This window comes from Scytonema sp. HK-05 (assembly GCF_963872035.1).
Taxonomy (GTDB): Bacteria; Cyanobacteriota; Cyanobacteriia; order Cyanobacteriales; family Nostocaceae; genus Kalymmatonema.
Window position 1 is genome coordinate 1 of the sequence record NZ_CAWMYC010000151.1, and the last position, 48,543, is coordinate 48,543.

At 44.7% G+C, this 48,543-nt stretch carries 30 protein-coding genes and 1 pseudogene; 13 read left to right on the plus strand and 18 right to left on the minus strand.

The annotated features are described in order from the left end of the window. Nucleotides 1-285: 285 nt before the first annotated feature. On the minus strand, nt 286-519 hold the full coding sequence (locus AACT52_RS34910; protein ID WP_073635021.1) for a hypothetical protein: 234 nt from the start codon (nt 517-519) through the stop codon (nt 286-288). Between the two features lie 409 nt (nt 520-928). Further along, nucleotides 929-2,740: a translation elongation factor 4 gene (lepA, locus tag AACT52_RS34920; protein ID WP_073635022.1), complete on the minus strand. Its 1,812-nt coding sequence runs from the start codon at nt 2,738-2,740 to the stop codon at nt 929-931. A gap of 517 nt (nt 2,741-3,257) precedes the next feature. On the opposite strand from lepA, the gene AACT52_RS34925 reads away from it, so the two are divergent. From AACT52_RS34925 to AACT52_RS34945, 5 genes are all read left to right on the plus strand, one after another. Further along, nucleotides 3,258-3,494 carry a hypothetical protein gene (locus AACT52_RS34925; RefSeq protein WP_041036982.1) on the plus strand — a complete coding sequence of 79 codons (237 nt, stop codon included), beginning with the start codon at nt 3,258-3,260 and terminating at the stop codon, nt 3,492-3,494. A gap of 198 nt (nt 3,495-3,692) precedes the next feature. Continuing rightward, a complete protein-coding gene (locus AACT52_RS34930) occupies nt 3,693-5,444 on the plus strand; it encodes a sensor histidine kinase (RefSeq protein WP_073635044.1) in 1,752 nt (583 codons plus the stop codon). Between the two features lie 395 nt (nt 5,445-5,839). Further along, the gene (locus AACT52_RS34935; RefSeq protein ID WP_073635023.1) at nt 5,840-6,490 is read left to right on the plus strand and encodes a DUF3386 domain-containing protein; all 651 of its coding nucleotides are present in this window, start codon (nt 5,840-5,842) and stop codon (nt 6,488-6,490) included. A gap of 139 nt (nt 6,491-6,629) precedes the next feature. Continuing rightward, nucleotides 6,630-6,860, plus strand: coding sequence for a NifU family protein (locus tag AACT52_RS34940; protein ID WP_073635024.1), 231 nt, complete (start codon nt 6,630-6,632; stop codon nt 6,858-6,860). A gap of 173 nt (nt 6,861-7,033) precedes the next feature. Further along, nucleotides 7,034-9,271, plus strand: coding sequence for a glycoside hydrolase (locus AACT52_RS34945; protein WP_073635025.1), 2,238 nt, complete (start codon nt 7,034-7,036; stop codon nt 9,269-9,271). 335 nt (nt 9,272-9,606) lie between these two features. Here AACT52_RS34945 and AACT52_RS34950 read toward each other — a convergent pair whose 3' ends face one another. Continuing rightward, on the minus strand, nt 9,607-9,810 hold the full coding sequence (locus AACT52_RS34950) for a hypothetical protein (protein WP_096549336.1): 204 nt from the start codon (nt 9,808-9,810) through the stop codon (nt 9,607-9,609). 628 nt (nt 9,811-10,438) lie between these two features. Here AACT52_RS34950 and AACT52_RS34955 point away from each other — a divergent pair. Together AACT52_RS34955 and AACT52_RS34960 are read left to right on the plus strand one after the other, a co-directional pair. Continuing rightward, complete coding sequence (locus tag AACT52_RS34955; protein WP_073635045.1) at nt 10,439-12,520, plus strand: serine/threonine-protein kinase; 2,082 nt, start codon at nt 10,439-10,441, stop codon at nt 12,518-12,520. Between the two features lie 192 nt (nt 12,521-12,712). After that, a complete protein-coding gene (locus AACT52_RS34960) occupies nt 12,713-13,747 on the plus strand; it encodes a WD40 repeat domain-containing protein (protein ID WP_073635026.1) in 1,035 nt (344 codons plus the stop codon). Nucleotides 13,748-13,810: 63 nt separating this feature from the next. Here AACT52_RS34960 and AACT52_RS34965 read toward each other — a convergent pair. Further along, a pseudogene (locus AACT52_RS34965) lies at nt 13,811-14,593 on the minus strand (pre-peptidase C-terminal domain-containing protein); the annotation flags it as partial. 43 nt (nt 14,594-14,636) lie between these two features. Here AACT52_RS34965 and AACT52_RS34970 point away from each other — a divergent pair. From AACT52_RS34970 to AACT52_RS34980, 3 genes are all read left to right on the plus strand, one after another. After that, on the plus strand, nt 14,637-15,359 hold the full coding sequence (locus AACT52_RS34970; RefSeq protein ID WP_073635028.1) for a hypothetical protein: 723 nt from the start codon (nt 14,637-14,639) through the stop codon (nt 15,357-15,359). A 926-nt stretch (nt 15,360-16,285) separates the two neighbouring features. Next, nucleotides 16,286-18,316 (plus strand): serine/threonine-protein kinase, encoded by a 2,031-nt coding sequence (locus AACT52_RS34975; RefSeq protein ID WP_073635029.1) that lies wholly within the window; start codon nt 16,286-16,288, stop codon nt 18,314-18,316. 26 nt (nt 18,317-18,342) lie between these two features. Next, nucleotides 18,343-19,227: a hypothetical protein gene (locus AACT52_RS34980; RefSeq protein WP_073635030.1), complete on the plus strand. Its 885-nt coding sequence runs from the start codon at nt 18,343-18,345 to the stop codon at nt 19,225-19,227. A gap of 244 nt (nt 19,228-19,471) precedes the next feature. On the opposite strand, the gene AACT52_RS34985 is transcribed toward AACT52_RS34980, so the two are convergent. The 4 genes from AACT52_RS34985 to AACT52_RS35000 form a co-directional block, all read right to left on the minus strand. After that, nucleotides 19,472-19,750 (minus strand): hypothetical protein, encoded by a 279-nt coding sequence (locus AACT52_RS34985; RefSeq protein WP_073635031.1) that lies wholly within the window; start codon nt 19,748-19,750, stop codon nt 19,472-19,474. 250 nt (nt 19,751-20,000) lie between these two features. Then, complete coding sequence (locus AACT52_RS34990; protein WP_143172946.1) at nt 20,001-20,261, minus strand: hypothetical protein; 261 nt, start codon at nt 20,259-20,261, stop codon at nt 20,001-20,003. Between the two features lie 589 nt (nt 20,262-20,850). Continuing rightward, complete coding sequence (locus AACT52_RS34995) at nt 20,851-24,108, minus strand: efflux RND transporter permease subunit (protein WP_073635032.1); 3,258 nt, start codon at nt 24,106-24,108, stop codon at nt 20,851-20,853. A gap of 14 nt (nt 24,109-24,122) precedes the next feature. After that, complete coding sequence (locus AACT52_RS35000) at nt 24,123-25,430, minus strand: efflux RND transporter periplasmic adaptor subunit (protein ID WP_233154145.1); 1,308 nt, start codon at nt 25,428-25,430, stop codon at nt 24,123-24,125. 583 nt (nt 25,431-26,013) lie between these two features. On the opposite strand from AACT52_RS35000, the gene AACT52_RS35005 reads away from it, so the two are divergent. After that, entirely contained in the window at nt 26,014-27,969 is a 1,956-nt protein-coding gene (locus AACT52_RS35005; RefSeq protein WP_073635033.1) for a serine/threonine-protein kinase, read from the plus strand. Between the two features lie 93 nt (nt 27,970-28,062). On the opposite strand, the gene AACT52_RS35010 is transcribed toward AACT52_RS35005, so the two are convergent. The 7 genes from AACT52_RS35010 to AACT52_RS35040 all read right to left on the minus strand — a co-directional run bounded on the left by AACT52_RS35010 (nt 28,063) and on the right by AACT52_RS35040 (nt 38,967). Further along, nucleotides 28,063-29,547 (minus strand): hypothetical protein, encoded by a 1,485-nt coding sequence (locus tag AACT52_RS35010; protein WP_073635034.1) that lies wholly within the window; start codon nt 29,545-29,547, stop codon nt 28,063-28,065. After that, nucleotides 29,540-29,908: a hypothetical protein gene (locus AACT52_RS35015; protein WP_073635035.1), complete on the minus strand. Its 369-nt coding sequence runs from the start codon at nt 29,906-29,908 to the stop codon at nt 29,540-29,542. The genes AACT52_RS35010 and AACT52_RS35015 overlap by 8 nt, the downstream gene beginning before the upstream one ends. Nucleotides 29,909-29,950: 42 nt before the next feature. Beyond that, nucleotides 29,951-33,871, minus strand: a complete 3,921-nt coding sequence (locus tag AACT52_RS35020) for a CHAT domain-containing protein (protein WP_073635036.1) — start codon at nt 33,869-33,871, stop codon at nt 29,951-29,953. Nucleotides 33,872-34,147: 276 nt separating this feature from the next. Next, nucleotides 34,148-34,453, minus strand: coding sequence for a hypothetical protein (locus AACT52_RS35025; protein WP_143172947.1), 306 nt, complete (start codon nt 34,451-34,453; stop codon nt 34,148-34,150). A gap of 228 nt (nt 34,454-34,681) precedes the next feature. Beyond that, the gene (locus AACT52_RS35030) at nt 34,682-34,846 is read right to left on the minus strand and encodes a hypothetical protein (RefSeq protein WP_158054902.1); all 165 of its coding nucleotides are present in this window, start codon (nt 34,844-34,846) and stop codon (nt 34,682-34,684) included. A 198-nt stretch (nt 34,847-35,044) separates the two neighbouring features. After that, complete coding sequence (locus tag AACT52_RS35035) at nt 35,045-38,299, minus strand: serine protease (protein WP_233154146.1); 3,255 nt, start codon at nt 38,297-38,299, stop codon at nt 35,045-35,047. 122 nt (nt 38,300-38,421) lie between these two features. Further along, nucleotides 38,422-38,967: a COP23 domain-containing protein gene (locus AACT52_RS35040; RefSeq protein ID WP_073635039.1), complete on the minus strand. Its 546-nt coding sequence runs from the start codon at nt 38,965-38,967 to the stop codon at nt 38,422-38,424. Between the two features lie 584 nt (nt 38,968-39,551). On the opposite strand from AACT52_RS35040, the gene AACT52_RS35045 reads away from it, so the two are divergent. Then, nucleotides 39,552-39,851, plus strand: a complete 300-nt coding sequence (locus AACT52_RS35045) for a WGxxGxxG family protein (RefSeq protein ID WP_073635040.1) — start codon at nt 39,552-39,554, stop codon at nt 39,849-39,851. Between the two features lie 803 nt (nt 39,852-40,654). Here AACT52_RS35045 and AACT52_RS35050 read toward each other — a convergent pair. After that, on the minus strand, nt 40,655-44,668 hold the full coding sequence (locus AACT52_RS35050) for a two-partner secretion domain-containing protein (RefSeq protein ID WP_083630722.1): 4,014 nt from the start codon (nt 44,666-44,668) through the stop codon (nt 40,655-40,657). Continuing rightward, the gene (locus AACT52_RS35055) at nt 44,665-44,808 is read right to left on the minus strand and encodes a hypothetical protein (protein ID WP_158054905.1); all 144 of its coding nucleotides are present in this window, start codon (nt 44,806-44,808) and stop codon (nt 44,665-44,667) included. Before AACT52_RS35055 ends, AACT52_RS35050 begins: the two co-directional genes overlap by 4 nt. Before the next feature lie 617 nt (nt 44,809-45,425). Here AACT52_RS35055 and AACT52_RS35060 point away from each other — a divergent pair. Beyond that, complete coding sequence (locus tag AACT52_RS35060) at nt 45,426-46,517, plus strand: RNA-guided endonuclease InsQ/TnpB family protein (protein ID WP_073635042.1); 1,092 nt, start codon at nt 45,426-45,428, stop codon at nt 46,515-46,517. A 177-nt stretch (nt 46,518-46,694) separates the two neighbouring features. On the opposite strand, the gene AACT52_RS35065 is transcribed toward AACT52_RS35060, so the two are convergent. Next, entirely contained in the window at nt 46,695-48,503 is a 1,809-nt protein-coding gene (locus AACT52_RS35065; protein WP_073635043.1) for a beta strand repeat-containing protein, read from the minus strand. Between the last annotated feature and the right edge of the window lie 40 nt (nt 48,504-48,543).

Genomic DNA, 48,543 nt, shown 5'->3' on the forward strand with positions numbered 1-48,543 from the left:
GGTTGGTTTAAACATTGTGGTTATTGTACTGCATCCAACTGAAAACCGCTATAAACAACGCTGCGCGTATAAATCTAGTTATACGTTCATATTTGGCCCAACTAGACGTATAATCCTTAAAAAAGCTGGGATTATCATTTAAAAAACTTGACGTATAATCAAAAATCGCTTTAATGAGAAAACTTAGAGCCTTGGTCGCGTAATTAGCTCAATCTCTTATTCTGCTTTAGCTTACGAGATTTTGCTTCAAGGATTATACGTCGAGCGTTGTTTTTTGTCCGTTTCCTATCTCAACGCCAAATACTGTTCTTCTTTTATCACTACGACAAAGCCCACAATGTGAGATTCAACTTCGGCAACCCAAATTTCTCCTTTGACAGCCAGATCATCACGAAAGCGAGATTTCCATGCAGAATATGGCTGTGGATGTTGAATGTTGGGAAATGTTTCGTACCAAGTTTTATACCAAAGCTGAACAATCTCTTCTAAATCATGTGGGTCGTAGAGTCGAATTTTCACGACGTTAAGTCAACATTTTCAATATCAAATCACAGATAAACACAGATGCACACAGATAAATTATCTATGCTTATCTGCGTACATCTGCGGTTCCCAATACTCTTCCCGTCAACAGGGAAGGGGATGGGGTTATATCAGGTTCGGTTGATTACTTATCATTCCTGAAGAACCTCACCCCCGTAAAGGTACGCTTCACGTCCCCTCCCCCTCCGGGTATGCCTATGGCTTGCGCCACGGCTATCGCCGAACGGCACGCTACGCGTTCGCCTTTGGCGTGCGCTTTGCGCTTACGCCAGTCGCCTACGGCGGCAAACCCGCCTACAGCGCTGGACTCACCGCAAGCGGGGAGGGGATAAAGGGGTGGGGTGCAGTCAATGTGGGAATCATAACTAATTAGCCGAACATGGTATTACTGCGGATCTAAACGCAGCACTGCCATAAACGCTTCTTGCGGTACATCCACTGTACCCACCGATTTCATCCGCTTTTTACCTTTTGCCTGCTTCTGCAAGAGTTTCTTCTTCCGGCTAATGTCACCGCCGTAACACTTGGCAAGCACGTCTTTACGTAAAGCTGGGATATGTTCACTGGCAATAACTTTACTGCCAATTGATGCTTGAATAGGCACTTTGAATTGATGGCGTGGAATCAATTCTTTTAGCTTCTCAGCCATTGACCGCCCGACGTTGTATGCTTTATCCCTATGGACAATCATCGCCAAGGAATCCACTGGATCGCCATTGATCATAATATCCAGCTTCACAAGGGGATTTTCGCGGTAGCCAATAAGTTGATATTCCATGCTGGCATATCCCCGCGAGCGGGATTTCATTTGGTCAAAAAAGTCCGTAACTACTTCTGCCAAAGGCAACTCGTAAGTGAGTGTGGTGCGTCCTTGAGTGAGATATTTCATGTCTTTAAAGACACCACGCCGATTTTGCGCCAACTCCATCAAAGTGCCGACGTAAGTTTCTGGCGTAATCATATCCACTTGGACGTAAGGTTCTTCGATTTTTTCCCGTTCGTTAGGAGAAGGTAAGTGACTGGGGTTGTCGATGTACAGTTCTTCACCTTTGACGGTGATCACTTTATAAACCACTGAGGGGGCGGTGATAATTAAATCCAAGTCGTACTCTCGTTCTAGGCGTTCTTGCACAATTTCCATGTGCAGCAAACCTAAGAAGCCACAGCGGAAGCCAAAACCCATTGCGCTAGAAGTTTCTGGTTCAAAGTGCAGCGCTGCATCGTTGAGTTTCAGCTTATCCAAAGCTTCGCGCAAGTCTCCAAATTGGTCAGCATCAATCGGGAACATCCCACAAAAGACCATTGGGTTAGCTTCTGTGTAACCAGGCAATGGTTCAGCAGCTTTGGCGTTGGATAAGGTTATTGTGTCTCCTACCCGTGCATCAGCTACAGCTTTAATTGCTGCGCCTAAATAACCTACTTCCCCAGCATGCAGTTCTTGCACTTGCTTTTGGGTGGGAGAAAGCACTCCTAACTCATCAATTTCGTATTCTTTGCCAGATGCCATTAGGTAGACGCGATCGCCCTTCTTGACTGTGCCATCCATCACCCGGAAATAAACAATCACTCCCCGGTAGCTGTCGTAGTAGCTATCAAAAATTAATGCTCTTAATCGGTCATTCACCGTGTTTTGTGGCGGTGGTACACGCTCAACAATGGTTTCTAAAATCTCGTCAATGCCTATACCCTCTTTGGCAGAGGCGAGAATTGCACCGCTGCAATCTAAACCGATAATTTCTTCAATTTCGCTGATGACTCTGTTTGGTTCTGCTCCAGGTAAGTCAATTTTATTCAAAACTGGAATAATTTCCAAGTTATGCTCTAGAGCCAAATACACATTTGCCAGGGTTTGCGCTTCTACTCCCTGGGAAGCGTCTACTACCAACAGCGCACCTTCGCAAGCAGCAAGACTCCGGGACACTTCATAGGAAAAATCCACATGCCCTGGAGTGTCAATTAAATTCAGTACATACTCCTGACCATCTTTTGCCTTATAATTCATCCGGGCAGCTTGCAGCTTAATGGTAATGCCGCGCTCCCGTTCCAAATCCATGTTGTCGAGAAACTGTTCCTTCATCTCCCGCTTATCCACAGTGCCTGTCACTTGCAGCAAGCGGTCTGCTAGAGTAGATTTCCCATGATCAATGTGAGCAATAATACAAAAATTCCGAATGCGAGCTGCGGGAACGTCAGTCATATACTTCTTTGCTTTAGCGGCAACAAGGGATAAAAGAGCAATATACTTAACGTATTTTAATGCTTTCTTAGGTGAGACGGTGAAGACTGCAAGGGGAGACGAGGGGACAAGAGAACAACAACCATAACTCAAAAATCAAAATTATTGGCTCAGGACGACGGGACAAGAAGATGTACAGACGCTTTCATCTCTAGCGCGTCTCTACAAATGACTAATGACTAATGACTATTGACTATTGACTACTGACAAATGAAGATTGACTTGTGGACTTTCAAGAAGATATGAGCGCGAGCCGTGTTTCCTCCCTGGCTTAAAAGCAGAAGGTTCCCAAAATGAACGCTCCTGTTTTATGAAGGTCTATCCATAGCTTCTAGTATTCATCAGTTAGAGGCGTACAATAAACAACAAGAAGTGCATTCATACGGGCTTATGGGCGATTGCAAGCCGCAACAGCCCCGCTGTGTGAATAGACCTACTTTACAAAGCCTTGGAAAAAACAAATTCACTAAGTAACCCTATGAATATGAAAGAGAAAGCTACCGATGCGGAACAAAGACTTGCCGATAAGGTAGAGATTGCTATTCGCCTAGACTCCGAGTTACTAGAACAAATTCAGCATCTCACCAATGACCCCAGCAAAGTGATTGAGGTGGCGATCCGCCAGTGGCTGAGGGGTGAAACCCCAAGAGATGATGAACTGACGCGCAACCCTGTGCGTAAACCTTTACCACCTCGAGGGGAATGGAACGATTAAACTCAAAAAAAAATCTAAAAAAAAGCTAAAAAGTAAGATATATATGGAGGATTAAAAAATGTAAAATCTCCGATGCTAGACTTTAGAACAACCAAAAATCGCCGCTCAAGTATGCTAAATCTGAAAAATTTATGCCAAACTTTCAGCAGCGAATAGCAAAGCTTTTTTGGGGTGCCATTTACTTATCCAACTCGAGTCATGAGTATTACTGCTAACTCCCAAAGGTCGAAGATATTGTCAAAAAATCTAGAAGATATTACCAGTAACACTAATGGCTCATGGGCAAGTTTAGGAGCCGAGTTGGTGTACACGCAAGATGGTACAGGGCGTTACCTAACCTTCTGGTGGCAATACAGCGAATGCTTAGGGTTAAACCCACAGCAAATCGTTGAAGACCAAGGCGGCAAAGAATATGCCTTCTTCCCAGTTGATAAGGCAGCATATTTGTCCATGTTGCAGCGGATTTTAACAACTTTGATGCCAGACAGGTATCAGTGCTGGTTTAGCTACGGTCAGCAGTTGTTTGAGTTGGAGTTGGTGATCAGTCCAATCATATCCTCCTTGGCAAGCACCCCAACAACAGTTTTAGTCATGGGACGGCTGCTGCAAACAGCACTCAGCAAACAAGAAGAAAACTTGGGTTCTCAAACAGCCGTAGAGCAAGCAGCGAGACATTCACAGCGCCACCATAACCTGATCAACCAAATTACTAGAAATATCCGGCGGACATTGGATCTGGATATTATTTGGCAACAAACGGTGGATAGTTTGGGGGAAGCGCTGCAAGTGGAACGCTGCATCATTTGTCCCTACCAATCATCAAGCACGAAAGTGCAGGTGATAGCAGAGTACCGCCAACCAAATAATGGTTCTATGCTTGGCTTGGAAATAGATATGGCTTCTGAGCCGGGCTTTACCCAAGCATTGGCAACTTTACAACCTATTCTAGTAGAAAAGCCACAACATCCTCTGTTCAATCAGCAGAGAATGTTAGTGGTTACGACTTGCTACCAAGACCAGCCAAATGGATTAATTGCTGTCACCTTGAGCAAAATGTGCTCCCAGATCACCCCAGAGGAACTTGAACTGGCAAAAGAGGTGGCAGATCAGCTAGGAACAGCGATCGCCCACGCTACCTTATATAAAGAACTAGAAGAAGCACGTCAACAAGCCGAACAAGCCACCCGCCGCATTAGAGAATTTCTCGCCAATGTCACCCATGAGCTGAGAACGCCACTCAACGGCATCATCGGATTTTTAAAGTTGATTCTGGAGGGTATGGCAGACGATCCAGAGGAACAAACGCAGTTTCTGCAAGAAGCTCACAAATCATCACTTTACCTGCTTGATATTATCAACGATATGTTGGACATTGCCAGAATTGAAGCTGGCAAAATGGAACTGGAATTGCGATCGGTCACCTTAGATGAGCTATTTAGTGATGTAGAAAGCTTTATGGGACCTCAGGCAGAGGGGAGAAACCTTAGCTTCCGAATACAAAAGCCTCCTACCTCTGATGAAATTATCGTCTATGGTGATTACCAGCGCCTGAAGCAAGTGATGTTAAATCTGGTTGGCAATGCTATTAAATTTACCCATGAAGGCGGTATAACTATCAGTGCCGATGTCGTTCGCAAAAAAGTGACATTTCAAGACCAACAATTTCCAGGCATGGTAAGAGTGCGTGTTGCCGACACAGGTATTGGTGTTTCTCTAGACAAACAGGACAAACTGTTTCAATTATTTAGTCAGGTAGATAGCTCCCGCACTCGCCAGTACGGCGGAACAGGCTTAGGACTGGCAATATCCCAAAAGCTGGTAGAGGCGATGGGAGGTGAGGTGAATTTTTACAGTTTGGGCGAAGGGCTAGGATCAACAGTCACATTCACTGTACCACTCTATCAACAACCAGTTATGGTTTCATCCTCAGATAGCGACTCACAAGATTAGTTCAAAAGACGCACCATGCATGAGGTGTCTCTACTTTAGACTAAACTGAAAAAGGTGAAGTCAAAGTGGTTATGTCATCAACCCTTGGCTCAAGCTACTGGGCTTGTCCGAAACAAGTCGGGTGACGTAAGTGATGACTAGCCCATGAGACACAACTTGGTACACAATCGCCGAATACTTCTCCAGTTCGGATTATCTGTAAGACCTCTTGTTAGGTCGTGGTTAAAGACCAGTCATCTTAGTTGTGTTGGGCGAGGAGACTGAAACAGGTTTACTAGTTCCTGGGATTATATCCAATCAAAAACTACTCCCTTTTACGGGGACGCGCAGTCCCTCGTGTCGTGTTTCCTCCCGTGCCGTCATGGCTCGGGTTTCCACACTTCCCGCAAGGTTTTATGACAGATCCAACAACAGCCCGTCAATTATTCCAAACCGCTTACGAAAGTCGTTACACTTGGGATGAAAACTTTCCTGGCTACAGTGCAGATGTGCAACTTGTTCAGGAAAATGAAGTCCACACAGGTAAAATTCGCATAAACGGCGACCTCGGCGTAGAAGTTACGGGTGTTGCAGATGAGCAAGTGGAAGAAGGTATTTATACTCAATTGCGAGATATAGTCACTCACCGTAAACGCACAAGCTTTGACGAGTCTCATGGAAAGCACGAGTTTAGTCTTGGTCAAGAAGATCCGGATGGTGCGATAGAAATCCTGGTGAAGGGCGACTCTATGGGTTCAAATTATAAAGTCCGGGGCAAGGAAATTTCCCAGGTAAGTCGGGTCATGGGTCGCATGGGTTTTATCATTGATACCCACGAAAGCTTGGACACAGGTTCTGGCTACATTGCAACTCGCTATGATGCGATTTTCCGCAACTCCAAAACCAATGAAGTGACCAGCATTCTCAAATTTGAAGATTCTTATGAGAAAATTGCCGAGTATTATGTGATGACTAAGCAAGTTGTGCAAGAGTATAAAGATGGCACTCGCACGACAACTGAGTTCAGCTACTCCAATATTAAGCTACTAGAACCAGCAGCTGTTTAGTCACGAGTCATGAGTCATGAGTTATTGATGGCTCACAAAAGACTAACGCTAGAGAACAAAAAGTCATCAAGCTGGAATTAGATCTAGGATTGGTTTAACAACACTGGAAAATAATAATTTTGGGAAGAGGTCTACAACTATGGAACTTACAATTGACAACGTCGAAACAGTTTTGGATGAATTGCGCCCATATCTCATGTCTGATGGCGGCAATGTGGAAGTCGTAGAACTTGATGGTCCGATTGTCAAACTGCGGTTGCAAGGTGCTTGCGGTTCTTGCCCCAGTTCCACAATGACTTTGAGAATGGGGATTGAGCGCCGCCTCAGGGAAATGATTCCCGAAATTGCAGAAGTTGAGCAAGTGATGTAAAAGTGATTAGTCAAGAGTCAAGAGTTTAAAGTCAAAAGTCCAAAGTCAAAAGTCCAAAGTCCATAGACCCTTAACTCTTGACTCTTGAGCCTTGAGCCTTGAACGCCAGTCGCCTAGGCGCGGGAGCGTCATTTGCGCTGGCTGCCCTTAACCCTTGACTCTTGACTCTTGCTATGTCTCATCCTCTCTACGTCGCTTTTATTTGGCATCAACATCAGCCACTGTACAAATCTTCTTCCAGCAACGGCGTTTCGCAGTCCGGTCAAGAGCGTTATCGTCTACCCTGGGTGCGTTTGCATGGTACTAAGGACTACTTGGATCTCGTGCTGATTCTAGAGCGCTATCCTCGATTGCACCAAACGGTAAATTTGGTACCATCGCTGATATTGCAGCTTGAAGATTACATCGCTGGCACTGCCTTTGACCCTTATTTGGAACTGAGCTTAACACCAGATGAGCAACTTTCTGACCAACAACGGGAATTTATCGTCGAACACTTTTTCGACGCAAATCACCACACCCTGATTGATCCCCATCCCCGCTATGCTCAGTTGTACAACCAACGGCAAGAGAAAGGACATGCTTGGTGTTTGTTAAACTGGCAGGTGCAAGATTACAGCGATTTATTAGCTTGGCATAATCTGGCATGGATTGACCCGATGTTTTGGGATGACCCGGAAATTGAAGCTTGGTTAAAACAGGGTCGGAATTTTACTTTAGGCGATCGCCAGCGAATTTACTCTAAACAACGACAAATCATTAGCAAAATTGTCCCGCAACATCGGGCAATGCAAGATGCCGGGCAGTTAGAAGTGACAACATCGCCTTATACTCATCCCATCTTGCCTTTGCTTGCCGATACCAATTCTGGTCGAGTTGCAGTGCCGAATATGACTTTACCAGAATATCGGTTTAGGTGGGCAGAAGATATTCCCCGGCACTTGCGGAAAGCTTGGGATTTATATGTAGAGAGGTTTGGAAGAACGCCACGAGGTTTGTGGCCCTCAGAACAATCCGTTAGTCCAGAAATATTACCGTATATTATAAATCAAGGATTTAAGTGGATTTGCTCAGATGAAGCGGTGCTGGGCTGGACGTTGAAACACTTTTTTCAGCGCGATAATGCCGGGAACGTCCAAAACCCAGAGGTGCTGTACCAACCATACCGCTTGCAAACTCCAGCAGGTGACGTGTCTATTGTCTTTCGGGATCATAGATTATCAGATTTAATTGGCTTTACCTACGGTTCCATGCCGCCAAAGCAGGCAGCCGCAGACTTGGTGGGTCACTTGCAGGCGATCGCCCGAAAGCAAAGAGACAGCCAAAGCGAACAACCTTGGTTAGTCACCATTGCCTTAGATGGTGAAAACTGCTGGGAATATTATCCCCAAGATGGCAAACCCTTTTTAGACGCTTTGTATCAAAGCCTGAGTAACGAACCACACCTGAAACTCGTTACCGTTTCAGAATTTGTCGAACAGTTTCCGCCAACAGCAACTATCCCAGGAGAGCAACTGCACAGTGGTTCTTGGGTGGATGGCAGCTTCACCACTTGGATCGGTGACGCTGCTAAAAATCGCGCTTGGGATTACCTAACGCAAGCCAGGGCAACTTTAGCCAATCATCCAGAAGCAACGGAAGAAAACAATCCCGAAGCATGGGAAGCTTTGTATGCAGCAGAAGGTTCTGACTGGTTTTGGTGGTTTGGTGTCGGGCATTCCTCGAATCACGATGCCATCTTCGACCAGTTGTTTCGAGAGCATTTGTACAGGATATACAAGGCGCTGAATGAACCTATACCTGCTTATCTCCGCCAACCCGTAGAAATCCACGAGGCACAGGCTGATCATCGCCCACAAAGCTTTATTCATCCAGTCATTGATGGTCGAGGTGATGAGCAAGACTGGGACAAAGCCGGACGCATAGAAGTCGGCGGGGCGCGGGGAACAATGCATAACAGCAGTGCAATTCAGCGGCTTTGGTACGGCGTGGATCACCTGAATTTCTATTTACGGGTAGATTTCAAAGCAGGCATTCAACCAGGAAAGGATTTACCACCAGAGTTGAATTTACTGTGGTATTATCCCGACAAAACCATGCACAACAGCCCTGTTCCCTTAGCAGAAGTGCCGGATACATCCCCAGTAAATTACCAGTTTCACCACCATTTAGAGGTTAATTTACTGACGCAATCAATACAGTTTCGCGAAGCAGGGGAGGATTATCAATGGCATCCGCGTGCGAGCCGCGCTCAAGTTGCCTTGACCAAGTGTTTGGAGGTGGCGGTACCTTGGGCAGATTTGCAAGTTCCGCCAGATTATCCCTTACGGCTGATTTTGGTGCTTGCAGATGAAGGGCGTTTCTGCAATTATCTCCCAGAGAATGCTTTGATTCCGATTGAAGTACCTTGAGTCATTTTACACTAAGTGTAGGAGGAGAAAGGGGAAATTTCCTCTTCAAAATCTAAAATTTATAATGTAGGGCGCAAGACCGCTGCGTTCCTACACCCCTAGAACCCTTCTATTCCTTAATTTTTCCATCTTTCATTGCGCTGGTGGAGTCCTGGAAAAGTTACGATTTCGCAAAGATATCGTATTACTACTAGCGAAAAAAAAAGTTTTTGGTTAGATTGAAAAGACTTTAGAGTTCAATAAGGCTTTGTGCTTAATGAATCGCCTATCTCCGAAAATATAACATTGTTATATGGATGTTTTAATATGGATGTTTTAAAGCAAAGTCAGCTTGGTCAACTGTGCAGTTCCAAGCTTCCCGGATCGCGATTGCCCTCGTGCTTCCCACTGCGCTCCGCGCGATCGCCAAAGACGACTTCTTCCCCCAAGTCTACCTTGCCCTCTTTCTCCTCGTTGTCTAAGACCGATTGAATATTTTTTATTTGGAAGTCCCTAGGGCATCGGTTTGCGGGGTTTTTACAAATCTTTATATAGCTCAATTTATTTGGGCTTGTTTACTTAACAATTGTCGTCAGTGCAAAGTACTACGAAGTACCTGCGCTAGCCGTGAATTATAGCGGTAAGAACCCGGAGTCAGGTACACCAAAGAAATAATCAACCACAGATGGACACAGATGGACACAGATAAATAATTACTTGATTCAATTGAGTTGCGCTATAGAGTGTGGAGAATTTGATGGTGAGTTGAAGTGTCACTTACCTGATGTATCAAATTAAGAATTGTGACTCATTAAAATAAAAAGGTTAAAAACCAGAGTTATGACTATTTTAGCTACATTTCATCAAAATATTGCAAAATTTGAATGTTTCATGAATTAATAGATTGAAAAAGGTAACTATGCATCAATTATCTCTGTACATCTGGCTTTTTCATTAATAATAAATGAAATGGAACTTAGTATTTTGTCATCATTTTCTGTCATTAATTAGTTCTTATTAATACCATCATTTTTAGCATTTGCGGACATTCAAGTAAAGCCCTTAATGTTTTGACATTAAAAACTTTTGGAATTGAGATTTTGTATAATAAGGAGAACCATTAATTATTATGAAAAGAATCAGGGATAACTTAAGCGTAATGTGTCACGCAGTCGCGCCTACCAAATGATGATCTGCTGCCTTAATCCTGATTGCCCAAATCCTCTAAATCCTCATGGAAAGAACCTTTGCCAAACGTGCAGCACCCCACTGGTGCCACTGCTGCGAAATCGCTTCCATATCATTCAAGTTCTTTCTGATGAAGGTGGATTTGGTAGAACTTATTTAGCAGAAGATATAGATAAATTAAATGAACGGTGCGTTATCAAACAACTGGCACCAAGAGTCCAAGGAACTTGGGCGCTTAATAAAGCAATGGAATTGTTTCAAAAAGAGGCTCAGCGACTGCAAGAACTAGGAGCGCATCCCCAAATTCCCACGCTTTTGGCTTACTTTGAGCAAGGTAACTACCTGTATTTGGTACAGCAGTTTATCGATGGGCAAAATTTGTTAAGTGAATTGCAACAGAAGAAGAAGTATCACTGTAGTGAAATTAAAGAAATTTTGCTGGATTTACTGCCCGTTTTGAAGTTTATCCATGAGCAAGCAGTGATTCATCGAGATATAAAACCACAAAATATTATCCGCCGTCGAGCTTCTCTATCCTCAACAACAGTGGTTTCAGGAGGAGCCGGCAATTTAGTTCTCATTGATTTTGGCTCTGCAAAGCAGTTAACGGCAAAAGTAAAGATGAAAATGGGGACTTCCATTGGCTCACAAGGCTATTCCCCTATTGAACAGATAAGAGATGGTTCGGCTTATCCAGCAAGTGATTTGTTCAGTCTCGGGGCGACTTGCTTTCATTTGCTCACTGGAGTTTCCCCTTTTAAACTGTGGGCAGAATATGGCTATAGCTGGGTACAAGATTGGCAGCAATATCTCAAAAGCCCAATTACTGCAGAATTGGCACAAGTTCTCGATAAGCTGTTGCAAAAAGATATGCAGCATCGCTACCAATCAGCCAATGAAGTACTTGCAGACTTGAACGTCAAGCAGCAACTGCCATCACAATTAAGAGCAGCAACTGCAACAAAGCACACAACAAAATTACCAACGACTGAGTCGCCATCTGTACCAAAACGATATATCTTGTTGAGAAATTCAGTCTTGGCTTTTAGTGCCATCATCTTATTGAGTTCGGGTAAATTTTGGTATCAGCAATTCCGTAGTCTGGGAATGAGAATATCCTCTAGTTTGAGTCAATCAAACACAAGCGCTGCCAATCGAGATGTGATTTTTCATCAGCGTCCACAACCTCTTTTAGGGCACTTTTCCTTAGCCTCTACTGTCAAAGGATATTCCAACTCAATTTTATCTGTCGCTATTAGCCCGGATGGCAAAACAATTGCCAGTAACAGCAATGACACTATCAAATTGTTAAGTTTGGTAACGGGGCAAGAAATCTCTACCCTAAGCGGGCATACCGATACAGTTAATTTCCTGAGTATTAGTTCAGATGGGCAAATCCTGGTGAGTGGTAGCGAGGATACAACTATCAAAATTTGGAATATGGCAACGGGACAAGAAATCCGCACTTTGGAGGGACATACTAACTCAGTTCATACCCTTGCCTTTAGTCATAATGGCAAGATACTTGCCGATGGCAGCGATGACAACACGATTAAACTTTGGAATTTGGCAACAGGTGATGAAATTCGCACACTCAGGGGGCATTCTAATTGGGTTCGGTCTGTTGCGTTTAGTCCCGATGGCAAAACCCTTGCCAGTGGCAGTTTTGACAAAACCATCAAACTCTGGAATTTGGCAACAGGGCAGCCAATTCGTACACTCGAAGGTCATTCTGGCAAAGTGACCTCTGTTGCGTTTAGTCCCGATGGCAATACCCTTGCCAGTGGGAGTTTTGACAAAACCATCAAACTCTGGAATTTGGCAACAGGACAGCAAATTCTTACACTCGAAGGTCATTCTGGCAAAGTGACCTCTGTTGCGTTTAGTCCCGATGGCAAAATCCTTGCCAGTAGCAGTTTTGACAAAACCATCAAACTCTGGAATTTGGCAACAGGACAGCAAATTCGCACACTCAGGGGTCATGTTGATGGAATTCAATCTGTCGTCTTTAGTTCGGATGGAAAGACTCTTGTCAGTGGAGGTGACGATAAAACTATTAAGATTTGGCAAATGTCTTTTTAAATTTCTTTGTTTTCAAGGCTTTTAGCTTGGCAATGCTACAACAAATACCTATGGAGTGTGATGAATAATCCGGAATATTATCGCCTCAATTGGTAAGTAAATGTATTCGCAAACAAGCAAGATGCTCTCTGTTTCTTTTGAGCAGCAATGTGAGAGCAACACAACTGTAGAATTGGCAGGCGTTATGTAAAGATGACTGACTCAAAAATTAAAGTGTTGACGGGTGTAGCGATCGCACTTTTGGGAGTTGGCGGAGTTTGGTATTGGCAATCTTCCCCTGCTGCCACTAGTGTATTTTCTGACAACAGTCAACTTCAAACGACACCCTTGGGAAATTTATCTGCAGCCTACACCCTTGCAGGACACTCCGACTCCATTTTGGCTGTTGCCATCAGCCCGGATGGACACACTCTTGCCAGTGTCAGTGGAGACAAGACCATCAAACTGTGGAATCTCGATACTGGAAAGGAAATCCGGACTCTAATAGGGCATTCTCAGTGGATTAATTCAGTAGCATTTAGCCCAGATGGCAAGAGCCTTGTCAGTGGAAGTGCTGACAAGACAATCAAACTGTGGAATCTTGATACTGGAAAAGAAATCCGGACTCTGACAGGACATTTAGCTTCAGTGCAGTCTGTTGCCATCAGTGCTGATGGTTCAACCCTTGCTAGTGGCAGTTGGGACCAGACTATTAAACTGTGGAAGTTGGCTACAGGCGAGAACATCCGCACCCTTAGAGGTGGTTGCGACGTCGTTAACACCGTTGCGTTTAGTCCAAATGGAAAGGTTCTTGCTAGCGGTAACTATTTTGACAACAGCATTAATTTGTGGAACATAGCGACAGGAAAGGAAATTCATACCCTCAAAGGGCATTCCGAGGCTGTTTCCTCCCTTGCTTTCAGCCCTGATGGTGTCACTTTAGTCAGCGGCAGTTGGGACAAAACCATCAAATCATGGAATGTTACTAAGCAAAGAGAAATTTCTACCTTTACAGGGCACACTAACAAGGTTTTATCTGTCGCTGTCAGCCCTGATGGCAAAACCATTGCCAGTAGTAGTTGGGACAAAACTATCAAACTTTGGAATTTGGCTACTGGAGAGCAAATAGGTACTTTAAGCGGGCATACCAGCAGGGTTTGGTCTGTGGCGTTTAGTCCAGATGGTAAAACCCTTGCTAGTGGCAGTTTTGACAAGACTATTAAGATTTGGCACGTTGCTGCAAAATGATGAATCATGAATAACGAATCATGAAGTTTTGCATCATTCATTATTCAAGATTCATAATTCTTTTTAAAAGAGCGTCAATCGGTATGTGCCCCGTTCCTGCGCATTCGCTGAAATAACCACTATGTAGTAAGTGTCATCTTCCGGCAGCCTAGCGCGGTCAATGAGAGCACTGTACTTGCCGTCTTTGTCACTATCTGAGGCTACGATTTGCCCTTTAGAATTTAGCAAGACTATATACGGAGAAAACTGCTCAAAAATACTATCCACACGGATACTAACAAGCTGGTTTTTCTTACCCTGAAACTTGGAAACATTATAAGGGCTTCTATTTTGTTTCAGGGTCAAGCCCTCTGATGTCAGTTCGCTGGATTTATCTAAACTGTAGCTGGCTCTATCATTCCTGAGAGCTATGCTATAACGACCTTTTTGTCCTGGGTTTTGGCTTGTGACTGCAATTTTGTAAGTACCCTTCGCGGGCAATCGTACAAATATAAATGCATCCTTCACTCCTCGATTATCTACTCCGCCGCCAGTACCTCGTTTTAAAAGAACTTGATTATTAGGGTCAAGCAGAAGCAAGTAGGGGTCTAGACTCAAATTGTTTGAGCGACGTTGATCCGCACTGCCCGTGAGTCTAATTTGAATCAGTTGGTTTTCTCTGCCCTCAAACTGGTAAAAATGAAAATATCTGCCTTGCGACTGATAGTCACCTGGAGCCAGAACACCGAAGGCAATATCTACAAAATTAATCTCTTTAAAAGTAGGTGTTATGGAAGTAGCAAGTGGCGAACCCACATTAGCAGGCTGGCGATCTCTTTGGCGTGAAGAAGTAGAACGACGACCTGAGGTAGTAGTACGTGTCGCTGTGGGTGTGGAAGGATAACTGGTAGTGGAAGGCTTAGGTACTGAGATGGTAGCCCCCGTTGCTGTGGGTGGAGAAGCCGTGCCAGCGGCGGTAGGTTTCGGTGTTGGGGTGGTATTACGCGTTGCTGTAGGTGTAGAAGTGGTTCCAGCGGCGGCAGGTTTCGGTGTTGGGGTGGTATTACGCGTTGCTGTAGGTGCAGAAGTGGTGCCAGTGGCTGTTGGTTTCGGTGCTGAGGTAGTACTACCGGTTGCTGTGGGTGCAGAAGTGGTGCCAGTGGCTGTTGGTTTCGGCGCTGAGGTGCTAGTACCGGTTGCTGTGGGTGTGGAAGTTCTGCCAGCGGCGGTTGGTTTCGGTGTTGGGGTGGTATTACCAGTTGCTGTGGGTGTGGAACTCCTACCAGTGGCTGTTGGTTTCGGTGTTGAAGTAGTACTACCGGTTGCTGTGGGTGTGGAAGTCCTACCAGTGGCTGTTGGTTTCGGCGCTGAGGTAGTAGTACCGGTTGCTGTGGGTGTGGAAGTTCTGCCAGTGGCTGTTGGTTTCGGCGCTGAGGTAGTAGTACCGGTTGCTGTGGGTGCAGAAGTCGTGCCAGTGGCTGTTGGTTTCGGCGCTGGGGTAGTACTCCCCTGGGCTGTGGGTGCAGAAGTGGTGCCAGTGGCGGAAGGCACAGGTGTTGAGGTGGTACTCCCCTGGGCTGTGGGTGCAGTAGCAGGAGGTAAAGGTGACTCAATAGGTTGTTTGCGTTGTTGAGATACAGGCGGTTGAGCCACAGGGATTTGCTCAATTCCTTTTTCTACCGCTTCTGGTTGTCTCTCATCTGGTGGTTTGGCAATTATGAAGTGTTGAGAGTGTAGCGGATTTGCCAAAACCTTTATAGGTAGAGCATAACTCGTTGTCAACCAACTACTGCTCATGCACAAAATTAAAACAAAGTTTAATCTATCTTTATAGTGTTTATTATTTTTTCCTGCCATTATTCACTCCTCATTTTTTATTTCCCAATTCAATCTAAAGGTAGATTGATACCTTGCTAAAGATAGATTTACACCTTGTTTTATTTGGCTTATGTACTACGTTCTGCTTAATTTGCTTTTTGCTTGTCAAGCAGAACTAAAAAAAGTTGATTTACCTGTATAAATTTTACTGAAATAGGGTGACAAATTGCCGTTATTTTTTCTACAAATAAATCATTACCTTGTACGGTTTACATATTTGTGATGACAAAAAAACACAAAAAGCAGTATTATGACTATGCTGGAGTAAAAATGTTCCTCAACTTGTTAAGGTGATGAAGAAGCTGACTTCAACTTCAGGGGTAACAAGTTTCTTAAAGTCAATAATAATAAGTAGTATATCAATGCGTTAAAATCACAAATTGCCTTTTGCACACGCAAAATGGTTTGTCTTATCGCATTCAGACTAAGCGTAAGAATCCGGAGAACAGGCAAAACAGGATGAAATAGATAACAGGTAGAGTTTAGGCACACAAGCATATCCATATGTATCGCTCAAGCTGAATGCCCTGAAATCCACTTAGATTGTAAGATAGTTAGTTGACAACAAAGCAAAGCGCCTTTATGTAAAATGACAATCTTATTGAGTCAGACAGAAGATGGCAAAATTATACGGCATCGCTTAACGTTAACATATACTCAACCTGCACATGGATTCCCAGTATGCTCTGCTGCCTGAATCCCGATTGCCAAAATCCTTTAAATCCAGATGGTAGCCAGCAATGCCGAAGTTGCAATACACCATTGATTCCTTTGTTGAGGGGTCGTTATCGTGTCATTAATGTACTGTCTGATGAAGGGGGATTTAGCAGAACTTACCTAGCAGAGGATATAGACAAGCTGAATGAACCTTGCGTTGTTAAGCAATTAGCACCAAAACTCCAGGAAACTTCTGCTTTGAAAAAGGCGGTGGAGTTATTTAAAGAAGAGGCAAAACAGCTTCAGCAGTTGGGACAACATCATCAAATTCCTACACTTTTGGCTTACTTTGAGCAGGATAAATACCTGTTTTTAGTCCAGCAATATATCGAAGGACAGAATTTACTAAAAGAATTGCAGACACAGGGAACTTACAATGAAAGCAAAATTCGAGAACTTTTGCTGGATTTACTGCCTGTGCTTGACTTTATCCATGCACGTGGGGTGATTCATCGAGATATCAAGCCACAGAATATTATCCGCCGTGATAGCGATCGCCGATTGGTGCTGATTGATTTTGGAGCTTCAAAACAGCTTACCGCAACTGTGCAGACTAAAATTGGCACGACGATTGGTTCGCACGGTTATACGGCGATCGAACAGATGCAAGATGGAAAAGCTTACCCAGCTAGTGATTTATTCAGTTTGGGTGCAACTTGTTTTCATTTGCTGACTGGGGTTTCTCCATCTAAACTATGGATGCAACATGGATATAGTTGGGTGAATCATTGGCAGCGATATTTGAACCAACCTGGTCAAAGTGGAACAATTTCACGCCTAAAATTGGCTAAAGTTTTAGACAAGCTGTTAAAAGTAGACTTTCAAAAGCGTTATCAATCGGCTGATGAAGTTTATAAGGACGTGTTACGTCAGTCACAACCACTATCCTCAACCTTACTTTCAGTCGCCCCATCATCAGAGCAATTAACTTCATTACTACCAGACGGTAAGCTAAAGAAATATTTGTTGCTTGGTGCTGGAGTTGTGCTGTTGGGATTAGCAGGATGGTATTCATACTTTCGTCCACTCTTCATCACCAAGCCTTCTATACCCAGTCAGCCGATAACTAGAACCTCGGAAGATTCTGATTCACCCAACACCCTGAAAGGACATTCCAGCGATGTTAACTCTGTCGCCTTCTCTGGTGATGGCAAGTTGCTTGCCAGTGGCAGTGATGATAACACAATTAAACTATGGAATGTAGTGAACCAACAAGAAATCCGCACTCTTAAGGGACACTCGGGATGGGTTTGGGCTGTCGCCTTTTCTCCTGACGGTAAAACTCTTGCTAGTGGGAGTGCAGACAAAACCATCAAATTATGGAATCTAGAAACAGGAGAGGAAATCGGCACTTTAAAGGGACATTCTGGTGGGGTATCTTCCATCACCTTTAGCCCAGATGGCAAAACCCTTGCTAGTGGAAGTTTAGACAAGACAATTAAACTATGGAATCTAGAAACAGGTCAGGAAATTGGTACTTTCAAAGGACATTCCAATGCAGTTGCTTCTGTCGCCTTCAGTCCGGATGGTGGAACCCTTGCAAGTGGGAGTTGGGACAAGACGATTAAACTGTGGAACTTAGGAACAGGAAAGGAAATTCGCACCTTTAAAGGACATTCTGATATGGTTCTTTCTGTTGCTTTTAGTCCGGATGGTGTCACTCTTGCTAGTGGTAGCAAGGACAAGACAATCAAACTCTGGAATTTGGTTACAGGAGAAGTTACTCACACCCTGAGGCAGCATTCCGACAAAGTTAATTCTGTTGCATATATGTCAAGTGCTCTTAACGACAAAACTCCGAATGGAGTGGTTCTCCTTAGTGGTAGCAATGACAACACTATTAAACTTTGGAATCCAGCAACCGGACAGGAAATTCGCACTTTACAGAAGGATTCTGGCTATATCTATTCCGTCGCCATTAGCCCAGACGGAAAGACCATTGCCAGCGGTGGCAGTGCTGATAACATTATCAAGATTTGGCGGATGCCTCATTAGTTCTGATTTATTAATTTAAAAAAGCCATGACCAAACATATTTTATTTTTTATTCACGGTATGGGTGAAAGCTATTCGGAAAATGAGTACCGTGTTTTGTGGACGGCGATCGCAAATTCCTACTGTACTCAATGTAAAGTTCCACTAGATGTGTTTAATAATCAATTTGAAGCTGTATATATTAACTGGCAAAGCGTCACTTCTGATGCAGAACTTACAATTTTTGATGCAGCATTTCCCCAATTAGAAGTCACTCAAAAAAAATTACCTTTTAGCGACGTAATGCATCCAATTCGTGGAATTCGTAAATTCATCACATTTTTTATGGGTGATGTTGCTGCTTATGTATCTGAGAATGATAACAATATTCGGCGCAGAGTTTGGCAGCAAATGGAACCTCATGTTAGCAAAGGCTTACCCTATAGTATTATTGCTCATTCTCTTGGTTCAATCATTGTTTTTGACTACTTGTTTAACTTATTTGAAGAAAATAATTTGTTTCTACCAGAATCTGAAGGTCTTGAACATCAAAGCGAACTATCTCCTAATAAAATTTCTCAATTAGGTGTTAACTTCCGTCATCTCTTTACCTTAGGCTCTCCAATTGGTTTATTTTTGTTACGTAAAGGTGATTTGTGGAAAGATGGGAAGAAATTTAATTCCATTAAAAATCCTGTTAACGATGATATAGAAAAAGGTATTAAGCGAACTTGGCTCAACTTTTATGATGAACAAGATGTTATTGCTTACCCTTTAGAAAAGCTGTTTAGTTTGAATCCAACTAGACCTCAAGGTTCAATCAAAGATGTTTTAGTCAATACGGGTTGGTTTGCTGTTGATTCTCATACCCGCTATTGGGAAAATCAGCAGGTTGCTGTAGAAATAAGTCAAGTTCTACTTGGAGGTGCTTAATAAAGCTCTTACAAAAGTCAATTGCTATGAAAATGAAACCACAGATAAACACTAAATAACATTTTTTCCTCTGTCTTCCCTCTTCTTGTAGAGCAAATGAGGGGGGTAAACACGGATAATTTATGTGTACTTATAATACGAATTCTATATAAAGATGGACTTAATATTTATTAAACAAAATTTCTTAAAAAACTGTGAAATAGCAATACTTGAGCGCATCTTCTTTAATATTGTACTAACAGAATCAGTAATTTTTTTTGTTGGTACTTGAGCGAATGGCTTTGTCCAGATCTCGCAACAAGTCTTCTTCTGCATCGCGCTCTTGCTTGAGTTCTCGAATCATTTCCTGACTTGAACCAATCAGTAAGCCAGCAACTGCACCAATAATGGCGTATTTTTGATCCAAATTTTTATACATTTGACTCGTGTAGGGGCAAGGAAGTAAATGAGCAATAACAAAACCTATTCCTGCACCTAAAAATGCGGTCACAATGGCAGAGAAAGCGATTAGTTTGGCGTTCATTTTGCTCCAATCCTTAATACCCCTGCTAGATTATTAGGGTATAGCTTCATTGTCGCAGCATCTCACAAAGTGGTAGCTTAATTTTTACCTCTTGTAATAAGTAGGTCGGCGTGAATATTTATCGTTAAGACAGGCAGCTATGCTGAAGCGAAGAGGGCTGGAAACTGTAACATAATTCCTACGCATTTCTCTTCATAACTAGTCAACTTTGAGTAGGCATTACGGGAAATATGCTAGGATATTGGCATTATTAACGGTTAACAACCGTGCCGTCAGAGGATAACCCTTCCAGCTTAGACTGGCGTTTGATAAACGTGCCACAGGCGAAGTGCAGGCTCCATAGACAGAGGGTCGTTAGTAGCGCCTCAAAAGAAGTTTTTTTATAACTTCGACACATATAGCGGTCAGTTAGACCGTTCTCGCGCCTGTGGACTGGTTGATGCCGACATCTCCAGTCCTGTTGCAGGAAATAAACGAAACTCAACATTAATTGATTAGCTTTGATAAGCATAGATTAGAGTTGAGTAGGATTTATGTAACGGTTTTAGCTAAGTTTACTTTTCGTTACTGAAAAGACGGCGAGAAAGCCCGCCCCTTCTAGGATGTTGTTGGTCAATTCGTGTGGGGTGATACCCCTGATAAACTCGTTTCCAGCCTGAGGCTGGAAATGCCAGCGAAGAGGCTCTGCCTCTAAGTACCGGAGGCCGAGCCTCCTAGTAGTGCATTCCCTGGCTGAGCCAGGGAACGAGAAACTTAGGGGGTGTGGCTCCTCATTTATTCGCCAACAACATCCTTCTAGGATGGGATGATTTCTCGTTCCCCGTCTTGTCATTAGTCATTGGTCATCAGTCATTAGTATGATTAATTACGCTCATATATATCGTGAAAAACGTACGCTCGGACTTAGGACTAATGACTAATGACTCGAAATCCCCCGGTTATGAAACTTTCACTGCGTTTAGTTTCATGAGAAGCCGGAGGATGAGTTAAATACTTCTGTTTATTTGCGCCTTTCTACTTATCAAAGTCTTGCATTCATTTATCAAGAATTCACGAGCCAGAATTCAGACTATTCTGAATTCTGGCTTCTGCATTCTTTTTCAACGCGTTGAATCATTAGGCGCGTTATCATCGGCGTTTTGCGTTACAGTCACAGCCGATTTAGGTTGTGCGATCGCTGTTGCTTGTTGATCCTCATGTCTATTTGAGGAAGGCGGCTTAGATCGATGAGAAGGTTTGCGCTTTAAGAAGCGTTCTTCCAAATTTTTGATGATTACGTACAATACTGGAACGATGAGCAAACTCAAAATCGTTGCCACGAGTAACCCCCCAAACAACGCCGTTCCCAACGACCAACGTGACGCAGCACCCGCACCTGTGGCGATGACGAGGGGGAAAAATCCGAGCAACGACGCACTGGAAGTCATGACAATCGGTCGAAACCGCTCTTGGGCAGCAGTTAAGGCAGCCTGGGGAATTGTCATGCCCCCTTCAAAAGCTTGATTCGCAAACTCAACGATCAGAATCGCGTTTTTCGAGGCGAGTCCAATCAACATTACTAATGCTACGTTTGCGTAGACATCGTTCACCAAACCTCGCAATGCGAGCGCACTCAGCGCACCCAACAACGCTAATGGTACGGTCAACAAAATAATCGTGGGGTCAATATAACTTTCATACTGAGCGGAAAGCGTCAGAAACACCATAACGATTCCGAAGCCAAAAATCAGAATGCCCAAGTTACCTGCAGCTAATTCTTCGCGAGCAGTTCCCGTCCAATCACTGCCAACACCTGGTATTGCTGCTTCGTTCACAGCTTGCTGCATCGCCTGAATCGCTTGTCCACTACTGTAGCCCTGTGCTTCTCTACCTTGGAGATTGATTGCGCGGAAGCCGTTGTAGTGAGAGATCACGGCTGGACCTGTAATGGGTGTGAGTGTTGCAACCTCACTCAATCGAACCATTTGGTTGTTTGCCGATCGCACATAAAGCTGACGAATATCATCTGGCGAACGACGATAGTTGCCCTCTGCTTGAACATAAACGCGGTAGCTCCGCTGTCCCAGAGTAAAATCGTTGACATACTGCGAGCCAATTGCGGCTCCAAGTGTGTTTACAGCTTGCTGAAAATCGACGTTGAGTGCTTCAAGACGATTGCGATCAAAGTTGATTTCAAACTGTGGGGTACTGGCGGTAAACTGCGTAAATACGTTGCCGCTAAGGGCTGGTTTTTGATTCGCTTGCGCTAAAACCGCTTGGGAGTTAGCAAAAAAATCATCGATTGTCAATCGCCCGTTGGTGCGGTCTTCAAGCTGTAGCTCAAATCCACCCAACGTACTGAAGCCTTGAATGGGAGGGGGACTGACTGCGGTGATAATGGCTTCTGGTATTGTTTGAAATGCGCCATTGATTCGCTTTAAGATTGCAGACGAACTTTGCTCGGGTCTAGTGCGCTCTTCCCACGGTTTGAGCTTGGCAAAGAACACGCCTCGATTTGACCCACTACCTGCAAAGCCAAATCCTGAAGTCGCGAAAACGTTATCAATCTCTGGTTCTTTTTGCAGAATTTGTTCAAGATTTTGAATCACTTTGTCGGTATAACCAAGAGCAACCCCATCTGGAGCTTGAATAATGCCTAAGACAATGCCCTGATCTTCAGTCGGAACAAATCCTGTGGGAACATGCGTGAACATAAAGTAGGTTGCGGCTAAACCCACCACAAACAATCCAATGACAGCGTAACGGATGCGAATCAGAAATTTGACGATCGCGATAAACCGTTGAATCACCCATCCCAATACCTGATTAAATCGGTTAAAAAACCAGCCTATTGGACCCCGTTTGGGTTGTGGTGGACGTAGCAAAATCGCAGATATACTGGGACTGAACGAAAGCGCATTAAACGTTGAGATTGCGATCGAAAACGCAATCACTAACGCGAACTGCTGATACATTCTCCCGGTCGAACCCGGAAAAAACGCCACAGGAATAAAGACTGCCATCAACACAAGTGAAGTTGAAACTACCGCCCCAGTCAGTTCCTCCATTGCTTCGACCGACGCTTGATACGGTCTGACTCCCTGTTCAATTTTGCCAGCGATCGCCTCTACGACGATGATTGCGTCATCAACGACTAATCCTGTCGCTAAGATTAATCCAAATAAGGTTAAATTGTTCAGTGAGAATCCAAACACGTAAGCAAAAGCTAAAGCGCCGATCAGCGAAACGGGAATCGCAACAACGGGAATAATGGTTGCTCGCCAATCCTGTAGAAACAGATAAATCACCAACACGACGAGGGCGATCGCTTCAACAAGCGTTTTCACCACTTCTTCGAGCGACGCTTGCACAAACCCAACGGTATCGTAAACAATCTGGGCTTTTAATCCGGGTGGGAACTCCTTCATCAGGTCATTCATCTGCGCCTGGACGTTTCTCGCCACATCCAGCGCATTACTGCCTGGTAACTGATAAATTGCTATGCCGATCGCAGGCTTGCCATTATTCCTCGCATTACTCGCGTAAGTCTCGCTCCCTAGTTCGGCACGACCCACATCTTTGAGTTTGATTAAGTCCCCATTACTCCCCACTTTGATGACGAGGTTCTCAAACTCTGAAGCATTTTTGAACTGACCATTGACTCGCAGAGGAATTTCATAGCTTTGACCCGGAGGTACAGGCTGTTGACCCAAGGTTCCAGCTCCTGCAAGAATGTTTTGCGATCGCAATGCCGTGGCGACATCTGTCACGGTTAATTGCCGACTCGCCAATGCATTCGGGTCGAGCCACAACCGCATTGCATATTGCTTTTCACCAAAAATAGTCAGATCGCCAACTCCGGGTGTTCTCAGGAGTTGATCCCGCAAATTGAGATCAATATAGTTACTGATAAAGAGCGCATCATACTCATTATTTTCTGGATAAACCGCATACACTAACAAAATGCTTGTGGAAGCTGTTTGCGCCGTCACACCAAATTGTTGCACCGTCGTCGGTAAGCGAGGTGTGGCACGGGCAATGCGGTTCTGCACGTTCACTTGGTCAATATTTTTATCAGTCTGCGTACCGAAATATACTGAGATTTGGCTACTGCCCGCTGAACTGTTCGAGGTCATGTACTGCATTCCCTCAACACCGTTAATTTGTCGCTCAAGCGTGGTCGTCACCGCAGTTTCCACGGTTTCCACATCTGCCCCGGTATAGGTTGCAGAGACCTGAACGCGAATCGGCGCAATATCTGGCAAGTAATTGAGCGGTAGCAGCGGAATACACACGCCCCCCAGGAGCAGAATCAGTAGGGTACACACGGTAGTTAAGACCGGGCGTTTGATAAAGGTATTGGCGATCGACAAAATCATGGACTGTCCTGGATTTAAGATTGCGGTTGAATTGGTGTGCCTTCTCGAAGTTTGAGAATGCCAGAGGTCACAATCGTTTCGCCCGGTTGAAGCCCTGAGAGGACTTGATAATTCGTACCTTGAATGTCACCGAGCCGCACTAAACGTTGATGGACAATTTGCTGCGGTTTGCCGTCTACGGTCTTGTTTTCGGTGACAAATACAAAACTTTGTCCGCCAATCCGAGAAATCGCAACGGTGGGAATCAAGATACCCGGTTGTTGATTCCAAATCACGCGAGCTTGAACGTATTGCCCATCGCGCAGTCGCCCTTGTGAATTCGCAAAGCGTGCCTTGCTCAAAACCGACTGCTGATTAGAATTCACTGTTGGAGAAATGTAGCTAATCGCGCCCGTGCCGAGCAATTGCTGCGTGGTGGGATCGAGTAACTGAACGGGCAATCCAATTCGCAGTTGCTTCAATCGGTTTGAGGGCACAGAAAGATTGAGATCCAGCGAATCGTTTTGCGTTATTGTGGTGATGGTTTGTCCGGTGTTGACATAATCTCCAACCTTGACTGGAAATTCACCCACTACGCCAGTGATGGGTGCTACCACGCGTTTGAGATTGAGATTGACTTGCGCAGCAGCCGTGCCTGCTTGGGCTTGGCGCACATTTGCCTGTGCTTGCCGAACAGCTGCACCGGATGCAGCAACTTGTTTGTCTGCAGCTTGCAAATCGGCGATCGCAGTTTGTAAATTATTTCTGGCAACATCTAACTGCTGTCTTGCCTGCGCTCCCTGGGTAACTAATTGTTGGGTGCGGTTGAACTGTACTTGTTGAAGCTGAACATTTGCGGCTGCCCTAGTTCGCTGCGCTTCGGCTTGTTGAAGTTCTGCTTGAGCAGTTTTTAACGCTGCTTGTGCTGCATTGGTTGCTGCGAGTGAACTCGCAACATTTGCCTGAGTTTGATCCAAACTCAACGATGCGATGGGCGTTCCTTTCTGTACTCGCTGACCACTAGATACGAGAATCGCTTCAATTCGCCCCTGAATTTGCGGCTGTAGCGTGACTTTTTGTTGCGCCTCTAACGCACCGACAAAACCCGAACTTTCTTCGATTGTGCTAGTGCCAACTTTTTGAACTTTCACTGGCAATGCTGAGTTTCTAGCATTTCCTGCGGTCTTAGTCTGATTGGGGGCAGCTGAGCGCTGAATTGGGAAATGAGACCACACAGCCATTCCGCCAACAGCCAAGACTATCCCAAGCCCCAACCCAACCAATAAGCCCTGCCGTCCTGAAAGCTTTCCAGGTAAAGAATTACTAATTTTAGGAGTTTCCATTGGCTTACCCTCGAACTGCCCAGGCAAAATCAACTAGACGTAAGGAACGCAACGTACTTATTAGCTAGGGCTGAACAATAAATTATTACAGCTACGGCTGAACAATAAATCCTCCAACCTTAGTAGGAGAATGAGCTTCTCAAGTATGGACAGCAGACTTAACTTTCGTCCTGCTTCTATGAATCAAGAATTCCACAGTTTTAGGGAAGCGTAACCGTGGGAGTGTAACAGTGAACAGTGACCAAGTACCAGCCGCACCCATCAATAAATTGAGGGGCTTTGTATAAGGACGCCGTATTTCTCGTACTACGTATCTCGCGCAGACATTTTTTGTACTTCCATGTTTAAAAACAGAGAGAAGTCCCTACGGCGGTAAACCCGCCGTAGGGAACAACGGAACGGGCTTGTACCAAGATTTTTGTTTATTACTGCGGGTACTTGATACTGCGGGTACTTGGTAACTGATTCGGTCAAAACTTTCTAAGTATTGATAAATATTCTAACTTTGCAATCAGAAAACTCGTTAGCTAATAAAGGGTAGTGGTAATATCATAGATGGCAACACAGTCACGCTTGCCAGACGATGCTCTGCTGCCTCAACCCCGATTGCCCACATCCTCTCAATCCTGACGGAATAACGAACTGCCAGAGTTGTGGCGCGCCACTAATACCGCTTTTGAGAGGTCACTACCGTGTTATCAAGGTGCTTTCAGATGAGGGAGGATTTGGCAGAACCTACTTGGCAGAAGATGTAGACAAGCTCAATGAACGCTGCGTTGTCAAGCAATTGGCACCGAAAGTCCAGGGAACATGGGCTTTGAAAAAGGCGATTGAGTCATTCCAACAAGAAGCTCAGCGATTGCAAGAATTAGGGAAAAATCCGCAAATTCCTACCTTGCTAGCTTACTTTGAGCAAGATAGCTATCTGTATTTAGTGCAAGAGTTTATTGATGGGCAGACTTTGCTCAAAGAGTTGCGGCAACAGGGAATATATGGCGAAACAGAAATTCGGGAAGTTTTGCTGGATTTGCTGCCGATTCTCAAGTTTATCCATGAGCGCGGGGTAATTCATCGGGACATCAAGCCACAAAATATTATGCGGCGAATCTCTCTGCCTCCCTCTGGAAGCGGCGGGAAAACAAGCGGGGCGGGGGAGCTAGTACTGATTGATTTTGGTGCCTCTAAGCAGCTGAGCGCCACAGTGCGGACTAAACCGGGAACGACTATTGGCACACGTGGATATACCCCTCTAGAACAGATGCAGGATGGTGAGGCTTACCCAGCGAGTGATTTGTTTAGTTTGGGAGCGACGTGCTTTCATTTAATGTCAGGTATTTCACCAGCTATATTTTGGACAGAAAATGGCTATAGCTGGGTTGGTTCTTGGCGGCAACATTTAAAACGTCCGATAAGTACAGATTTGGCAGAAATTCTTGATAAGCTTTTGAAAAAAGACATTCAAGAGCGTTATCAGTCAGCGGATGAAGTGATCAAGGACTTGGTGCGTGATCTAGCGATTCAACCATCTTTGCAGCCAGCTATACTGAGAAAGCGACTTTTGGCAGGTGGTGCCATTGTGTTGTTGGGATTTGGAGCATTTTGTTATGTGAACGATTTTCAGCCCCTAGACTTTTTAGTGGCACAAAACAGTTTCCTGATGAAAACCCTCAACGGGCATTCTAATTTAGTGAGTTCTGTCGCCATCAGTGCCACTCCCAATGGCGTAACCCTTGTCAGTGGCAGTTTTGATACGACACTGAAACTGTGGAATTTGGCAACTGGCAAGGAAATTGCCACATTAGAAGCAAATGCTGGTTCGGTTCATTCGGTCGCTACCAGTCCGGATGGTCGTACTGTTGCTAGTGCCAATGGTGACAAAACAATCAAAGTGTGGAATTTATTAACTGGACAGGAAATTCGTACTCTCTACGGGCATTTAAGTTCGGTTGAGTCTGTTGCTATAAGTCCAAATAGCAAAATCCTTGCCAGTGGCAGTTTTGACGGAAATATCAAACTATGGGAACTGCCCTCGGGAAACGAAATCGCTACTCTGAACTCACATTCGGGTGCTGTTAAATCTCTCGCCTTTGGTCGTGATGGGCAAACTCTTGCCAGTGGCAGTGAGGACAACACAATTAAATTATGGAATTTATCTTCCAAGCAACTCATCAAAACTCTCAGGGGGCATTCGCAACCGATCCGATCTGTCGCCATAAGTTCCGATGGACAAACTCTTGCCAGTAGCAGTGCTGACGCCACTATCAAACTGTGGAATTTGGCAACCGGAGAGGAAATTTACACCTTCAAAGGGCATTCCTACTCGGTGAATTCTGTTGCCTTCACCTCAGATGGCAAGATTCTTGCTAGTGGTAGTAGCGACCATACTATCAAACTGTGGGATGTGCCAAGCAAAAGCGAAATTCGCACTTTCAAGACGCCTTCTAAAGAGGTGACTTCCGTCGCCTTGAGTCCCGATGGCAAAACTCTTGCCAGTGGTTGTACTGACGGGACTATCAATCTTTGGCGGGTCGTTCGGTGACTGGACTTTTATTAATCAAGTTTCGTATCTTATTTATTCAACAGTTTTGCACCGGGAACTAGCCTAAAGTCAGCACTAATATCAATTGCTGGCTCAATCATTGGTGCGTTTCTGCCACCACTTAGTAAGTTGCCAAGCTAGGTAGGCTGCAACGATTCCAGAAGCAATGCTGCCAAAAACCCATAAAATAAAAGGATGGGGGACAATAGAAGCATTCTTTGACCAGGGCAGCAATAGAGGCGAATTATTTTGGGAAGGTACTTGACTAGAAGCCGAGATGACAATTCCTCCTACGCTTAATCCAGCACCTATAGCAAAGGCAGTGATTTGAAAGTCGCGATCGCGTTCTTTGTCCCTTTCTTCCTGCTGCTCGTTGCGTTTAGCCTGGTTAATTTCTACTATCCCTCGAATCGTAGCGATCGCGTTATCTAGCAATGTAGAAGTATGTACTAAATAATCCAAGTCGGCTTGTATTTGTTCCTGGAAATGGGAAGCATTTGTTTTGCTAAACCCCTCCAAAAAAGTCAGGTCATCATTGGGTAAGTTGGTGCTGATTTGTTTAATTTTTTCTATATAATTATTATTATTAATTTTAATTGAGTTGCGGTAGAACTCTATATTCCGCAGAAGTTGAGAATATTCCAAATTTAATTGGAGCAATTTTTTAATTTTAGTATTTAAATTATCTAATGTTTTTTTATCCAACGTTGTATCTTCTGGAATTTCTTTAAGTTCTCTAATACTTGCTTCAATTTCTTTACTTTTGAGAATTGCTATTTCGTAATCTTTATGGCTATCTTGATAAGCTTTAATGATTTTATTCCGGTATAGAAACAAATCTGGTAATTTTTTATAAGAATCTCTACCAAATTTGATACTTGTTTCTTCTGAAAAAAAAAGCCATACGAGAATATGACCGTAATCGTGAGGCTCCCCAGGAAGACCATACTCAAAAATAGGGCTACCGAATAATTCCCCCGCTTGATAGCAAAGTGGAATTTTTACATTATTTTTTTCTCCAATAAAATTTTGAACACATTTGTCAGCTAGCTTGGTTAACCAATTCTTATCTTGCTGCTTTTGCTCTTCTGTTAGAAAAGCTGTAATGACTAGAGTTTGTCCCAAGTTACTTTCAATAAAACTAGGCAGAAAACACTGAGCGGGATTAAAATCTTTCAATCTGGCAATGTGTACAATATCATTACCTAATTGTTGAGGGCAACGGATATTAAGAGCCAGAGCATAGCTATCCCCTATCCGTAAGGGATAGACTACACAAGTAACATCCAGTTGAGACTGTTCGGGATACTCTAGATTTTTAGGAGTTTTTCCTGATAACTTTGGTGTCAAAACCTTGCTTTTATCTATTGCATCTTTGAGCCAATCGACGCGATAACCAGATGGGTTGTCATTGCGAACAAATAGCTGTTGTGAAATCTCGAACTTATTAAAAATTTCATTGCATTTTTGCCAGAGAAGTTCAGTATCTTGCTGAAAGGGTATGGCATCTGGGGTAAAACTCTTCCAAAGATGAAAAGCAAATAGGTGAATATTTGGAGCATGAACGCTATCAGCCATTTTGCTTATTTTTATCTGAGTCAGTTGTTGGGGGTAATGGCAGTTGCGCGCTTTGAACTGTTTGCTTAAGAAGAGTAATATTTCTTGTCATCATCTCTTCGTATTTTGGATCGGTTGGAGGAATCTCCTCATCTCCTACTTCATAACGCTGTACTGTTCTCAACGCTTCTTTTATCGAGGTATACTTTTGGCACCAATTTACTACTGTTTCGGCGACTGGATAAGGATCGTTATCTGACAATCCAGCCAAATTTTGCTCTAGTTGAGGCAAATCTGCCAACGCTTCTAAAGGAAAAACAGAGCGCTTTTTAGCAAGCAATTCTACAAAATCTTTGATTATACGAATAGCTTCTTGTCCCATAGCAATTTCGTGAGTACAGTTGAATTTATCCTCAAACTGATCTTACCGTCCAATCGTACAAAAGGCAGCCCAATACTTAGGTTCAACAAAAGGTTGCTCGTCATATAGATTCAAGCGCAATTCTATGTCATTCATCTGATCTTCGTCTAGCTCCAGCTGTTGTATCCACTTGTGCAATTCTGGTTTTGTCACCTGCCTGAGCCAATGCTGCGCCTCGTTTAGAGCTTGTGCCACTATAGGATATTTTGCCTTAGAAATGGCAGATTTTCCCCATAAATGTTGCAAATTATGATAAAATTTAATCATTAAGAAAGCTGTAGCAAAGTCATCAACTTTCCAGAGAGTGCAGACAACGCAGAGACTACCTGCATACAAAAAGCCGCTAGCAAAGCCAATATATTCATCGCTGAGGCTTTTAAAGTCAGTTAAGCCAGTTTCGCAAGCCGAGAGGGTGACGAGGTGGCAATGGGGTAATTCCATCTGTTCAAAGATGTCTTGCAGAGTAAGGCATTTTTGTGTGTCTAATAATTTACCATTGTACCAAGGCTGACATTCGGTTGCTGTAGCGGGGGTTAGTTCCTTTACCACGGATTCTGCCAATATTAAAGCAGAGCGCAAGGGTGAATTGAAGTTAAACAAACCGTGACAGGAAAAGTGAGTATAGTGGATATCGCGGAGGTTTGTTTGATTCAAAGCAGCTTTAGTTGCCTTTTCGTTTTTGAAAATGTGGCTGTTGGGTTTAAAGACACGTTCTATGGTTTGTACTTCAACATCGGCGAATCCTAGATCTTTGGTAGGATTCTGGATGGCAAAGAAACGAGGGGAATTAGGGATGATATATTCTCGCTTTTCCACCTGTTGCAGCAATTGGCAACTGGGAGCGTAGCGGACGCTACCAGGAAAGAAGTCGAGGAGGTAATATACATTTGTAGGGTTGGTAAGTCGCCTGTTTTCCTCTATTAGTAGGTGAGACGCCTGCCTTTTGATAGGTAACGCATGCAGGGGAAATAGGTGCAGATAGCGATGGGGAATCAGAATTAGTTGCTTGCATACCTGTGGAATCTGGGAAACAATCTCATCCAGATGCAGAATAGCTGAAAGCTGATCGAGGCGCTCAGTGAGCTTAGCTTGCCATTGCGAATTTTCCTTGTCGCCTCTAAGAGTGTTGTAATCATTCAGATATTCATCCCACCACTGCTTCAAAGTTTTTAGGTCATTACTAGAAGATTGCCAAACGTAGGGAGCGTTTTGGTGGGTGATGACGAAGGTGAAAAAGCGCTCTGATGTGATGTACCAAGCGATGATAGCAGTATGGTTATCTATGCTATCGCAAATTTCTCTAAAGGAGATAGGTTGAACTCTTTGGGTGAGTTGATAGCTGGGGTCGATGCGCTGGATTTGCTCCAGCACTTGTTCTCGTTGGGACTGCAACTCGTTTAGCTCTTGCCGCAGCTTGATTGCACCCGAATTGGAGGAATAAGCATTACTGGTAGTTTGAATTTTTGCACTGGTGAGAAGACCTTCAATGCTGTTGCGATCAGTAGTTTCTAGACGTTGTTGTTTGGCTCGAATTTCCTGTTTCACACGTTGCAGTTTTTCGAGAACTTCTGGGGGGACATCACCTTTGGGGTTGAGATTACGGTTAGCCAGGAGTTCTACTAAGGTACGGGCTTTGCCGCGCTCCACGTATTCAATTGCTTTCTCTACCTGATGATTATTAACGCAGGCTTGCACGATGCAAGTATAGACATCGTTGCCATCTTGCCGTAACTTTTGTTGCTTTGCCTCGCTGCTAACCCACTCACAGCTTTGTTCGATGGCTCTAATCGCAGCATCATAGCCTTCAATTGCATCAAACCATAATTTAGCCTGGAAAGCGGTTTGACCAAGATTGCGTCCTACCTTAAGGCAATCTATGGGAAAGGCAGTAGGTGTATAAATTTTTAGAGCTAACCGAAAAGATTGAATTGCCTTAGAAATTTGCTTCTTATCACGGTATACAATGCCTAGTTCATTTTGAATCCTTGCCCAATCATTGGGGAAGGATGAACGGGTGCAGATTTTTAAGGCAGCATGAAAGGCGGCGATTGCCTGTTCTATATTTTCTGCTTTCTCGCCTTTGATTCGCTCCCTATACGCAATGCCTAGTTCATTTTGAGTCATTGCCCAATGATTGCGGAAGGAGGAACGGGTGCAGATTTTTAAGGCAGCATGAAAGGCGGTGATTGCCTGTTCTATATTTTCTGCTTTCTCGCCCTCGATCCGCTTTAGGTAAGCAATACCCAGATTGTGTTGAGTCATTGCCCAACTAATTGGGAAGGAAGAGGTATAAACTTCTAAGGCAGCATGAAAGGCGGTGATTGCCTGTTCTATATTTTCTGCTTTGTCTCCTTTGATCCGGTACAAGTAGGCGATACCCAGATTGACTTGAGTCTTTGCCCAATCTTCTGGAGAGGAGGAGGTATAAACTTCTAAGGCATCACGAAAGGCGGCGATTGCTTGTTCCAGATTTTCTGCTTTGTCTCCTTTGATCCGGTACAAGTAGGCAATGCCCAGATTGACTTGGGTCATTGCCCAATCCTCTGGAGAGGAGGAGCGGGTATAAACTTCTAAGGCAGCATTAAAGGTGGCGATTGCTTGTTCCAGATTTTCTGCTGTCTCGCCCTTGATCCGGTACGAGTAGGCGATGCCCAGATTGACTTGAGTCCTTGCCCAATTTTCTGGAAAGGAGGAGCGGGTATAAACTTCTAAGGCAGCATCAAAGGCGGCAATTGCTTGTTCCAGATTTTCTGCTATCTCGCCCTTGATCCGCTCTAAGTAGGCGATGCCCAGATTGACTTGAGTCATTGCCCAATCTTCTGGACAGGAGGAGCGGGTATAAACTTCTAAGGCAGCATCAAAGGCGGCGATTGCTTGTTCCAGATTTTTTGCTGTCTTGCCCTTGATCCGGTTAGTGTAAGCAACACCCAGATTGTTTTGAGTCCTTGCCCAATCTTTTGAAGAGGAGGAGCGGGTATAAACTTCTAAGGCATCACGAAAGGCGGCAATTGCTTGTTCCAAATTTTTTGCTGTCTTGCCCTTGATCCGGTTAGTGTAAGCAATACCGAGATATACTTGGGTTCTTGCCCAACCTTCTGGAGAGGAGGAGCAGGTATAAACTTCTAAGGCAGCATCAAAGGCGGCGATTGCTTGTTCCAGATTTTCTGCTTTCTCACCTTTGCTCCGGTACAAGTAAGCATTACCGAGATATGCTTGGGTTCTTGCCCAATTTTCTGGAGAGGAGGAGCAGGTATAAACTTCTAAGGCAGCATCAAAGGCAGCGATTACTTGTTCCAGATTTTCTGCTTTCTCACCTTTGCTCCGGTACAAGTAAGCAATACCGAGATATGCTTGGGTTCTTGCCCAATCTTCTGGAGAGGAGGAGCAGGTATAAACTTCTAAGGCAGCATCAAAGGCGGCGATTGCTTGTTCCAGATTTTCTGCTGTCTCACCTTTGCTCCGCTCTAAGTAGGCAACGCCCAAATTCTCTTGAATCCTTGCCCAATCTGCTAGGAAAGAAGAGCGGGTGTAGACCTTCAGTGCTATCTTGTAACCAGCAATCGCTATATCTTTGTTGAGTTCTTTGCTGTCTAAAGGGAAATTCTGAATTAAAAGGCTAAAATTCAAAGTAACTCTTGCAATATGCTTTTGCTTATCTGACTCTACTTCGGACAGAATACTCATTACCCACTTTTGCAGCAACTGAATTAAGTTATCATCCAATTTATCTAGGTTTGTTTGCAGTAGTGGATACACCACTTGTTCATTGCCATCACTCTCTTCAGTTGCCTGCAATATCAGCAAAAGGAAATTGAGATAGGTGTTAGTAGCAACTTCTGATGAATGTTCTTGAGGTAAAGTGCTGGACGGATCTTCTATCCGGGCTAGCTTAGAAACAAAATCTTTGAAAAGCTCCTGCCACATTTTGTTATGGTAGTCCTAAACAGGTAAGAATGCATTGTAGTGATCTACAAAATACTAAATTCCTCCAATGCGATTTTCTAGTTTTTTGGAAGTAGTACTTAAAAAACTGGTGACCACAGAATTTAGATTAATAGCACTCTTTATCAGATGATGACTCTTTTTCCAAGTTTGAATGCTGTTACAAGCAGGACAAATTATATACTTGCAACAGTTATCATTGCTCCTTCAACTACACTAGTAGTTTTTACAAACAACCCACTAGTGCCAACTACTACCTTATTCAGCAGTTGAAGGTGCTTTAAGTACTTGTTTGTTATTCTTTCCCTTTACGGGTACTTTTATGGAACTAGGTTTCACCTTAGGCAAAACCTCAGGCAGCTGTTGCATCATAGTTGTCACCGGTCGAGTGAACCCAGGACCAGGTGGCTTTGGTGTCCTAATCCTCCCTTGAGGTCGTTGTTGAACTTTTTGTTGAGCTTGTTGTAGAGATTGTCGTTGAGTTTGAGCTTGAGCTTCAGGCACATTGAGCATCCCAGTCATCAAAGCAATAAACAATACAGAAAGTTTTATGGCTTTCATCATTCTTCTTGTAAGAGATTTGGATTTGTCTATGATTAAGGGTTAATCAATATCATTCTTACACCACTGGTTAATAAAAATCTTCCTAAAGAGATTAACAATGACAAAAATATTTCTTTGGATAGATAGCAATATTGGTCATTTTAAATAATCCAAATAGTATACATAGGGGTAAGTAAAAGCAACTTATGCAGTTTTAAGGAAATCTGCAATAAAACTTTGAAAAAGCAATTAGACCAGCCCTTGGGGAGTGCGATCGCCAACTACAACGACAACGCACGAAGCAACAATGACTACTGGTAAATTTGTTCTATCAATCTTACCGAAGTTTGAGAATGCAACAGACAAGCTATTGGCTATTGGATCAAGAGTCATCAGCACCTGGTTGACGACCATAAGAACAAATTATGAGTTAGGGCAATATCACAATAAACGGCATAAAGGCGCTTTATCTTAACCTCTCACAGATGCTCAGTGCGTAACATTACTCCTGCAAACATTTTACGTAAGCGCGTACATTTTTGTTCGATTGCTACTTACGTGCCTTTCCCATATTGCGAATGTGGAGACTTAATCAAAATACACGAAGAAGAGCTAATTTTTTTGCAAAAGACGTGCAATACCCCCGTTGTTGTAAGCTTCGGCAAGATCCGGCTTGCGGGCGATCGCACTCTTGAAATCTTCCATCGCCCCTTTGTCATCTTTTCCTTGCAAACGCGCAAAACCCCGGTTGTTATAAGCTAAGGCAAGCTCTGGTTTCAAGCGAATCGCTTCTGTAAAATCAGCGATCGCTTTTTCATAATCTTTCTGAGTATCCTGTGTATTCTGTTGAGACTCTGGGTTGATATATAACACCTTAGGAATGTTGGAGTTGAGGCGAATAGATTGATTAGCAGCAGCGATCGCTCCTGCATAACCTTGCTCTTGTACACGCGCTAAACCCCGGTTGTTGTAAGCTAAGGCAAAATCTGGCTTGAGGCGAATCGCTTCGTTATAATCTGCGATCGCTCCTTGATAGTCTTTTTGTTCTTGTCGGGCATTACCCCGGAGCGTGTAGTATAAGTATGCTACTTGAGGAAAAAGACTGATGGCTTTGTCGTAATCCGCAATTCCTCCTTGTTTATCTTTCAGCAGAAATCGAGCATATCCTCGGTAACTGTACACCCAAGCGTTATCAGGCTGGAGGCGCAAAGCTGTGTCAAAATCCTCTGTAAATGAAGTTTGTCCCATGATAGCCTGAACAATCCCCCGACCAACGTAAGCGGGGGCATAATTAGGTTCTAGGCGTATCGCTTCGCTATAGTTTTCAATCGCTGTTTTGTAGTCTTTCTCATTAGTTCGGACATCACCAAGCTTTTTATAATAAAGATAAGCTGCTTGGGGAGCAAAGCGAATTGCTGCGATGTAATCCTCAATCGCTCCTTTGTTATCTTGCAGAATAGAGCGAGCAGTACCCCGCTTATTATAAATAGCAGCCGAGTCAGGCTCAAGGCGCAGAGCTTTCTCGAAATCTTGAATAAATGCCTTGCGGTTTCCCATCATCGCCTGGACAATTCCCCGATCAACGTAGGCATACGCATTGTCAGGCTGAAGGGCGATCGCTTTGTTTAAATCTTGAAGCGCTTCTTGATAATTTTCTTCACTCGATCTTGCTACACCCCGCTGTCGGTATGCAAAGGGATTGTCAGGCTGAAGGCGCAAAGCTTCGTTAAAATCCTTAATTGCTTCGCTGGTGTCTCCCATGCTGATACGGATATCACCCCGGAGAATGTACTGCAAAGGCTGGGGATTGATTTTAATCGCTTGATCGCAAGCCTGAATCGCTTTTGGGTAATTCCCTAATTCGCCCAAGACATTGCATAGTCCTCGATAAGCGATGAATTCATCTGGCTTGAGTGAAATCACCTTTTCTAGCGCTTGGCGTGCTTCTTCGTATCGATTCAAGGCGAAAAGCGTATCGCCCAACTCACGCCACGCTGGATCGTATGTTGGATTATATGTCGTTGCTTTGTTGAAAGATTGCAGTGCTTCTTTATATTTTTGCTGTAGACGCTGTGCGCGTCCGCGTGCATACCAAGCTTGAGACAAGTTTGGTTTGATTTGAATTGCTTGCTCAAATGCATCTACTGCTTTTTCATATTTCTGCGATCGCAATAGTTTATTACCATAACTGAGCCACTCAAATTCATCACGGCTGTTACCGGGTGATGCTACATTCAGAGCAGATGTGATAATTGCGTCTTGTTGTGGATCGGTCAATCGCGGTGGTACTGTGGTGTGCTTTTTGAACTTGATCTGGGATTTTTCCTGCTGTACCAGTGCCAAAAAGCTACGGATAGGCACACCCAAGCTGTAACCCAGTTGGATTTCGCGTTCCTCACCAGTTTTTTGTTTAATTAACGTTGGTTCTCCTTCGGCTGCTGTATGAATCCCAATCACTCGACCCAAGCTATCTAACACTGGGCTGCCACTCATCCCTTTATCAGTAGAATTGGTATAAACCAGTTCATAACCAAAAGCAAAAGAACGAGAATCCTTGGCGCGATCAATTCCTCCACCGTACAGCAATCCAGCACTAAACTGACGGTTTGGTTTTGTGGTAGCTTCTTTTGATGCGGGCATCCCAGACACAAAAACCACTCTGTCTTCGTTTTCTAAGTCATAGTCAGCTAGGGTAGCGACTTGGTAACTTTGGTTGCTGGTAAACTGCAACAGCGCTAAGTCTGTTCCTTCCCAAGTTTTGATGGTGTTAGTGTTTACTGCATACTCCTGATCATCCGGAGTTACGACTTTTAAGTCGTTCTTACCTCGTACCACATGACCAGCAGTGAGAACATAGTATGTGTTACCTTCCTTGGCAACAATTACCCCCGAGCCATGACTGTTTTGCCAACTGATTAACACTGTAATTTCTTTGGCAATATTGTTAACCAGAGTTGCCACCAACGGCGTGGATGTGGCTGTCGATTTAGGAACTGTATTCCTTGCTTGCGGGTTTTCTGGTGGAATAATTGGGGGATCTAGCTGAGATAATATCTCAATAGGAACTCCCCAACTCGAGCGCCGCATCCGTTCGCGCAAAGCATCATTAGGCTGGGAACCATCTTCATACACATACGGATCGCCCCACAAAGGCTGAGCATGGATGCCATTGATACCAATGACTTTACCATCACTATTGAGCACTGGTCCGCCGCTCATGCCTTTTTCAACTTCATTGGTATATCCAATCCGGTAGCCCCCTTTCAAGGAGCGTTCTAGCAACAGAGAAATACGTCCGGGATGCGTGACAAACTGCCTTGAACTAGATGAATCCTCTTCAAAGGGAAACCCCGCAGCAAATACTTCATCACCTTCTTTTAAGGTTGATGAACTTCCTAAGGAAGCTACGGTATAGTTACCCAGAGCACGAAACTGCAATAAAACCAAATCCTTGTTATCATAATTTACATCTTTGACCAACTGGGCTGGATGATTTTGACCATCGGGTGTATTAATCAGATGGGGTTTCCCGGCTTCTAAGACGTGCTGACTTGTCAAAACTGTATACAGCGAACCGTCTTTTTGAATCAATATCCCCGAACCGCCCTTTTCTCCAGAGATAATTTTGACAGTGATGGACTGAGCTAGCTTCTGCAGTTGCTCTTGGGATAACTGGGAGATTTGCTGCCGTGCATAAAGGTTGGGGGCAGAAATACTGATATAAAGACTTTGTACTGGCAGCATCCATAACGCGCCTACCCAGACGACCAAAGTCAGTAACCGACAATCCATTTGCCCATGTCCCATGAGTGTCAATTTAGTGATTCGGGAAATAGGGATCAGCCCTAGGGGGAATTCAAAATTCAAAATTCACAATTCAAAATTGTTTTTTGAATTTGAAATTTTTAAATACACAGGGTCATTGTCCTTGTTTTCCTATTTCCCGATGGTGAACTATGCATTCTTTGATGTATTTAAACCAGAATATCCTACTTAGCGGCGTTAGCGGGTTCTTCTCGTAGTAACTGATTCATGTCAATATAAACTTGGGGAGAGTTATCATCTGATTGAACAATCGGACCGCTAGCGGTGTAACCCATTTGCCTGAGATTTTCAATCACTTGACCAGCATCGTCATCTGCCCTAAGTGTGAGTAGCAAAAGGCTGCAAGTACCGCCATATCGACTCGCGGCGCACAAAACCTTTTGACCATTCATATTTCCAGTTGTCAGGTAATTCAGCACACCGTTAACCGAAGCATTTTGAAATCTGGCAGAGACGACCTCACAGCGTTCTTTTGCAGAAAATTTATTGTTCCAATTTCTTTGCCAGCTAATGACTGGAATTTTCCTTCCTGTTGCGGTTCGCGCATACGTCGTTGGTACGCCGTCCCTATTTATACCACAAAAGTATATATTTGTTTGAGCATAGCTGGGCTGACTCATAGTAGCGATGCTGCCTAGAGCGATGCCGCAGAGCGCCCACTTCGTGATCGCATTGGCAATTAGCATATTTGCAAATAATTTGGCTTTCATAGTGATGCTATTCTTCCTATAAACTAAGAAGTTATATTAACTACATCCTTGAAATCAGTAAATCCCAAACGTCTGTAGGAAATCAAAAAATATTGTTAGTTAGTATTAATTGCTGCATTATTCTTTTATTATCAATTATAATATCAATCTTGAATAATTGTGAAAAATAATCTTTTCACCGATTAACTTAAGTCTTTAAAGATACAATCTATTTTTCTGTTACTACTGTCTTCTAGATTAGACTTCACTTGGAAATAAGGCAGAACGGGGAAGAAACATTTTCATCCAACGCTTATGAACAAAGTTCATCGTATCTCTTGCAAAAATCGATTTTTCATGGGGCTTAGATACGAGATCAGAACGCACCAAGGCAGTATTTCTCCTGATGTCTGTGTTGTTCTATACTGATGGATGACTGGAAGAGGTTGATTCTAAAAGGCGTCATTCCTTACGAGGTATTTTTTGATCATACAGATGCAACTTCAAGCAGATATAGGTTTCCAGCCAAGGATTGATTCTGGCTTGAGTGGAACTTAATAAGATGTCATTAAATACTTGCAATCATTGAATTGAGGAATTTGAACGTGAAACGCTTTGATGTCTCTAAAGTTTTGGGTATTAGCGCTCTAGCCCTCAGTTTAGCTACCCTACCTGCTGTTCTGCCTGCTTCTGCCCAAACAACTACCACTCCCGATGGCACTGTTAGAACTACCAATACAGAGCGCTCTGCAACTGATGGAAATTATCAGGATGGCGATTGGGGTTTGTTGGGCTTGCTCGGTCTGTTTGGTCTGTTTGGTCGCAAGAGCCGCAAAGCTGATGAATCTGTAGCTTATAGTAACCGTGATGTCGTGGGCACCTCAGGCAACCGCTCTAACTATTAATATTAAGTGCATTCCAAGGTGTTAATGAGTTGCACCGAAAGCCGTTGCTCTACACAACCACGTCCAGCGGCTGACTACAATCATCACAATCGCTAAACTTGCGCTCACATCAAGAAGGTGAGCGTTTTTGATTTTGACTGGTACATAGAAAAATGCTCAAATGCTTGTCAGGAAAAATTTTTAGCTTAAGTTGACACCAATGGGTAGTTCCTATGCGTGTCAACTTAATGTTTAACCATTGATTCCACGTTGGTATTACCCCACCCCTCAATCCCCTCCCCGCAAGCGGGGAGGGGAGGTTTTAGCGCAAGCTAAAGCTAGGGTTGTCTTGTTCCCAGTCTCTGGCTGGGAATACCATTGGGAGCCTCTGCCTCCCTAAGTTGCGTTACTAGTACACGACGGCGGAAATAAAGCTACCATTCAAAAGCAGCGAAAAGCCCACAGAATCAGCCTTTTGACTTTTGACTTTTGACTTTTGACTTCCGCGCAGCGGTACTAGCCTCCCCAACCGCATTTCCTGCTTAGACCACCGAAATAAGATTTTAGAAGGGTTTTAGCTTAAGCTAGCACCAATGGGCAGTGCTGTGTCCCTAGGAAAATCTGTGGTTCACTTAAGGTTGATGTGTAAAAAATCATGCGTGTAGAGACGAGAGTGGCGCGTCTCTACATTGTCTTCCTGATAAGGGTTCTAGTCTTATCTAAACCGTATTGAACAATAGACAAGATTGGGGAATGTAGGTTCCATCTCTGTCCCATGCGTGGTTCATTATTCTTTTTTTTGGAATGAATGCAAGAAGTCTAGTTTACTGCCTGCCAATGCAGTTAACTGGCTGCTTCAACGGATGTTGCACCGTTGGATCAGGTGTGGTGGCAACTAGGATGATTTCTCCGGTGGGAGTTCTCTGCCATCCGGTTGCTTCGATGATTGGGGTGTAAGATTTGGGGTTTGGGATGTTAGTGGTTGGCGTTTGGGGTGTGGGCAGCTGTGGGGTGTACTGACCAACTGTTAACCTGCGTCGGTCTTGCCACTCGGCATCATCGTCCAATTCTTGCTCAGGAGTGGGCGGTAAGCCACCGCGACCAGTAATGACGAAGGAATTGCCTTCGTTAGCAGGACAGCGAGTAGCAATCAACCGCGACAGGTCGGTAAAGTCAGTCGGTAATTCAACTAAACCAGCCGCCGGGTCAATTCCTGCTGTAGTGACATCAAGCGTGCCACTTAAGGTATCGGTCGCTCCCGTGGCGGTGATGTCGCTACTGGGGGTGGGTTGAGGACTCGGTTGAATGCCAAAAATCGAATAGGCATTGATGCTGACATTCCCACCGCGAAAATCTTCAGAATTGGCGCTGATATTGCTATCTTCACTCTTGCCAGCCACGAGAAACCGGGTATCAATCGCGATGTTCCCACCGGGAATGTTGCTGCCCTTAGCGTTGGTTGTGATGTTACTGCCGTTTCGTAAGAGAATTAGGGGCGATCGCAGAATGATATCTCCCCCACCGCCCGTTGTGTCTGCCCGAATTCTGCCCTGGTTGTCGAGATAGATTTGATTGGCATTCACGAACAAGGAACCGGCACTGCCTGTGCCGGAACTGCTGACCGTCACTTCTGCTTGGTTTTGGATGTTGAGGGTGTCGGTTGTGAGAGTTAAGTTGCCACCCGCACCACTGCCACCTGTTCCAGCCGCAATGACCGAACCATCCCCTGTGAGCGTAATTGAATTGGGAGCGGTAATGGTCAGTTGTCCCCCACGACCACTGCCAGAGGTGGAGGCAGAGATTTGTGCCCCATCCTGAAGGTTCACCCGGACACGTTGCCCGTTCCCCTGTGGCTGAATGGTGAGGTTGCCTGCATCGGCAGCAGTGGTGGTCTGAGCGAATAGCCCACTGGCAGCACCAGACAGTTGGATATCTGGGGCATTGAGTGTGACGTCTCCTGCCCGTCCGCTACCAGAAGTGCTAGTCACCAAGCGGGCACCCTCTTGAACAGTTAACTGCCCAGCCGTAATTTGGATATTACCTCCGCGCCCTGCGGAAGAGGGTTCTGTATTTGCAAACAACCCAGCGGCTGCACCAATACTTTCCACTCTCGGTTTACTGTAAATATCGACTTCGGAACCGAATTGAGCCAGTCGCGCCGAGTAGGATGGATCGCTGCCAGCTATTTTTACAGTGTCAGTCGCTCTAAGGGTGATGTTACCCGCAGTTCCATTACCAGACGTAATGGCAGTTAGCTGCCCACCCGATATTGCTTCAAACGTATTCGTATTGATAAAGATTGCTCCTCCTGGGCCATTAGCTGTAGTCCGAGAATCAATGACCGCACTGTTTGAAACGCTAAAAGCACTTGTGTTTACCTCGATCTTGCCGCCAACTCCCGAGGAATTGGTACTGGTGAATATACCGCTAGAAACTCCATCGACAAACTCTGGAGGGGATGTAAATCTAGGTGGAGTGTAATTGAAAAGTTTTATGGGAGGAGCTGTCGTATTAGTCCCAGAAACACTGACACTATTAGATGCATTAATGAGGATATCACCTGCATTTCCTTCTCCTGAGGTGACCGCATTCAATTGAGCACCGTTAGTTAACGTGAGCGATCGCGCTGTTATATTAATCCCTCGGGCGTTGCCAATTGCTCCTTCTTGCACGGCAGTGGAGATATCGCTATCGTTTAGGACGATTGAATCTGTAGCTAACACGGAAATCCCGCCAGCATCACCCTGTCCTTGAGTGCTGGCAGAAATCAAAGACTGAGAAGAGGAGACAGACCCAGCTCGAATGTCGATGTTTCCAGCATTAGCGATACCATTAGCAAAAACCCGACTAGTGATATAGCTCTGGTCTAGGGAGAGGCCATCTCTTAGCTGGATTGATATGTTTCCGGCACTCCCCTGCGCCTTTCTGTTTAGAAAATTATCACCAACTCCAGTAGCCAAGAAAGAGCCGTTAATCAGGTTGAGAGATGACGCATTGATGGTAATGTTACCGCCGTTACCTGTTACCGTGTCGGTGCTGGTGCTACATCCGATAGTGTTGGTTTGGCAAAATCCAAGATTGCTGAATGCGCTACTTCCATCAATAAATGAGACGGGACCACTAGCGTTAATGGTTATATCGCCTCCATTTCCCCGTCCATTCGCGCTAGCGGTTAAAAAAGCTTCATTGGTGACAGAAAGCGAGCCTGTGGTGATGGAGATATTGCCTGCATTCCCGTCTCCATAGCTATTGGCAACCAGTTGACCACCATATCTGACCACAAGCGATCCAGCGGTAATGTTTATGTCACCTCCGTTACCTTTTACCGGTTGTTTGGCAACGTTAGATAAATAAGGTGCATTGACATCGGTATATAGCTTAGCTCCATACTCAATTGAGACGGGACCACCGGCATTGATAGTTATACTGCCTGCATTTCCCCGTCCGTTCGCGCTGGCAGCGAAGAAAGATTCATTGTTAACAAGAAGAGAGCCAGTGGTGATAGTGAAATTGCCTGCATTCCCCTGACCTGCGGTGCTGGCAAGCATGTGAGAGCCATTTGTTATGGCAAGTGACCCAGCGGTAATGTTGATGTCGCCTCCTCGACCTTTCCCTGTGACATCGGTATATACCCTAACTCCATAGTCGAATGTGGCAGCATCGCGAACGTTAATCGTTATATTGCCTGCATTTCCCTCATTTCCCTCTTCCTTGGCGTTGGCAACTAATAAAGATTCATTTTTAAAATCAAGAGAACCAGTGGTGATATTGAAATTGCCTGCATTTCCCTGACTTCTAGTGCTGGCAAGCAGTTGAGCACCATTTGTTACGAAAAGCGACTCGGCGGTGATATTGACGTTACCAGCATTGCCTACAGCTCCCAATTCCACTTCATTGGCAATCTTGCTGCCGTCTCCTGTTACTGTGACTGTCCCTGTCGCATTAATTTCAATATTCCCTGCCTGGGTGTTGGGTAAACCCACGCCGGAAATCCCTGCCAGCAGTTGACTGCCTTCCGACAGATTTAAGTTCCGAGCACTAATGGCAATACTCCCACCGCCGGTAGCACGGGTATCCACGAGTGAGCCATTGGTTAGGGATATATCGGCAAGTGCTACACTTTCAGGAACACTTAAACTCAGGTTAGCGCCATCCCCATTCAGCCCCAGGGTGTCCGTTCCCGCCACTCCTACCAACTCGACTTGACCTCCCGGATTCAGGAGCTGCCCTCCCTCTAGACTGACATTTCCTCCAAGTAGTGCTAAGGTTCGACCGGGATTTACTTGTAGATTCGACCTCTGTACCTGAAGCCTTCCAGGGTTGCTTCCATATTGCAAACCAATGGGAACGCTGATTGTTAGCAGAGGTGCAGCTTGAGGATTCGTGGCATTGAACTGAAAGCCATCAGTAAAGTTGATGCTGTTGGCAGTACTGGCAATAAATGAGCCACCAATATTGAGTCGAGCACCTGCACCAAACAGAATGCCATTCGGGTTGAGCAAAAATAGATTGGCAGTACCGTTTGCCCGAATCAAGCCATCAATATTAGAGATTGACCCACCTGTGACGCGGCTGAAAATGTTCTGCACATCGGCGGCATTGTTGAAGAAGGCAGTACCGCCAGTGGGGACAGAAAACTGCTGAAAGCTGTGGAACAGATTGCCACCCCGCCTTGCGCCGCCGTCAATTTGGAAATTGGGATTGCCGGAGACTTGCGTTTGCTCTGCTGCTGGCAGCGTGTTATCGGGAATCACTTGAGCTGCGATCGGTTGAACACAACCGAGTACCCACACAGCACTGCCCATCAAAACCGATGTATTTAGATGCCACCTGCTCATCTTGTCTTGCCTCCAGCATAAGGATTGTTCGATGCGATGCTCCTGAGGAGCATCGCTGTGAAGGCGGGCGCTCCCTTGCCAATGGCTTGCATAGCAGCAATCGCGCTTTTACCAATTGGCAATCCCCGCTTGAACGCCATGATGATTGCCTGTGTTCGTGATGATTGCCGCTAGCTTAGTTGAAATGGCGAAATGCAGCATTTCAAAGTTGCGAGCCAAATGTGTATACACACTCTTTGTGCTGACATCAGCAGATGTCTGTTCTTCGCTCTTGTGAGTATCATTATCTTAAGTTTTGCACAATAAGACCATGCAAGATAAGTAAGTTAGCTTCAACTTACAGCTATTTTCAGTTAATTAGACATAGGAGTGAAAAACAATGTAGAGACGCGCCATGGCGCGTCTCTACAAGGATTGTAGACAACGCAAAATTAATTTCTGGAGATATCTATTGAACCACAGATTTTTGTAGGGGTTAGAAACTGTAACTTAATTCCTAGACAAAGCTACCCATTGCTAGTCATTTTTGGGTAGCTTTTTAATATTTGTTCGGTTTCTGTGCGGTTTTTACTACTCTTATCATAGTCATCGTATAGGCATACTATGACTATTATCTAGAACAAAGGATTATGCCGCAAAGAGATAGATGGTTAAAAGTATTGTTAACTGAACAGGAATTAAAAAAGCTTGAAGCTTATGCGGAAAGTCAAGGATGGAACAAATCGCAAGCACTCAGAGAATGGATTAAAGGTTTACCATGCTACTCGGATTCAAAACAGAACTGAAACTAAACAACCACCAACGTACAGCATTGGTAAAGCATTGTGGAGTAGCTCGTCACGCATGGAACTGGGGACTAGCTTTAACCAAGCAGATTCTTGAGCATAACAAAGCAAATCCTGATTCCAAAATCAAATTCCCTACTGCGATTGACCTTCACAAATGGTTAGTAGCATTAGTGAAGTCAGAACATGAATGGTACTACGAATGTAGTAAATCTACACCACAACAAGCATTGATGGCTTTGCGTGAATCATGGAAACGCTGTTTCAATAAAACATCTGGCGTTCCAAAATTCAAGAAAAAAGGTAAACGCGACTCTTTTACGCTTGAAGGTACACTCAAAATTCTTGGCAATAACAAAATCCAAGTACCTGTGATTGGTGTTCTCAAAACCTATGAACGACTACCTCAAGTATTAACAAAGTCTTGCACAATCAGCAGGCAGGCGGACAGATGGTTTATCAGTTTCCGATTTGATGTAGAACATCGCGAACAAAGCAACAGCAACGTTGTAGGCGTTGACCTCGGTGTTAAGAACCTTGCCACACTGTCTACTGGTGAGGTAATCGCTCTTTCAAAGTCTTACCGAAAGTATGAAGCCAAGTTATCCAGGATGCAGTGGTTGAATCGGCATAAAGTTATCGGTTCAGCTAATTGGAAGAAAGCGCAATTACAAATTGCTAGATTGCACAAAAAGATAGCTAACATCCGTAAAGATACACTACACAAGTTGACAACATTGCTTGCTAAGAACCACGGCACGATAGTGATTGAAGACCTCAATGTATCAGGAATGTTGGCTAATCATAAACTGGCGAAAAGCATTCAAGGTATGGGATTTTTTGAGTTTCGGCGTCAATTAACTTACAAGTGTGAACTGTATGGTTCCAAACTTATCGTGATTGATAGATGGTTCCCAAGTTCCAAAACTTGCTCAAACTGTGGAAACAAAAAATATTCACTCACTTTGTCTGAGCGAGTGTTTGAATGCGAGCATTGCGGTTTTGTCATTGACCGCGATTTAAACGCAGCCATCAATCTAAGTTTGTACGCATCCGGCAGTTAGTCGGTGAGAGCCTGTGGACTGGATAACGCCGACGTTACCAGAGTGAAGCAGGAATTAATCGAAGCCCAAGCTAGATATTTCGAGTAATGGGTAGCTTTGGGTAGGAATTATATAACGGTTGTTCTATGCCGTGCCCCTACAGAGTGGTTTATTTACTTGAAAAGCGCTGTAAGCAATTTACTGCCTGCTTTTGCAGTTAACTGGCTGCTTCAACGGATGTTGCACCGTTGGATCAGGTGTGGTGGCAACTAGGATGATTTCTCCGGTGGGAGTTCTCTGCCATCCGGTTGCTTCGATGATTGGGGTGTAGGATTTGGGCTTCGCCGTGAACTCTGCGGCTCGGGTGAGCTTGCCGAACCCCGAACGGTTTGGGGTGCGAGTGGCTGGCGTTTGGGGTGTGGGCAGCTTTTCGTTTTGCTGACCAACTGTTAACCTGCGTCGGTCTTGCCACTCGGCATCATCGTCCAATTCTTGCTCAGGAGTGGGCGGTAAGCCACCCCGCCCGGTGATAACGAAGGAATTGCCTTCGTCAGCAGGACAGCCAGTCGCAATCAGGCGGGATACATCAACGACAGTCGTGGGCAGTTGGAATAAGCCGGAGGTGGGGTCAAGTCGTTCGATGTTGAGTTGGACGGTGCCACTTTGAGCAGAACTGGCTCCAGTGGCGGTGATGTCGCTACTAGGAGTATCTTGAGGGCGAAACTGAGTGCCAAAGATGCCATTCGCATTAATCGTTACGTTACCGCCACGAGCGTTCACAGAGTTGGCACGGATGTCACTATCTTCATTGGGAACGGCGACGAGTGAGGATGTATTAATCCTGATGTTGCCACCATTGCCCGTGCCACCCGCAGAACCTGTAATCGGACTGTTGTTTCGCAGCAGGATGAAATCTCGCACGTTGAGGTCAATGTTGCCCCCTTCCCCGGATGCGGTTGCAGCAGTAATCGTGCCGCCGCGATCGAGCACGATGGAGTTGGCATTAATGCGTAAGGTGCCCGCGCTGGCGGTGCCTTCATGACTCACATCCACTTTTGCGCCATCGGTCACGCTTAAGCGTCCCGTGTTGATGGTCACGTCGCCAGAGTTTTGATTGGGGATAGGTGGGTTGGGAAAAAACACACTTGGTGGAAGAAGTTGGGCAGAAGCACTCACCTGGCTGGGAAAGAGAATACGGGTAAGAGGAAGTTGTCCGATACCGCTGAATTCTACTGATTGGGTGGCGTTGATCGTGACACTCCCCGCTCTCCCCGTCCCGAAGGTCAAAGCACTGACGCTTCCTCCGTCGCGACCCACCAGCTTGGACGTGTTGATTGTCACATTTCCACCATTTCCAGTGCTTTTCAAGCTAGAAGTGGAACTCACGTTACTGAGTGTGGACGTCCCTACTCCAATCAGTTCTACCGATTCAGTTGCATTGATCGTCACATCTCCTCCATTGCCACTACCTGTATCTGCGCCAGATGTAATGATGGCTCCGTTGAGAAGGCTTAAGCGTTGGGTGAATAGCGTGATATTTCCTCCGTTTCCAGAACTGACAGCGAAAGCGTTGATGGTACTGACGAAATTGGATGTGTATCCAATCAATTGTGCTGAATCAGCAGCGGCAACTGTTACATCTCCTGCGCGACCTGCACCATAGGAGGGAGTAGAGATTCCTGCGCCGTCTCGAACCAAAAGTTGGCGGGTTGACACGGCAATATCGGCTCCCCGCCCACTGCCGATTGTTTCAGTATTCAACCCACCTCTCAACTGACCACTAGGGCTGATTCCACTGAGTTCCAAAGAATCGGCAGCATTGACCCGCAGACTTCCCGCCGCTTGCTCACCTTGATTTTGAATTAACACAAGTGAGCCATCGGTCAACGAAACTCGATTACCTTGCACCGCAATCGAGCCGCCTAGTGAACCACTGGCATCAGCTAATGCCTGCTGTGAGAGGCGAATATCGCCAAACGTTTGGATACCTGGGTGACATCCTCCCACACTAACCGTAAGCGGTATAGTGTGGGCTTCCTCAAATCAC

Coding starts and splice junctions, on each gene's coding strand:
- AACT52_RS34935 (WP_073635023.1), top strand. CDS start 5,840: ATGACAGATCCAACAACAGCCCGTCAATTATTCCAAACCGCTTACGAA.
- AACT52_RS34990 (WP_143172946.1), bottom strand. CDS start 20,261: ATGCTTATCAAAGCTAATCAATTAATGTTGAGTTTCGTTTATTTCCTG.
- AACT52_RS34945 (WP_073635025.1), top strand. CDS start 7,034: ATGTCTCATCCTCTCTACGTCGCTTTTATTTGGCATCAACATCAGCCA.
- AACT52_RS35050 (WP_083630722.1), bottom strand. CDS start 44,668: ATGAGCAGGTGGCATCTAAATACATCGGTTTTGATGGGCAGTGCTGTG.
- AACT52_RS35005 (WP_073635033.1), top strand. CDS start 26,014: ATGCTCTGCTGCCTCAACCCCGATTGCCCACATCCTCTCAATCCTGAC.
- AACT52_RS34925 (WP_041036982.1), top strand. CDS start 3,258: ATGAATATGAAAGAGAAAGCTACCGATGCGGAACAAAGACTTGCCGAT.
- AACT52_RS35000 (WP_233154145.1), bottom strand. CDS start 25,430: ATGGAAACTCCTAAAATTAGTAATTCTTTACCTGGAAAGCTTTCAGGA.
- AACT52_RS35020 (WP_073635036.1), bottom strand. CDS start 33,871: ATGTGGCAGGAGCTTTTCAAAGATTTTGTTTCTAAGCTAGCCCGGATA.
- AACT52_RS34940 (WP_073635024.1), top strand. CDS start 6,630: ATGGAACTTACAATTGACAACGTCGAAACAGTTTTGGATGAATTGCGC.
- AACT52_RS34955 (WP_073635045.1), top strand. CDS start 10,439: ATGATCTGCTGCCTTAATCCTGATTGCCCAAATCCTCTAAATCCTCAT.
- AACT52_RS35040 (WP_073635039.1), bottom strand. CDS start 38,967: ATGAAAGCCAAATTATTTGCAAATATGCTAATTGCCAATGCGATCACG.
- AACT52_RS34980 (WP_073635030.1), top strand. CDS start 18,343: ATGACCAAACATATTTTATTTTTTATTCACGGTATGGGTGAAAGCTAT.
- AACT52_RS35030 (WP_158054902.1), bottom strand. CDS start 34,846: ATGGTCGTCAACCAGGTGCTGATGACTCTTGATCCAATAGCCAATAGC.
- AACT52_RS35025 (WP_143172947.1), bottom strand. CDS start 34,453: ATGATGAAAGCCATAAAACTTTCTGTATTGTTTATTGCTTTGATGACT.
- AACT52_RS34975 (WP_073635029.1), top strand. CDS start 16,286: ATGCTCTGCTGCCTGAATCCCGATTGCCAAAATCCTTTAAATCCAGAT.
- AACT52_RS35055 (WP_158054905.1), bottom strand. CDS start 44,808: ATGGCGTTCAAGCGGGGATTGCCAATTGGTAAAAGCGCGATTGCTGCT.
- AACT52_RS35015 (WP_073635035.1), bottom strand. CDS start 29,908: ATGGGACAAGAAGCTATTCGTATAATCAAAGATTTTGTAGAATTGCTT.
- AACT52_RS35010 (WP_073635034.1), bottom strand. CDS start 29,547: ATGGCTGATAGCGTTCATGCTCCAAATATTCACCTATTTGCTTTTCAT.
- AACT52_RS34930 (WP_073635044.1), top strand. CDS start 3,693: ATGAGTATTACTGCTAACTCCCAAAGGTCGAAGATATTGTCAAAAAAT.
- AACT52_RS34960 (WP_073635026.1), top strand. CDS start 12,713: ATGACTGACTCAAAAATTAAAGTGTTGACGGGTGTAGCGATCGCACTT.
- AACT52_RS35060 (WP_073635042.1), top strand. CDS start 45,426: ATGCTACTCGGATTCAAAACAGAACTGAAACTAAACAACCACCAACGT.
- AACT52_RS34985 (WP_073635031.1), bottom strand. CDS start 19,750: ATGAACGCCAAACTAATCGCTTTCTCTGCCATTGTGACCGCATTTTTA.
- AACT52_RS34995 (WP_073635032.1), bottom strand. CDS start 24,108: ATGATTTTGTCGATCGCCAATACCTTTATCAAACGCCCGGTCTTAACT.
- lepA (WP_073635022.1), bottom strand. CDS start 2,740: ATGACTGACGTTCCCGCAGCTCGCATTCGGAATTTTTGTATTATTGCT.